The 55114-nt window shown below is 70.0% G+C and carries 57 protein-coding genes and 1 pseudogene (1 of these 58 cut by a window edge); 36 read left to right on the top strand and 22 right to left on the bottom strand.

Annotated features, from left to right (window positions below; translation table 11 throughout):
• Positions 1-231 carry the 5' end (the start) of an acyl-CoA carboxylase subunit beta gene (locus V8688_RS04955; protein ID WP_218720374.1) on the bottom strand. It extends 1314 nt beyond the left edge of the window, so 231 of the gene's 1545 nt are visible here — the first part of the coding sequence; it begins with the start codon at positions 229-231; its stop codon lies off the left edge, out of view.
• A gap of 224 nt (positions 232-455) precedes the next feature.
• Between V8688_RS04955 and V8688_RS04950 the strand changes: the two genes are divergently transcribed.
• Positions 456-1058 (top strand): hypothetical protein, encoded by a 603-nt coding sequence (locus V8688_RS04950; protein ID WP_218720372.1) that lies wholly within the window; start codon positions 456-458, stop codon positions 1056-1058.
• A gap of 93 nt (positions 1059-1151) precedes the next feature.
• Positions 1152-2753, top strand: coding sequence for an FAD-binding protein (locus tag V8688_RS04945; protein ID WP_342800272.1), 1602 nt, complete (start codon positions 1152-1154; stop codon positions 2751-2753).
• Between the two features lie 9 nt (positions 2754-2762).
• Here V8688_RS04945 and V8688_RS04940 read toward each other — a convergent pair whose 3' ends face one another.
• Positions 2763-3095, bottom strand: coding sequence for a plasmid stabilization protein (locus tag V8688_RS04940; protein WP_218720370.1), 333 nt, complete (start codon positions 3093-3095; stop codon positions 2763-2765).
• A gap of 397 nt (positions 3096-3492) precedes the next feature.
• Between V8688_RS04940 and V8688_RS04935 the strand changes: the two genes are divergently transcribed.
• The 3 genes from V8688_RS04935 to V8688_RS04925 all read left to right on the top strand — a co-directional run bounded on the left by V8688_RS04935 (position 3493) and on the right by V8688_RS04925 (position 5366).
• Positions 3493-3930 (top strand): anti-sigma factor, encoded by a 438-nt coding sequence (locus V8688_RS04935; protein ID WP_342800271.1) that lies wholly within the window; start codon positions 3493-3495, stop codon positions 3928-3930.
• 172 nt (positions 3931-4102) lie between these two features.
• Complete coding sequence (locus V8688_RS04930; RefSeq protein ID WP_342800286.1) at positions 4103-4843, top strand: RNA polymerase sigma factor SigF; 741 nt, start codon at positions 4103-4105, stop codon at positions 4841-4843.
• Positions 4844-4952: 109 nt separating this feature from the next.
• The gene (locus tag V8688_RS04925; RefSeq protein WP_342800270.1) at positions 4953-5366 is read left to right on the top strand and encodes an STAS domain-containing protein; all 414 of its coding nucleotides are present in this window, start codon (positions 4953-4955) and stop codon (positions 5364-5366) included.
• Here V8688_RS04925 and V8688_RS04920 read toward each other — a convergent pair.
• The 3 genes from V8688_RS04920 to V8688_RS04910 are packed head-to-tail and all read right to left on the bottom strand — an operon-like array spanning position 5324 to position 7225.
• Positions 5324-6358, bottom strand: coding sequence for an iron-containing redox enzyme family protein (locus V8688_RS04920; protein WP_342800269.1), 1035 nt, complete (start codon positions 6356-6358; stop codon positions 5324-5326). The two genes, V8688_RS04925 and V8688_RS04920, sit on opposite strands and share 43 nt — an antisense overlap.
• Positions 6355-6567 (bottom strand): CDGSH iron-sulfur domain-containing protein, encoded by a 213-nt coding sequence (locus tag V8688_RS04915; protein WP_218720364.1) that lies wholly within the window; start codon positions 6565-6567, stop codon positions 6355-6357. The genes V8688_RS04920 and V8688_RS04915 overlap by 4 nt, the downstream gene beginning before the upstream one ends.
• Positions 6554-7225, bottom strand: coding sequence for a HemK2/MTQ2 family protein methyltransferase (locus V8688_RS04910; protein WP_342800268.1), 672 nt, complete (start codon positions 7223-7225; stop codon positions 6554-6556). Before V8688_RS04910 ends, V8688_RS04915 begins: the two co-directional genes overlap by 14 nt.
• A gap of 155 nt (positions 7226-7380) precedes the next feature.
• Here V8688_RS04910 and V8688_RS04905 point away from each other — a divergent pair, with 155 nt between their 5' ends.
• Both V8688_RS04905 and V8688_RS04900 read left to right on the top strand, forming a co-directional pair.
• Positions 7381-8007 (top strand): TetR/AcrR family transcriptional regulator, encoded by a 627-nt coding sequence (locus tag V8688_RS04905; protein WP_342800267.1) that lies wholly within the window; start codon positions 7381-7383, stop codon positions 8005-8007.
• A gap of 187 nt (positions 8008-8194) precedes the next feature.
• Positions 8195-8641 (top strand): hypothetical protein, encoded by a 447-nt coding sequence (locus V8688_RS04900; protein ID WP_218720359.1) that lies wholly within the window; start codon positions 8195-8197, stop codon positions 8639-8641.
• Positions 8642-8703: 62 nt separating this feature from the next.
• Here V8688_RS04900 and V8688_RS04895 read toward each other — a convergent pair whose 3' ends face one another.
• Entirely contained in the window at positions 8704-10371 is a 1668-nt protein-coding gene (locus V8688_RS04895) for an FAD-binding dehydrogenase (RefSeq protein ID WP_342800266.1), read from the bottom strand.
• Between the two features lie 84 nt (positions 10372-10455).
• Here V8688_RS04895 and V8688_RS04890 point away from each other — a divergent pair, with 84 nt between their 5' ends.
• Positions 10456-11082 (top strand): TetR/AcrR family transcriptional regulator, encoded by a 627-nt coding sequence (locus tag V8688_RS04890; protein ID WP_342800265.1) that lies wholly within the window; start codon positions 10456-10458, stop codon positions 11080-11082.
• Positions 11083-11104: 22 nt separating this feature from the next.
• Here the strand turns inward: V8688_RS04890 and V8688_RS04885 are convergent, their stop codons facing one another.
• From V8688_RS04885 to V8688_RS04870, 4 genes are all read right to left on the bottom strand, one after another.
• Positions 11105-11284, bottom strand: a complete 180-nt coding sequence (locus tag V8688_RS04885; RefSeq protein WP_342800264.1) for a hypothetical protein — start codon at positions 11282-11284, stop codon at positions 11105-11107.
• Between the two features lie 50 nt (positions 11285-11334).
• A complete protein-coding gene (locus V8688_RS04880; RefSeq protein WP_342800263.1) occupies positions 11335-12021 on the bottom strand; it encodes a DNA alkylation repair protein in 687 nt (228 codons plus the stop codon).
• A 93-nt stretch (positions 12022-12114) separates the two neighbouring features.
• Positions 12115-14592 carry an aminopeptidase N gene (gene pepN, locus V8688_RS04875; protein ID WP_342800262.1) on the bottom strand — a complete coding sequence of 826 codons (2478 nt, stop codon included), beginning with the start codon at positions 14590-14592 and terminating at the stop codon, positions 12115-12117.
• A 70-nt stretch (positions 14593-14662) separates the two neighbouring features.
• A complete protein-coding gene (locus tag V8688_RS04870; protein WP_218720351.1) occupies positions 14663-15820 on the bottom strand; it encodes an acyl-CoA dehydrogenase family protein in 1158 nt (385 codons plus the stop codon).
• Positions 15821-16007: 187 nt separating this feature from the next.
• Here V8688_RS04870 and V8688_RS04865 point away from each other — a divergent pair, with 187 nt between their 5' ends.
• From V8688_RS04865 to V8688_RS04820, 10 genes are all read left to right on the top strand, one after another.
• Positions 16008-17507: a CoA-acylating methylmalonate-semialdehyde dehydrogenase gene (locus V8688_RS04865; RefSeq protein ID WP_342800261.1), complete on the top strand. Its 1500-nt coding sequence runs from the start codon at positions 16008-16010 to the stop codon at positions 17505-17507.
• 6 nt (positions 17508-17513) lie between these two features.
• Positions 17514-18653 (top strand): acyl-CoA dehydrogenase family protein, encoded by a 1140-nt coding sequence (locus tag V8688_RS04860; protein ID WP_218720348.1) that lies wholly within the window; start codon positions 17514-17516, stop codon positions 18651-18653.
• Positions 18650-19720 carry an enoyl-CoA hydratase/isomerase family protein gene (locus tag V8688_RS04855; RefSeq protein ID WP_342800260.1) on the top strand — a complete coding sequence of 357 codons (1071 nt, stop codon included), beginning with the start codon at positions 18650-18652 and terminating at the stop codon, positions 19718-19720. Before V8688_RS04860 ends, V8688_RS04855 begins: the two co-directional genes overlap by 4 nt.
• Complete coding sequence (gene mmsB, locus V8688_RS04850) at positions 19717-20613, top strand: 3-hydroxyisobutyrate dehydrogenase (protein ID WP_218720345.1); 897 nt, start codon at positions 19717-19719, stop codon at positions 20611-20613. Before V8688_RS04855 ends, mmsB begins: the two co-directional genes overlap by 4 nt.
• On the top strand, positions 20610-21386 hold the full coding sequence (locus V8688_RS04845) for an enoyl-CoA hydratase (protein ID WP_218720344.1): 777 nt from the start codon (positions 20610-20612) through the stop codon (positions 21384-21386). The genes mmsB and V8688_RS04845 overlap by 4 nt, the downstream gene beginning before the upstream one ends.
• Before the next feature lie 31 nt (positions 21387-21417).
• A complete protein-coding gene (locus tag V8688_RS04840; protein ID WP_218720342.1) occupies positions 21418-22629 on the top strand; it encodes an acetyl-CoA C-acetyltransferase in 1212 nt (403 codons plus the stop codon).
• 2 nt (positions 22630-22631) lie between these two features.
• Positions 22632-24797 carry a 3-hydroxyacyl-CoA dehydrogenase NAD-binding domain-containing protein gene (locus tag V8688_RS04835; RefSeq protein ID WP_342800259.1) on the top strand — a complete coding sequence of 722 codons (2166 nt, stop codon included), beginning with the start codon at positions 22632-22634 and terminating at the stop codon, positions 24795-24797.
• Positions 24798-24802: 5 nt separating this feature from the next.
• A complete protein-coding gene (locus tag V8688_RS04830; RefSeq protein ID WP_342800258.1) occupies positions 24803-25495 on the top strand; it encodes a TetR/AcrR family transcriptional regulator in 693 nt (230 codons plus the stop codon).
• Between the two features lie 39 nt (positions 25496-25534).
• Positions 25535-26032, top strand: a complete 498-nt coding sequence (locus V8688_RS04825; RefSeq protein WP_342800257.1) for an SRPBCC family protein — start codon at positions 25535-25537, stop codon at positions 26030-26032.
• A 105-nt stretch (positions 26033-26137) separates the two neighbouring features.
• Positions 26138-26869, top strand: coding sequence for a hypothetical protein (locus V8688_RS04820; RefSeq protein WP_342800256.1), 732 nt, complete (start codon positions 26138-26140; stop codon positions 26867-26869).
• A gap of 254 nt (positions 26870-27123) precedes the next feature.
• On the opposite strand, the gene V8688_RS04815 is transcribed toward V8688_RS04820, so the two are convergent.
• Complete coding sequence (locus tag V8688_RS04815) at positions 27124-27897, bottom strand: uracil-DNA glycosylase (protein WP_342800255.1); 774 nt, start codon at positions 27895-27897, stop codon at positions 27124-27126.
• An 80-nt stretch (positions 27898-27977) separates the two neighbouring features.
• Here V8688_RS04815 and V8688_RS04810 point away from each other — a divergent pair, with 80 nt between their 5' ends.
• The gene (locus tag V8688_RS04810; protein ID WP_342800254.1) at positions 27978-29504 is read left to right on the top strand and encodes a carboxylesterase/lipase family protein; all 1527 of its coding nucleotides are present in this window, start codon (positions 27978-27980) and stop codon (positions 29502-29504) included.
• Positions 29501-33001, top strand: coding sequence for a carboxylic acid reductase (car, locus tag V8688_RS04805; protein WP_342800253.1), 3501 nt, complete (start codon positions 29501-29503; stop codon positions 32999-33001). Before V8688_RS04810 ends, car begins: the two co-directional genes overlap by 4 nt.
• Positions 33002-33015: 14 nt before the next feature.
• On the opposite strand, the gene V8688_RS04800 is transcribed toward car, so the two are convergent.
• Both V8688_RS04800 and V8688_RS04795 read right to left on the bottom strand, forming a co-directional pair.
• Positions 33016-34026: an FAD-dependent monooxygenase gene (locus V8688_RS04800; RefSeq protein WP_342800252.1), complete on the bottom strand. Its 1011-nt coding sequence runs from the start codon at positions 34024-34026 to the stop codon at positions 33016-33018.
• Positions 34023-34559 carry an FAD-dependent monooxygenase gene (locus V8688_RS04795; protein WP_342800251.1) on the bottom strand — a complete coding sequence of 179 codons (537 nt, stop codon included), beginning with the start codon at positions 34557-34559 and terminating at the stop codon, positions 34023-34025. Before V8688_RS04795 ends, V8688_RS04800 begins: the two co-directional genes overlap by 4 nt.
• 199 nt (positions 34560-34758) lie before the next feature.
• Here V8688_RS04795 and V8688_RS04790 point away from each other — a divergent pair, with 199 nt between their 5' ends.
• Positions 34759-35397, top strand: coding sequence for a TetR/AcrR family transcriptional regulator (locus tag V8688_RS04790; protein WP_218720326.1), 639 nt, complete (start codon positions 34759-34761; stop codon positions 35395-35397).
• A 13-nt stretch (positions 35398-35410) separates the two neighbouring features.
• Here the strand turns inward: V8688_RS04790 and V8688_RS04785 are convergent, their stop codons facing one another.
• On the bottom strand, positions 35411-36334 hold the full coding sequence (locus V8688_RS04785; protein WP_342800250.1) for an oxygenase MpaB family protein: 924 nt from the start codon (positions 36332-36334) through the stop codon (positions 35411-35413).
• A gap of 120 nt (positions 36335-36454) precedes the next feature.
• Here V8688_RS04785 and V8688_RS04780 point away from each other — a divergent pair, with 120 nt between their 5' ends.
• A complete protein-coding gene (locus V8688_RS04780; protein ID WP_218720322.1) occupies positions 36455-37126 on the top strand; it encodes a TetR family transcriptional regulator in 672 nt (223 codons plus the stop codon).
• A 2-nt stretch (positions 37127-37128) separates the two neighbouring features.
• Here the strand turns inward: V8688_RS04780 and V8688_RS04775 are convergent, their stop codons facing one another.
• From V8688_RS04775 to V8688_RS04765, 3 genes are read right to left on the bottom strand one after another with little or no spacing between them, the layout of a single operon-like run.
• Positions 37129-37737, bottom strand: a complete 609-nt coding sequence (locus V8688_RS04775; protein WP_218720320.1) for a GDSL-type esterase/lipase family protein — start codon at positions 37735-37737, stop codon at positions 37129-37131.
• Positions 37738-37781: 44 nt separating this feature from the next.
• The gene (locus V8688_RS04770) at positions 37782-38360 is read right to left on the bottom strand and encodes a VanZ family protein (RefSeq protein ID WP_218720318.1); all 579 of its coding nucleotides are present in this window, start codon (positions 38358-38360) and stop codon (positions 37782-37784) included.
• A 22-nt stretch (positions 38361-38382) separates the two neighbouring features.
• Complete coding sequence (locus V8688_RS04765; protein WP_218720317.1) at positions 38383-38946, bottom strand: TetR family transcriptional regulator; 564 nt, start codon at positions 38944-38946, stop codon at positions 38383-38385.
• A 93-nt stretch (positions 38947-39039) separates the two neighbouring features.
• On the opposite strand from V8688_RS04765, the gene V8688_RS04760 reads away from it, so the two are divergent.
• The 3 genes from V8688_RS04760 to V8688_RS04750 are packed head-to-tail and all read left to right on the top strand — an operon-like array spanning position 39040 to position 41265.
• Positions 39040-39510 carry a DUF4334 domain-containing protein gene (locus V8688_RS04760; RefSeq protein WP_218720315.1) on the top strand — a complete coding sequence of 157 codons (471 nt, stop codon included), beginning with the start codon at positions 39040-39042 and terminating at the stop codon, positions 39508-39510.
• Complete coding sequence (locus tag V8688_RS04755; RefSeq protein ID WP_218720313.1) at positions 39510-40598, top strand: NAD(P)-dependent alcohol dehydrogenase; 1089 nt, start codon at positions 39510-39512, stop codon at positions 40596-40598. The genes V8688_RS04760 and V8688_RS04755 overlap by 1 nt, the downstream gene beginning before the upstream one ends.
• Positions 40599-40626: 28 nt before the next feature.
• Entirely contained in the window at positions 40627-41265 is a 639-nt protein-coding gene (locus V8688_RS04750; protein ID WP_218720312.1) for a TetR/AcrR family transcriptional regulator, read from the top strand.
• Positions 41266-41278: 13 nt separating this feature from the next.
• Here V8688_RS04750 and V8688_RS04745 read toward each other — a convergent pair whose 3' ends face one another.
• Positions 41279-41938 (bottom strand): TetR/AcrR family transcriptional regulator, encoded by a 660-nt coding sequence (locus V8688_RS04745; protein ID WP_218720310.1) that lies wholly within the window; start codon positions 41936-41938, stop codon positions 41279-41281.
• Positions 41939-42080: 142 nt separating this feature from the next.
• Here V8688_RS04745 and V8688_RS04740 point away from each other — a divergent pair, with 142 nt between their 5' ends.
• The 5 genes from V8688_RS04740 to V8688_RS04720 all read left to right on the top strand — a co-directional run bounded on the left by V8688_RS04740 (position 42081) and on the right by V8688_RS04720 (position 46943).
• Positions 42081-42881 carry an alpha/beta hydrolase gene (locus V8688_RS04740; protein WP_342800249.1) on the top strand — a complete coding sequence of 267 codons (801 nt, stop codon included), beginning with the start codon at positions 42081-42083 and terminating at the stop codon, positions 42879-42881.
• Entirely contained in the window at positions 42878-44326 is a 1449-nt protein-coding gene (locus tag V8688_RS04735) for an NAD(P)/FAD-dependent oxidoreductase (protein WP_342800248.1), read from the top strand. The genes V8688_RS04740 and V8688_RS04735 overlap by 4 nt, the downstream gene beginning before the upstream one ends.
• Positions 44323-45987 carry a GMC family oxidoreductase gene (locus V8688_RS04730; RefSeq protein WP_342800247.1) on the top strand — a complete coding sequence of 555 codons (1665 nt, stop codon included), beginning with the start codon at positions 44323-44325 and terminating at the stop codon, positions 45985-45987. Before V8688_RS04735 ends, V8688_RS04730 begins: the two co-directional genes overlap by 4 nt.
• 20 nt (positions 45988-46007) lie before the next feature.
• Positions 46008-46541, top strand: coding sequence for a DUF4334 domain-containing protein (locus V8688_RS04725; protein WP_218720555.1), 534 nt, complete (start codon positions 46008-46010; stop codon positions 46539-46541).
• Between the two features lie 78 nt (positions 46542-46619).
• Complete coding sequence (locus tag V8688_RS04720) at positions 46620-46943, top strand: hypothetical protein (protein ID WP_218720304.1); 324 nt, start codon at positions 46620-46622, stop codon at positions 46941-46943.
• A 57-nt stretch (positions 46944-47000) separates the two neighbouring features.
• On the opposite strand, the gene V8688_RS04715 is transcribed toward V8688_RS04720, so the two are convergent.
• Positions 47001-47645: a TetR/AcrR family transcriptional regulator gene (locus V8688_RS04715; RefSeq protein ID WP_218720302.1), complete on the bottom strand. Its 645-nt coding sequence runs from the start codon at positions 47643-47645 to the stop codon at positions 47001-47003.
• Between the two features lie 96 nt (positions 47646-47741).
• Here V8688_RS04715 and V8688_RS04710 point away from each other — a divergent pair, with 96 nt between their 5' ends.
• The 4 genes from V8688_RS04710 to V8688_RS04695 all read left to right on the top strand — a co-directional run bounded on the left by V8688_RS04710 (position 47742) and on the right by V8688_RS04695 (position 51226).
• Positions 47742-48113: a nitroreductase family deazaflavin-dependent oxidoreductase gene (locus tag V8688_RS04710; RefSeq protein ID WP_342800246.1), complete on the top strand. Its 372-nt coding sequence runs from the start codon at positions 47742-47744 to the stop codon at positions 48111-48113.
• A 94-nt stretch (positions 48114-48207) separates the two neighbouring features.
• Positions 48208-49464, top strand: a complete 1257-nt coding sequence (locus tag V8688_RS04705) for an MFS transporter (protein ID WP_218720300.1) — start codon at positions 48208-48210, stop codon at positions 49462-49464.
• A 25-nt stretch (positions 49465-49489) separates the two neighbouring features.
• Positions 49490-49672, top strand: coding sequence for a hypothetical protein (locus tag V8688_RS04700; protein ID WP_218720299.1), 183 nt, complete (start codon positions 49490-49492; stop codon positions 49670-49672).
• A gap of 84 nt (positions 49673-49756) precedes the next feature.
• On the top strand, positions 49757-51226 hold the full coding sequence (locus V8688_RS04695; protein ID WP_342800245.1) for a hypothetical protein: 1470 nt from the start codon (positions 49757-49759) through the stop codon (positions 51224-51226).
• A 123-nt stretch (positions 51227-51349) separates the two neighbouring features.
• On the opposite strand, the gene V8688_RS04690 is transcribed toward V8688_RS04695, so the two are convergent.
• Complete coding sequence (locus V8688_RS04690; RefSeq protein WP_218720296.1) at positions 51350-51739, bottom strand: MerR family transcriptional regulator; 390 nt, start codon at positions 51737-51739, stop codon at positions 51350-51352.
• 50 nt (positions 51740-51789) lie between these two features.
• Here V8688_RS04690 and V8688_RS04685 point away from each other — a divergent pair, with 50 nt between their 5' ends.
• Positions 51790-52665 (top strand): NAD(P)-binding domain-containing protein, encoded by an 876-nt coding sequence (locus V8688_RS04685; protein WP_342800244.1) that lies wholly within the window; start codon positions 51790-51792, stop codon positions 52663-52665.
• A gap of 4 nt (positions 52666-52669) precedes the next feature.
• Here V8688_RS04685 and V8688_RS04680 read toward each other — a convergent pair whose 3' ends face one another.
• Positions 52670-53773 (bottom strand): glycosyltransferase, encoded by a 1104-nt coding sequence (locus V8688_RS04680; protein ID WP_342800243.1) that lies wholly within the window; start codon positions 53771-53773, stop codon positions 52670-52672.
• Positions 53774-53912: 139 nt separating this feature from the next.
• Complete coding sequence (locus V8688_RS04675; RefSeq protein ID WP_255588267.1) at positions 53913-54638, bottom strand: Sir2 family NAD-dependent protein deacetylase; 726 nt, start codon at positions 54636-54638, stop codon at positions 53913-53915.
• A gap of 126 nt (positions 54639-54764) precedes the next feature.
• Here V8688_RS04675 and V8688_RS04670 point away from each other — a divergent pair.
• Positions 54765-55114 (top strand): annotated as a pseudogene (locus V8688_RS04670) (hypothetical protein); the annotation flags it as partial.

Here is a 55114-nt window from a genome sequence, read left to right as displayed (position 1 = left end):
ACCGTGTCCGGTCACCACGCCATCACCGTAGAGAGCGTTCTTGTCGGTAGGGTTGCGCACGAGGGCGCCGATCTCGACGAAGGTGCCCGGGTCCATGAGCATGTTGATGCGGTCGCGGGCCGAAGGTATGCCCTTGCGCGCTCTCTTGGCGGCTCCCGCCTCTCCGGCCGGTTCCTGCGCGAGCTCCAGCTTCTCTCGCAGGTCGGCAAGCTTTTCGGCAGTAGCACTCATCGATTACATCCAGGTTGTCGCAGTGGAACGCCGGCACCGCGTCCGGTGGGCGCTAGTCACAGTACCGGTGCCCACCACGCACCGGTGGTGTCCGGGTTTGTGATCGACCACGAAATGCCCTCCGACCGTTGGGTACGCGAGCCGCCGAGACCTTCGTGGCAGTGTCTGCACTCATGCACTCCGTGCAAGGACATTGCGCCGTCGAGACGGGTAGCGTGCCGGAGATGGAAACGGTGGGGGAGTTCGTCGTCGGGGTGGATGTCGCCGCTGTCCAGCGGTCGCGCGCATCGATGCTGACGCTGTCCGCGGTGTCGGCCTGGGTGGAGGTGGCGGTCGCGGTGTTCGTCGCGGGCATGACCGCACTGCTGGTTTGGCTGGCGGGGCCGATCGGTCTGATGGAGTTGCCCGTCGTGCTGATCTTCGGTGTCGACGGGGTGCGCAGACTGCGTCGCCTGCGCGAGATGCGGACGACTTGGCAGGCCCAGGGGGTGCCATCGACATCGATGCGGCTCTCACCCGCCGGACTGCGATTGAGCATCGACGCCGCGGCGGATTCGGTCTTCTTGCCGTGGGACACCGTCCAGGGATTGCGCCTGCACCGTCGGATGGGTCACGACCTGCTCGTGGTCGATCTGTTCCCGGGAGTGGGGCCGCAGACCGTGGGAGTGCGCGGGCTCGACCACCCCGATGTGCAGCGCATGCTGCGCAAGAAGGTCGCCGGCACGCGGGGATTGCGGACCGCCGTGCGCATTCTCGATCAGCCGGTGGCGGCGATCGACCATGTCGCCGCGCGACTGACCGGCGGGCGGGTGCGCGTCCACGGATAGGTGCGGGGAACCCACCCGGCCAGATTTCTAGAACACGTTATAGTTGGGTCGGACGGTGACGACGGGGTCGGCGTCGGCTCGGAAGGTGGACTGGTGCGGGCTTGGGACTGTGCGGCCGATGTCGTGGTCGTCGGGTACGGCGGGGCGGGGGTGGCCGCGGCGCTGACCGCGCGGGAAGCGGGCGCCGACGTACTGGCGATCGACCGGTATCTCGGCGGTGGGGCGACGGCGCTGTCCGGCGGCATCGTCTACGCCGGTGGCGGGACCTGGGTGCAACGCGACGCCGGCATCGATGACGACGTCGACACCATGCTCGCCTACCTGGAAGCCGAGGTCGGGGACGCGGTGAGCGCCGCGACCCTGCGCCGCTTCTGCGAGCAATCGCCGGCGATGATCGACTGGCTGACCGGGCACGGCGTGCCCTTCCAGGCGTCGCTGTGTCCCTTCAAGACCTCCTACCCGTCCGACGACTACTACCTGTACTACTCCGGCAGCGAGAACTCCGGCGGATACCGGGATCTCGCGAAACCACGTCAGCGTGGTCACCGCGCTCACGGTCCCGGTGTGTCGGGCAAGGCGTTGTTCGGGCCGCTGGCCGCCTCGGCGGCCAGGCACGGTGTGCGCGTCCGGACCGGAACCCGGGCGACCCGGCTCGTCGTCGAGGACGGCCAGGTGACCGGCATCGAGGCGGTCACCCTCGACGGTGCGCCCGCGGCCGTGCGCCGCCGCTTCGCCGCCCTGGCCCGGATCTCGGCGAAACCCGGCGTGTACCACCCGGGTCTGCGCAACGCGATGGAAGCGCTGCTGGCCCGGATCGAACGCAAACACGGCACGCCGGTGCGGATCCAGGCGAAGTCCGGCGTCGTGCTCACCACGGGCGGATTCATCGCCAACGGCGCGATGGTCGCCCAGCACGCCCCCGACTACCCGTGGTCGCAGGGCCTGCCGCTGGGCACCGCGGGCGACGACGGCAGCGGCATCACCATGGCCCAGGCGATCGGCGCCGCCAGCGGCAAGATGGACGCGCTGTCGACCTGGCGTTTCATCGCCCCGCCCAGCGCCCTGTTCGGCGCGATCGCCGTGAATGCGCTGGGTCAGCGCATGATCGACGAATCCCGCTACGGCGCCGCCCTCGGCGCGGCCGTGGCCACGAGTCCCGGCCACCGGGCATGGCTGCTGGTCGACGCGGAACTCGAAGCCGAGGCGCGCGCCCAGATCGGACCGCAGTCGGTGTGGTTCCAGCGCATGCAGACCGAGCGATTGCTGCGGATCGGGCGCGCCCGCGGCCGGACCGTCGAAGAGGCGGCCACCCGCGCGGGCGTCGACGCGGCCGCGCTGCGCGAGACGGTAGACGCCCACAACCGCGCTATCGACCACGATCTGCCCGATCCCCTCGGGAAGCCCGACGACATCCGCCGCCCGCTCCGCACCGGACCCTTCACCCTGCTCGACATCTCGTTCAGCGCCCGGCTGACCTACCCGATGCCGATGCTCACCCTCGGCGGCCTGCTGGTCGACGAGGACACCGGCGCGGTCCGGGCCGAGGCGGGCGGAATCGTGCCGGGTCTGTTCGCGGCGGGACGCGCCGCGGTCGGCATCTGTTCGAACTCCTATGTCAGCGGACTGTCGCTGGCCGACTGCGTCTTCTCCGGTCGCCGCGCGGGCGTGCACAGCGTGGCCCTGCGGGGGAGCTGACGCGAGGGGTCAGTCCCGGCCCAGCGCGTGGGCCAGCTGCTTCTTGTTCATCTTCGAGCGGCCCTCGATATTGCGGTTCCGGGCTTCCTCGTAGAGCTGATCGCGGGTGAGCCCGCGCGGTCCCTTCCGGTGCGCACGCTGACCACCGCGTCGCCCGGAGGACATATCCGTCCGGGACAGTCTGCTCGACGTCTTCGATTCCCCCGCGCGGGCGCGCTCCTTGTTGACGGTGCGGGCGGCGACCTCCTCTGCCCTGTCCTCGCCGACGCCACGGTCGCGCTGGGATTGCTTGATGTGCTGGTACTGGCGTTCGCGCTTGTCGCTCCACGCTTGCTGCGGCATGACCGCTCCCTCCTGCGGTGAGGTCCGATCTCGTTCATCGTGGCCGTACCCGGCGTCGGGAGGGGGAAACAGCGCGTGGCCACGGATTCCCGCGCGGGACTCCCGTGCTCGGGTCATCGATGCCTTCGTGACCCCGGCGAAGTACTTCGCGTGATCCATCGCGATTGAGGTCGGCGGTGGTGGGTACGCGCGCCGTATGGAGGTCCTGCTGATCATTGCGCTCGTTGTCGTCGTCGCGGTAGTTCTGCTGAACCGAAGACGGTCCCCGAAGCGGCCCGACGAACCGGAGTCGACCGGGAACGACCCGAAGTGATGCCCGGATTGTCCTGTGCGAGAAGGGCAGCGGACGCGGGGTAGTCTGCGACCATTCGGTGGAGGTGTGCGAGGGAGGCGGCGCGTGCGAGACGAAGATCGTGAGACGACGCCGCGATCGAGAACGGTCGGATTCCAGGTCCAGGCCGAACTCGATCAATTGACCATGGCGCACGCGCTGGCCGAGACCGTTCTGCTCGTCGAGGGTTTCGCCCTCGACGAGATCACCGATCTGCTGCTGGCGGTGGACGAGGTGGTCACCGCCCTGGTGTTGGTCGCCGCGCCGGCGGCCGTCATCGAATGCACGCTGACCGGCGGCGACGGCGCGCTCGGTGCCCGCATCGCCACCCACGCCCGCACCCCGGTGGCGATCGACGAGAACGCCTTCGGCTGGCATGTCGTCGCCACCCTGACCGACGCGCTGAGCACCCACTACCAAGACTTCGATCCGCGCGGCAACGGCTACCCGACCGCCGTCGAATTCGGCTGGATCCGCCGGGTGCGCGGACCAGCGGCGTCCTGATCCACGCATAGTTTCCCGCCGGAAGGGGTATACCGGAGATATCCGAGAACACCGCCCGGAAGCGAGGCAACTGGCGATGACATTGGAAGCCCCCACAGCCGAACACTCGACCGCCCAGCGATCCCATTCGCGTGGTGACAGCTACGACAACATCGAACCCTGGTTCGAGAAGATGCGAGCACTGCCGCCCGGTGACGAGAACTACGCGGCCGTCCGGGCCGAAGTCATCCGCCTGTGTCTGCCGCTGGCCGATCACATCGCCCGGAAATTCACCGGCCGCGGGGAGCAGTTCGACGATCTGGAGCAGACCGCTCGGGTCGGACTCCTGCTGGCTGTTGACCGGTTCGACGTCACCCGCGGCTATACCTTCCTGTCCTTCGCGATCCCCACGATCATGGGGGAGGTCCGCAGGCATTTCCGGGACCGCACCTGGGCCGTGCACGTCCCGCGCAGGCTCAAGGAGATCCAGCAGCTGATCGGCCCGGCCACCGAGGACCTGTCCCAGCGCCTGGGCCGCGTCCCCAACGCCCAGGAGCTCGCCGCCGAACTCGATGTCGACCTCGTCGAGGTCACCAGGGCGCTCGTCGCGAGCAACGGGTACCAGACCAACTCGATCGACGGGTTCACCCAGGACGATCGTGACAACTCCGCCCAGCCGATCACCGACACCCTCGGTGCCGACGAGCCGTGCTATCAGCTGACCGAGGACGCGATCGCGGTCCGCCCGCTGATCGCCGCGCTGCCGAGCGAGGAGCGCCGCGTGCTGGTGATGCGGTTCTACGAGAATATGACGCAGAGCGAGATCGCGCGGCGCCTGGGGGTCTCCCAGATGCAGGTCTCGCGAATCCTCGCGCGCACCTTGGGGTCGCTGCGCGAGCAGGCCCTCGGCGAGGAGCCGATGCCCGCGCAGTGACAGCGGTGCACGCGCGTGCCAGAATCAATCCAGGTTGAGACGTCCAGCCACCCCGGTCCGTCGCGGTGCCCCGCGGCGGTCCGCAACGCCCTCTCGAGCGGGAGGCCCCATGGCTGTCGTCGCTGGTCGTCGGCATGCGAGCCGGCTGCGCTGGTACCTCGGATCCTCGCGTGGGTTGGTGGCGCGGCGATTGCGACGTGCCGGTCGGCCCGGCTGCTGGGTCCTGTTCGCCGGTCCTGAGCTCGATGCCGCCCATCGACCCCACCTGCGGGCACTGCTGGATCGCACGCGAAGTTCCGGAACCCGGGTGATGGTCCTCGATCTGCGCGAGACCGAATTCCTGAGCATTCGCGTCGCCGCCTCGCTCGCCGAGATCAAAGCCGACGCCTGGCGACACGGGATCGAACTGCGCCTGGTCACCGGAGGCGCGGCGGCCGAGCGCGCACTGGAACTGGTCGGTGTCCGCCAGCTGTTTCGCTACTACACCTGCGTCGACGACGCGGTCAGGCCGCCGATCGACTGATCCCGCCCCGCGATCAGCGATGTCCGCTCCGCCGCCCAGCAGCTCAGCACGTGGTCGGCGAAGCGGTCCTCGAGCAGCGAGGTCGCCTGGATGCCGAACACGACGGCGGCGGCGGCGTCGGGTTCGGCATCGAGCAGCGCGCCGATGACGTCGTGGCGCATCACCTGCTCGTGCACGGCGTCGGCTTCGACATGCTCGGCGTAGAAGTGCGCGCACGCGGGGTCCGGCAGCAGGGTGCGGGCGAGCTCGGCGAAGCGGCGCGAGGCCGGCGACGAGGTGATCTCGGCGGTCGCGAAATGCCCGATCGAGGCGGCCCGCAGGCCACGATGCAGTCCGAACAGCGACATCATGTCGACCAATGCCAGCATCGGCGCGGGCACCACATCCAGGTAGTGCAGATAGCGGGGATCGAGCCCGGCGCCGGCGAGCAGGTCGGCGTAGAGCCGCGCGTGGACGCGCTCGCCTCGGCCGCCGCCGAACTCGTCGAACTCCACCGCGACCAGCGCCGCCTTCGCCGTCCCGCGCAGCCGCGGGATCACCCAGGCGTAGGGGTCGGCTTCGATGTGGTGGTAGATCGAGCGGTGGACGAAGTACTCGCGCAGGTGATCGGCGGTGCCCTGCTCGGCGAGGAATCCGGCGATGCCGACGCCCTCGGGTGACGGTTCCAGGAGGCGGTCGAGTTCGCCGGTGACATCGGCGCCGCCGGGAACATCGGCGCGCAGGGCCGCGAGCAGGTCCGCCTCCAGGGTCGCGCGCAAGCGCAGCAGGCCCGGATCCCACTCCCAGTCGTCGTCGACACCGGCGAAGCCGTGATAGTGCAGTTCGTAGCAGGTGTGCAGGGCCAGCAGCAGATCGTCGCCGTAGGGGTCGTGCCCGGCGCCGGTCGGCGCGGTGGAACCCGGTGGGAGTGTCAGCAATTCGACGACCCCGGCGGAAAGGTCACCGCGCGGTGCGGGCAACTGGCGGTGGGGCGCGACGTCGACGGTCCTCACGCCGAGTCCGCCTGTTCGCGCCGACGGCGCAGGCGATGGCTGGTGTCGCACAGCGGGTAGATCGAGGAGCGCTTGCACAGGCACAGCGCGACCCGGAACCGATCGCAGTGCAGCACGCTGCCGTCGGGGGTGACCAGATCGACCGGACCGTCGATCAACGCGGGGCCGCTGTCGACGAGGACGACGCGCCTCGGTTCAGGAGTGGTCACCGACGGGACACGATGTTCGGTCGACACGGATCACCACCAATTCCTCGTGACGCTGTCCGGGCGCGAGATGGCCCTGCGCGGCCAGCCAACCGGTGCGCGAGCGCAGGACCGGCCCGAACGAGATGGTGTCGGAGGTGACCACCCTGGCATCGACACCGCGATCGCGCAGCTGCGCCAGACTGCGGTCGGTATCGCTCATCGCCGAGTGCACGATCAACCCGACGCCGCGTTCGGTGAGCAGATCGGGCAGCGTCGCGCACAACCGGTCGAGCACATTCCTGCCGTCGGGTCCCGCGTCCCAGGCGAGCGCGGCGCCGCGGGCGGTGTGCGCCGGGGAGGGGACATACGGCGGGTTGGCCAGCACGAGGTCGAATCGCGCCAGCCGCAGTGCGGCGGTGAAATCGCCGTGCAGCAGTTGCACCGTGACGCCACGGAGGCGACAGTTCAGCCAGGTCGACATCAGCGCGGGCCAGGACAGGTCGACCGCTGTGACACTGTGCGCCCCCGCCGCGGCGGCGGCCAGGCTCAGCACGCCGGTGCCGGCGCAGACGTCCAGCACGCGTCCACCGCCCACCGGTGACAGCTCGCGCAGCGCTCGGCACAGCAACCAGGTGTCGGCCTGCGGGCGGTACACGCGCGGAGCGCGCACAACCAGCACGTCAGCGCTCCGCGACGGGTCGGCGAATTCGGGTCATGTGGACCGAATGCCCCGAGAGCGCCGGGGTAATCAGCACAGGACGGCTCGGTCCGCTGCCGCCACAATTTTGCACACCTTTGCGCAGATGTGGGAGGGTGGTGGGTGAAAGGACGTACGTGACTGCGACGACGCACTCGACCACCACAGGCCTCGGGCCGCGCGCACTGGCCAACCGGCGACGGATCATCGCTGTGGCCGGGGACGAGTTGTTGCGTAATCCGCTGGCGAGCATGGAAGACATCGCCGCCGCCGCGGGCATGGTCCGGCGCACCCTCTACGGTCATTTCCCCACCAGGGAAGCGTTGATCGACGGCATGCTCGACGAAGCCTTCGAGCAGGTCGATCGGGCGCTGGACAGTATCGACACCGCGCAACCGCCCGCCAGGGCGATCGCCGATATGGCGGTCGCGCTGTGGGCCGTCGGTGACGGGTTCCAGCTGCTGCTCCGCCTGGAGGAAGCCGGGTCGCGGGCGCGGATGACCGACCGGCTCGCGCCCGTTCGCGCCCGCCTGGTCACCTTGATAGCCGCTGGTCAAGCCGACGGAACCTTCGCCGACCACCTTCCGCCCGCGGCGGTGTCCAGGGTACTCACGGCGCTGGTGCTCGCCTTGCTGAACGCGCACAGCGACGGTGAGTGGGTCGATGCGGACGCCGCGCGGGACGCGGCCCTGGCGTGCCTGCTCGCGACGGGCGTCGATCGCCGCGCGGCCGCCGAGATCGCGCACATCGCCGCGCGGCACTGACCGCGGTCTCGCGGCAGCGATCGCACCTCGAAACACGCTGTCCGCGAGGAGATCCGGGTGTGCTGTCGGGCACGCAGCCGGGGGTCTGTGAGTCCCCCCACGACCGCTTGCACACGCTTGTGCACCGGGCGTATTTTCACAATAGCGTGCAATTGCACGCAGGTGTGAAAATGTCGAAGGAGCGGATATGACCAGCCAGGTGGCAACCGTGCGCATGGCGTACGCGACCCAGACCTCCACCACCGGGGGAGCCCCCGTCGATGTGCCCTCGTGGACGCTGCGCGGAGTGGGCGCGATTCGCGTCCTGTACGGCATCGTCCTCTTCGCCGCGCTGATCCTGGGAGCCGACGTCGGCACCGGAATGGCCGTTCCGGTCTTCGTCGCGGCCGGGCTGGTATCGGTCCTGCTGGGCCTGGCCACCGTCGCGCTGACCCCGCGCCTGCTGGACCGCGATGATCTCGTGCTGGCCGCGGTGGTCGTCGACGCGGCCGTGGTGATCCTGGGTGTGGCCGCCCTCATGGTGGGCTGGGCGCAGTTCGCGATCTTCGGCGCGGCGGTCGTCCTCGCCGGAGTCGTGATCGCCGCGCTGTCCGCGGCGGTGGTCGCGATCGTCACGGCGGTGCGCGACGCCTGATCGGCCGACGCGGTAGCGGCACGGCGCCTCCGGAATTCGGAGGCGCCGTGCCTGTTTCGCTGTCAGGCGTCGGCGGCCGCCCGGCCCGCCGACCGCCCGGAGAAGATGCACCCGCCGAGGAAGGTGCCCTCGAGGGCGTTGTAGCCGTGCACGCCGCCACCGCCGAAGCCCGCGGCCTCACCCGCCGCGAACAGGCCGGGGATCGGGGTGCCGTCGGCGCCGAGTGCCCGCGAGTGGAGGTCGGTCTGGATGCCGCCGAGCGACTTGCGCGTCAGGACATGGAGTTTCACGCCGATCAGCGGCCCGGCCGCCGGATCGAGGATGCGGTGCGGTGCGGTGGTGCGGGTGATCCGGTCGCCGAGGTAGCGGCGCGAGTTGTGGATGCCTTGGATCTGGGCGTCTTTGCTGAAGGCGTTGTCGACCTGCAGATCCCGGGCGACGATCTGCTCCCGGAGTCGGTTCGGGTCGAGCAGGGGCTGCGCGGTGAGCGTGTTCATCTTCGCGACCAGCTCGTCGAGAGTGTCGGCGACCACCCAGTCCGCGCCGTGCTCCTTGAACGCCTCCACCGGCGCGGGCGCACCCTTGCTGAAGACGCGCTCCCGGATCATGCCGACCCGGTTCTTCGCGGTGATGTCGGGATTCTGCTCCGACCCCGACAGCGCGAACTCCTTGGCGACGATCCGCTGCGTGGTGACGAACCAGGAATGGTCGTGCGCGGCCAGGTCGGGGGTGGTGCGCAGGTAGCGCAGCGTGCCCAGGGTGTCGTAGCCGGGGAGGTAGGGAGCGGGCAGGCGCCGGCCCAGCGCGTCGAACCACAACGACGACGGACCGGGCAGGATCCGGATCGCGTGCTCGGGCCAGACCGGGTTCCAGTTGCGGATGCCTTCGGTGTAGTGCCACATGCGATCCCGGTTGACCAGCCGGACACCGGCGTCGGCGGCGATGTCCAGCATGCGCCCGTCGACATAGGCGGGCACGCCCGTGATCATGGTCGCCGGCGGCGCGCCGAGGCGCGTGGGCCAGTGTCGCCGGACGGTCTCGTGGTTGCCGCCGATGCCGCCCGTGGCGAGCACGACCGCGGCGGCGCGGAGTTCGAACTCGCCGATCACATCGCGGTTGGACGGTGCGCCGCGGTCGGCGTCGTCGTCGGCCAGGATCGCCCCGCGCACGCCGGTGACCGCGCCGTCGGTGCACACCAGATCGTCGACGCGGTGCCGATGCCGGAAGGTCACCAGTCCCTGGTCCGCGGCGCGCAGCGCGGACTCGGTGAACGGCCCGACCACGCCGGTGCCGGTGCCCCAGGCCACGTGGAAGCGGGGGACCGAGTTGCCGTGGCCGTCGGCGCGCAGATCGCCGCGCTCGGCCCAGCCGACCGACGGCACGAATCCGATACCGAGATCGGTGAGGTACGAACGCTTCTCGCCCGCGGCGAACTCGACGTAGGCGCGGGCCCAGCGGGCGGCCCAGCTGTCCTCGTCGTCGAGCCGGTCGAATCCGGCGCTGCCGGACCAGTCGTTCCAGGCCAGCTCCAGCGAGTCCCGGATGCCCAATCGGCGCTGCTCGGGACTGTCGACCAGGAAGATCCCGCCGAAGGACCAGAATGCCTGCCCGCCGAGGTTGGCCGCGTTCTCCTGGTCGACCACCAGGACGCGCTTGCCCCGGCGCGTGAGCTCGTGGGTCGCGACCAGACCGGCCAGGCCCGCACCGACCACGATGACATCGGCATCCATCCGGACTACCTCCACTCTCCACAAAAGCTTCATTGCTGTATCCGATACGCTAATGCATCGGATGAGGGGAGGTATCGTCAACCCGTGAACACGACCGAGACGGCCAAGCCACCCCGCGTGACCCGGCGCCGGGCCGAGACCAGGGCACGCCTGCTCGAGGCCGCGTTCGCCGTGTTCGCCGAGAAGGGTTTCGGGCTGGTCCGCATCGAGGACGTGTGCGGTGCGGCGGGATACACCCGGGGTGCGTTCTACTCCCAGTTCGACAGCCTCGAGGAGCTGTTCTTCGTCCTCTACGACCAGCGCGCCACCTTGATCACCGAGCAGGTGCGCGCCGCGCTGGCCGCGGTCGCCGATCCCGCCGACGTGCGCGGGTTCGTCGACCGCCTCGCGGCCACCCTGCTCCTCGACCGCGACTGGCTCCTGGTGAAGACCGATTTCCTCACGCACGCCGCCCGCCGTCCTGAGATCGCCGCCCGGCTGATCACCCACCGCGCCCAGCTCCGCGCGGCCATCGCCGACAAACTCGCCGCGAGCGGATTCACCGTGCCCCCGGAACTCGGCTCGATCGCCGAACTCGCCCACTCGGTCGTCGCCGCCTACGACGGCGTCACCGTCCAGCTGCTGCTCGACAACGACCAGCCCGCCGCCCGGGACTGGCTGTCCCGCTTGATCATTCGTCTCGGCGTGACAGGCCGGGACTCCGCCGGGTGAGGTGACCGGCGGGTTGCGACGATCAGGGGCAGTTGGCGTAGGGCCAGGTGGGCTTCAGGATCAGGCAGGTGACGGAGTTCAGTACGTCGGTCGAGCCGGTGGCGCTGCCCGAGGAGGGCGTCTGGGCGGCGGCCGGGGCGCCGAGGGCGGTCACGACGGCGGCGGTGAGGATCAGGGTGGCGCTGAGGTGGCGATGGATCACGCCTTAAGTGAACCAGGGTGATTCCAGTTCTGGTGGGGGTTTGCCCGCGACTAGGTCTGGGCGCGGCGGCGGACCATTTCGGTGATCCAGATCGGGGCGTAGGGGGAGGTGCAGTGGGGCGGGGTGGGGTAGTCCTCGAGGACGCGGAGGGTTTCGCCGATGGTGATGGCGCGGGGGCGCAGGTCGGGGTGGTGGATGCCGATGGTCGCCAGACATTCGTTCATGGCCCACTGGAGGCGGTCAGGGGCGTCCTTCATCTGCTGCTCGATGAGGTCGAGCAGGTGCGGGAGGTCGAGTCCGTCGGGGGTTTTCGCGACGCGGTCGCTGGTCAGCGCCCAGCCCGCGGCGGCGACGACAGGGTCGGGGTCCGCGAACCAGCGGGTGCGCAGTTCCTCGACGTGAGGATTCTTCTTCACGATGTAGTTGACGAGCCAATCGCGCACCTTCGGGACGCGGGCGTCGCGCAGCATGGCGTCGAGCTCGGCCGCGGTGTAGGCCTTGGGGCGGCTGATCAGGATCGCGACGAGCCGGGCCGCGGTGTCGCCGGTCGCCCAGAGGTCACCGGCTAGCTCGTGCCGGGTTTTGAGCGCCTTCGCCACCGCGCGCAGCTTGGTGAGGTTGACCGCATGATCGTCGCCGTGCCGTTCGTTGACCGCGAGGATCTTCGGGTCGGCCAAGGTGGCCAGCTCGGCCAGCACCTCGTCCACCGTGGTCCGGGGCGCCGAACTCGTCGTCACACCTGTCTCCTCCGCTGGTCGGTCCGTCCGCGCACCCAGCGTACGTCGGGCGGCGGCGGTCCCGACCTCGGTATGCGAGGTCGGGACCGTGAGCTACCGGCCGCCCGCGCGCACTCGCAGATCGCGCGCGAGATGGTCGCGTTGTTCGACCACCAAACGGCGCAACGCACCCGGCGCGTCGGCGTTCGCGGCCAGCCAGGCGTCGACCTGGTCGAGAGAGTCGGTGGCGGGGAACAGGCCGAGGACGATGCGCCGAGCGATCTCGATGCTGCGCTGCTCCCAGACCTCCCGCAGCACCGCGAAGTACTCGGCGTCGTAGCGGGCGATGAGATCACGGCGCTGCCCCGCGCGGAACCCGTCGATGACGGCGTCGAGGTGATCGTTGGTCAGCGTGGTGTCGCCGAGCGCCGCGGCCCAGTCGGCGGCCTTCACCTCCGGTTCCGGGCGGGCGGCCAGGGCCTGGCGGTGCGCGGTCCGGCCCGAGGCGGTGCCGTCGCTCGCGAGTTCGGTGTCCAGGTCGGCTTCGGTGGCGTCGCCCGTGGTGGCGAGTGCGGTCCACAGCAGCCAGCGCAGGTCGGGATCGAGGGCCAGACCGTCCGGTGCGGGCGTCGCCCCGAGGAGGATGCCCCGGATGTCGGCGGCCCGGCGCCCGTCGACGGTGGCGGCGGTGGCGGTGGCCCGCGCCCAGGCCAGCTGGTCACCGGAACCCGGTGCCGCCGAATGCAGGGTGGCCCAGCAGGATTCGAGCCAGTCACCGCGCCATCGGTCGCGGTCCGCCGCGGGCAGGTAGTGGCCGATGGCGAAGGACGCGTTCGCCAGCACCGCGGCGAGCAGTGCGGTGTTCGACTCGGCGGGCGCGAAGTCGCGGGCCATCCGCAGATACCGCTCGACCTCGAGCTCGCCGTCGCGCGCGGCGTTCCACAGTGCCGACCAGATCAATCCGCGGGCCAGCGGGTCGATGACCCGGTCCAGTGACCGTTCCACGGTGGCCAGCGATTCGGCGTCGAGACGGACCTTGGCGTAGGTGAGATCGCCGTCGTTGAGCAGGCGCAGCGGCGCGGGATCGAGGGTGAGCGGCGTCCGGTCGGCGACGATGTCGAGCTCCACCCGATCGCGGCGCACCAGATCGCCGGCGACGTCGAAGTCGTAGAGTCCGACGGCGAGCCGATGCGGACGCGGATCGCGCTGCACGATCTCGCCGCCGTCGAGCGTCAGCGTCGACATCCCGGTCGTCTGCAGCCAGGCCCGGGCCCAGCCGGCCAGATCGCGACCCGAATCCGCGGACAGTTCGGTCAGCAGCTCGGCCAACGTCGTATTGCCGAACGCGTGCGTGCGGAAGTACCGGCGCACGCCGGTGAAGAACTCCTCGCGGCCGACATAGGCGACCAGCTGCTTGAGTACGCTGGCGCCCTTGGCGTAGGTGATGCCGTCGAAGTTGAGTTTGGCGGCCTCGAGGTCGCCGATATCGGCGACGATCGGGTGCGTCGTCGGGAGCTGGTCCTGCGAATACGCCCACGCTTTCCGGCGATTGGCGAAGGCCACCCAGGCGTCGGTCCACTCGGTGGCCTCGGCACTGGCGAGCGCGCCCATGTAGTCGGCGAAGGACTCCTTGAGCCACAGGTCGTCCCACCACACCATCGTCACGAGATCGCCGAACCACATGTGCGCCATCTCGTGCAGGATCGTGTTGGCCCGGCCCTCGTACTGGGCGGCGGTGGCCGCGCCGCGGAAGACGTAGGCCTCGGTGAAGGTGACCAGGCCGGGGTTCTCCATGGCGCCGAGGTTGTATTCGGGCACGAAGATCTGGTCGTACTTGCCCCAGGGGTACGGGTAGCCGAAGTGTTCGGCGAAGAAGTCCAGGCCCTGCTCGGTCACCTCGAGGATCGTGTCGGCGTCGAGGTGGCCTGCCAGGGAGGCGCGGCAGAGGACGCCGAGCGGGATCGTGAGTTCGTCTCGCGTCCACGAGGATTCGACGCGGTGATACGGACCGGCCGCGATCGCGGTGATGTAGGTGGAGATCGGCAGGGTGGGGGAGAACTCGACCCGTTGCCAGGACTCGCCGTCCTCGGTCGCGGCGATCGGCCGGTTCGACACCACTTCCCAGCCGGCGGGCGCTGTCACCACGAAGGTGAAGGGCGCCTTCATGTCCGGCTGTTCGAAGCACGCGAACACGCGACGCGCGTCGGCGGGCTCGTACTGGGTGTAGAGGTAGGTCGCGCCGTCGGCCGGGTCCAGGAATCGGTGCAGGCCCTCTCCGGAGCGGCTGTACCGGCCCGTGGCGCGCACGACGACCGTATTCGTCTCGGCGAGATGGCCGATCACGAGCCGGGCCCCGTCGTAGTCGACGGCTGCGTCCTGCCCGTTCACCGTCACCGATTCGACCGAGGCGCCGAGGAAGTCGAGCCAGGTTGCGTCCACGGTCGCGTCGAACTCGACGGTGGTCGTGGTGGCGAAGGTGTCCCCGGCGTGGTCGGTGGCGCCGGACAGGTCGAGGTCGACGCGGTAGTCGCGGACGGTGACCGCGGCCGATCGCGCGGCGGTCTCGGAACGGGTCAGGTTCGCGGTAGTCACGCGTCGATCCTGCCAGCCCGAGGCCCGTGACGCCGCCGGTCGGTGTCACGGGCTCGATCAGCTCCGGGTGTCAGAGGAAGCGGGCGATGAGGTCTTTCATGACCTCGTTGGCGCCGGCGTAGATGCGCGAGATGCGGCCGTCGGCCCACATCCGGGCGATCGGGTACTCCTCCATGTAGCCGTAGCCACCGTGGAGCTGGACGCAACGGTCGATCACCTGGGTTTGCTGATCGGTGGTCCAGTACTTGACCATCGCGGCGGTCTTGACGTCCAGCGCGCCGCGCAAGTGCTTCTCGACCGCGGCGTCGACGAAGGTGCGCACCACCTCGGCGATCGTCGCGCACTCGGCCAGCTCGAAGCGGGTGTTCTGCATGGCGAACAGCGGCTTGCCGAAAGCGTTGCGCTGCTTGACATAGGCCAGCGTCTCGGCGACGGCGGCCTCGATTGCCGCGGCGGCCGCGACGCCGCAGATCAGCCGCTCCTGGGGCAGCTGCTGCATGAGCTGGATGAAGCCCTCGCCCTCGGCGCCGAGCAGGTTGGCCTGCGGCACGCGCAGCCCGTCGAAGAACAGCTCGGTGGTGTCCTGGCCCTTCTGCCCGATCTTCTTGAGCAGCCTGCCGCGCTCGAAGCCGGGGGTGTCGTCGGCGACCTCGGCGACCACCAGGGACACGCCCTTGGCGCCCTGGGTCGGGTCGGTCTTGACGGCGATGATCAGCAGGTCGCAGTTGCGGCCGTTGGAGATGAACGTCTTGGCGCCGGTGATGACGTAGTCGTCGCCGTCCTTGACCGCCTTGGTGGCGATGTTCTGCAGGTCGGAGCCGGTGCCGGGCTCGGTCATGGCGATGGCGCCGATCCACTCGCCGGAGGCGAGCTTGGGCAGCCAGCGCTTCTTGTTCTCCTCCGAGGCGTAGGCGAGGATGTAGTGCGGCACGATGCCGGTGTGCACGCCGAGCTGCATGGCGGAATCGCCGCCCCTGACCTGCTCGGTGAACAGCACGGCCTCGTGGGCGAAAGTGCCACCGCCGCCGCCGTATTCCTCGGGAATCGACATGCACAGCAGCCCGAGTTCGCCGGCCTGCCGGTAGACCTCCCGGCTCGGGAAGCCCTGCGCGGCGAACTCCTCACGATGCGGCGCGACGGTGTTCGCGAAGAAGGTGCGGGCCAGTTCGGACAGGCCTTGCAGCTCCGACTCGGCGTCGGTGCCGCGGTCGGTTTCGGCGGTGGTCATCGGGTTCCTCTCCCTGATGTCGATGGGCTGCGCACCAGAGTGAGCAGTTGTTGGCGTTCTGTCAATAGAACGATCAGATGTTGACAAACCGCCAATAGTGCTGCCATGGTATCAATTGATTGGACATCCAACTATTGGAGCTCCTTTCACCTGCGCCCCGGCGCACCGACCCACGACAAGGACTGGCATGGTTCGCGAACTCACCCACTTCATCGACGGACAGCACGTCAAGGGCGCCTCGGGCGCGTTCGGTGAGGTGTTCGATCCGAACACCGGGCAAGTGCAGGCCACGGTTCCGCTGGCGAACACCGCCGAGGTCGAGGCGGTGATCGCCAACGCGGCCGCCGCGCAGCCCGGGTGGGCGGCGTTCAACCCGCAGAAGCGCGCCAGGGTGCTGATGAAGTTCCTGACCCTGGTCAACGACGAGATCGACAGCCTGGCGGCCCTGCTGTCGTCCGAGCACGGCAAGACCATCGCCGACGCCAAGGGCGACATCCAGCGTGGCCTCGAGGTCATCGAGTTCGCCGTCGGCATCCCGCACCTGCTCAAGGGCGAGTACACCGAGAGCGCGGGCACCGGCATCGACGTGTACTCGATGCGGCAGCCGCTCGGCGTCGTCGCCGGCATCACCCCGTTCAACTTCCCGGCCATGATTCCGCTGTGGAAGGCCGGTCCGGCGCTGGCCTGTGGCAACGCGTTCGTGCTCAAGCCCTCCGAGCGCGACCCGTCGGTGCCGCTGCGCCTGGCCGAGCTGTTCCTCGAGGCGGGTCTGCCGCCGGGGGTGTTCAACGTGGTCAACGGCGGCAAGGAAGCCGTCGACACGATCCTGCACGATCCGCGGATCAAGGCCGTCGGCTTCGTCGGCTCGACCCCGATCGCGCAGTACATCTACGAGACCGCGACCGCCAACGGCAAGCGTGCCCAGTGCTTCGGCGGCGCCAAGAACCACGCGATCGTCATGCCCGACGCCGACCTCGACGATGTCGCCGACCAGCTGATCGGCGCGGGTTACGGCTCGGCGGGCGAGCGCTGCATGGCGATCTCGGTGGCCGTGCCGGTGGGGGAGGAGACCGCCGATCGGCTGGTCGCGAAGCTGACCGAGCGGGTGCACAAGCTCAACGTCGGCCGCTCCGACGACCCGGGCGCCGACTTCGGCCCGCTGGTGGGGCGCGACGGCGTGGACCGGGTGAACAATTACGTCCAGATCGGTGTCGACGAGGGCGCCGAGCTGGTCGTCGACGGCCGCGGCCTGGTCGTCGAAGGCGCCGAGGACGGCTACTTCGTCGGCGCGAGCCTGTTCGACAGGGTCACCGCCGACATGCGGATCTACCAGGAGGAGATCTTCGGTCCCGTGGTGACCGTGGTCCGCGCCGAGGACTACGAGGAGGGTCTGCGCCTGGCCAACGAGCACGAGTACGGCAACGGCGTGGCCATCTTCACCCGCGACGGCGACACCGCCCGCGACTTCGCCGCGCGCGTGCAGGTCGGCATGGTCGGCATCAACGTGCCGATCCCGGTGCCGATCGCCTACTACACCTTCGGTGGCTGGAAGCGGTCGGGCTTCGGCGATCTCAACCAGCACGGCCCGGACTCGATCCGCTTCTACACCAAGACCAAGACGGTGACTCAGCGCTGGCCCGCGGGGCTGAAGGAGTCCAACGCCTTCGTCATCCCGACGATGGACTGAGCGGCCGTGTTCACTCTCAACGACGACGAACGCGCGATCGGCGAGACCGCGCGGCAGTTCGCCGACGAGTTCCTCGCGCCGAACGCGCTGGAATGGGATGAGCGCAAACACTTCCCGGTCGACGTGCTCCGCAAAGCGGGCCCGGTCGGCCTGGGCGGCATCTATGTGCGCGAGGACGTCGGTGGTTCGCACCTGCGCAGGCTCGACGCCGTGCGGATCTTCGAGGAACTGGCCACCGGGTGCCCCGCGGTGGCGGCCTACATCTCGATCCACAACATGGCGACCTGGATGATCGACGCCTACGGCACCGACGAACAGCGGCACCGCTGGGTGCCGGGTATGGCGTCGATGGAGCTGCTCGGCAGCTACGCCCTCACCGAACCGGGGGTCGGATCCGACGCGGCGGCCCTGAGCACCAGAGCCGTGCGCGACGGCGACGACTACGTCCTCAACGGTGCCAAGCAGTTCATCTCGGGTGCCGGCGCCAACGACGTGTACGTGATGATGGTGCGTACCGGCGGCGCGGGCGCGCGCGGCATCTCGGCGCTGATCGTCCCGGCCGACACCCCCGGCCTGACAGTGGGGCCGAACGAGCGCAAGATGGGCTGGAACGCCCAGCCGACCCGCCAGGTGATCCTGGAGGACGCCCGCGTGCCGGTGGCCAACCGGCTCGGCGCCGAGGGCGACGGCTTCGCGATCGCGATGAACGGGCTCAACGGCGGCAGACTCAATATCGCCGCCTGCTCGATCGGCGGCGCGCAGGCGGCGCTCGACAAGACCGTGCCCTACCTCGCCGAACGGCACGCCTTCGGCAAGCCGCTGGCGCGCAACGAGGCCCTGCAGTTCGACCTGGCCGACATGCGCACCGAGCTCGAAGCGGCACGGACTCTGCTGTGGCGGGCCGCGGCCGCGCTCGACGCCGGGGCGCCGGACAAGGTCGAACTGTGCGCGATGGCCAAGCGTTTCGCCACCGACGCCGGCTTCGAGGTCGCCAACAAGGCTCTGCAGTTGCACGGCGGCTACGGCTACCTGCACGAATACGGCCTGGAGAAGATCGTCCGCGACCTGCGGGTGCATCAGATCCTCGAGGGCACCAACGAAATCATGCGGGTGGTCGTCGCCCGCACCCTGACAGGAGCGGCATGACCGACGAACCCGAAGTGCTGATCGCCGTCGCCGACGGCCTCGGCCTCATCACCCTGAACCGGCCCAAGGCCATCAACGCGCTGAATCATCCGATGGCACTGGCCATCACGGACGCCCTGCGGGCATGGGCCGACGACGACGCGGTGCGCGCGGTCGTCGTCACCGGCGCCGGTGAGCGCGGTCTGTGCGCGGGCGGCGACATCGTCGCCATCCACGCCGACGCGCAAGGCGGTGCGGCGAATGCCGATTCACCGACCGGGGTGTTCTGGCGCGACGAATACCACCTCAACGCGCTGATCGGCCGCTATACCAAGCCGTACGTGGTGATCATGGACGGCATCGTGATGGGTGGCGGTGTCGGCCTGTCCGGCCACGGCAGCCACCGTATCGTCACCGAGCGGTCCCGAATCGGCATGCCCGAGGTCGGGATCGGTTTCGTCCCCGATGTCGGCGGTACCTACCTGCTCTCGCGAGCACCGGGCGAGATCGGCACGCATGTCGCGCTGACCACCGCGCGGATGAGCGCGGGCGATGCGATCGCGGCCGGCTTCGCCGACCACTACGTCCCGTCCGGCGCCCTCCCGGCGCTGCTCGACGCGTTGCGCACGACCGATGTCGACGCCGCGATCGAGAAGTTCGCCGAACCGGCGCCGTCGTCGGAGCTGCTCGCCCAGCGGAGCTGGATCGACGCCTGCTACAGCGCCGACACCGTCGAGGAGATCGCGGCCCGCCTGCAGACCGCCGACTCACCCGAGGCGACCAAGGCCGCCGAGGAGATGCTGGCCAAATCGCCGGTCTCGCTGAAGGTCACGCTGCGCTCGCTGCGGGCGGCGCGGGATCTGCCGAGCCTCGAGGCGGTGCTCGATCAGGAGTACCGGGTCTCGATCGCCTCGCTGCGCTCGCACGACCTGGTCGAGGGGATCCGCGCCCAGGTCATCGACAAGGACCGCAACCCGCGGTGGCTGCCCGCGACCCTGGCCGAGGTCGACGACGCGCAGGTCGCGGCGTACTTCGCCGAACTGGGCGACAAGGAACTCGGCGCGACCACGCTGGAGGCACGGCGATGAGCAAGAAGATCGGTTTTCTCGGACTCGGCCACATGGGCGCGCCGATGGCGGCGAACCTGGTGCGCGCCGGACACGACGTGCTCGCCTTCGATCCGGTGCCCGCCGCGCAGGACCAGGCGCGCGCCGACGGCGCGACCGTGGTCGAGCGCGCCGCCGACGCGGCCGTCGACCGGGACGTGGTGATCACCATGCTGCCCAACGGCAAGCTCGTGCTCGACGTGTACGCGGAACTACTGGCGGCCGCGGCGCCGGGCACGCTGTTCATCGACTGTTCGACCATCGACGTCGCCGACGCGAAAGCCGCTGCCGCGCAGGCGGTGGCGGCCGGTCACCGGCCGTTGGACGCCCCGGTCTCCGGTGGTGTGGCCGGCGCGACGGCGGGCACGCTGACCTTCATGGTGGGCGGTGCGGCCGCCGACTTCGCCGAGGCGCGCGAGGTTCTCGACGTGATGGGCGGCAAGGTCGTGCACTGCGGTGACGCCGGTGTCGGCCAAGCCGCGAAGATCTGCAACAACATGCTGCTCGGCATCTCGATGATCGGGCTGTCCGAGGCGCTGGTGCTCGGTGAACGGCTCGGCCTGAGCCATCAGTCGTTCTTCGACGTGGTCTCCACGGCGTCGGGCCAGAGCTGGGCGCTGACCAGCTACTGCCCGGTCCCCGGCCCGGTTCCCGCGAGCCCGGCCAACAACGACTATCAGCCCGGTTTCGCGACCGCGCTGATGTCGAAGGACCTCACCCTGGCCGCGAACGCTCTGCGCGCCAACGGTATCGACGGACAACTCGGCGAGCTCGCCGCCGCCATCTACGAGCGGTTCAACCAGACCGACGCGCGCCGGGACTTCTCGGCGATCGTCACCGACATCCGGGAGCGTTCCGGGGAGGGCACCGAATGACCACGTACGAGACGATCCTGCTCGAGCGCAAGAACCGGGTCGGCTGGATCACCCTGAACCGGCCCAAGGCCCTCAACGCGCTCAACACCCAGGTCCTCGACGACATCGTCGCCGCCCTGGACGAGCTCGAACGCGACGACGAGATCGGCGCGGTGGTGATCACCGGCTCGGCCAAGGCGTTCGCCGCGGGCGCCGACATCAAGGAGATGCAGCCCAAGTCCTACATGGACATGTTCATGGACGACTTCTTCGCCCGCTGGGACCGGCTGGCCCAGTTCCGCAAGCCCACCGTCGCCGCGGTTGCGGGGTACGCCCTCGGCGGCGGCTGCGAGCTGGCCATGCTCTGCGACATTTTGATCGCCGCCGACACCGCGCAGTTCGGGCAGCCCGAGATCAAGCTGGGCGTGATCCCCGGCATCGGTGGTTCGCAGCGCCTCACCAGGGCGGTCGGCAAGGCCAAGGCGATGGACCTGGTGTTGACCGGTCGGAACATGGGCGCCGAGGAGGCCGAACGGGCCGGACTCGTGTCACGCATCGTGCCCGCCGACGACCTGCTCGGGGTCGCCGCGGAGGTCGCCGAGACCATCGCGGCCAAGTCGCTGCCGGTCACCATGATCGCCAAGGAGGCGGTGAACCGGTCCTTCGAGACCACCCTCGCCGAGGGGATCCGCTTCGAGCGCCGCGTCTTCCATTCGCTGTTCGCGATCGAGGACCAGAAGGAAGGCATGAACGCCTTCGTCGACAAGCGCACCGCACAGTTCACCCATCGCTGACCTGTCAACGACGACACAGTTTCGAGGAACCATGACCGAGGCATTCATCTACGACGCGATCCGCACCCCGCGCGGTCGCGGCAAGAAGAACGGCGCCCTGCACGGCGTCAAACCGCTCGACCTGGTGGTCGGGCTCATCGAGGAGCTGAAAGTCCGGTACCCCGGGCTGGATCCGGCAGCGATCGATGACATCGTCCTCGGCGTGGTCTCCCCGGTCGGCGATCAGGGCGCCGATATCGCCAAGACGGCCGCGCTCGCGGCCGGACTGCCCGACACGGTCGCCGGCGTGCAGCTCAACCGGTTCTGCGGTTCGGGTCTGGAGGCGGTCAACACCGCGGCGCAGAAGGTGCGCTCGGGCTGGGAACAGCTGGTGATCGCCGGTGGCGTGGAATCGATGTCGCGGATTCCGCTGGGCTCCGACGGCGGCGCGTGGGCGATGGACCCGGTCACCAACTACAGCACCTACTTCGTGCCGCAGGGTGTCAGCGCGGACCTGATCGCCACCATCGAGGGTTTCACCCGCGAGGATGTCGACGCGTTCGCGGTGCGGTCGCAGCAGAAAGCGGCCGCTGCCTGGTCCGGCGGCTACTTCGCCAAGTCCGTCGTGCCCGTGCGGGACATCAACGGCGCCGTCCTGCTCGACCACGACGAGCTCATGCGCCCGGACACCACGGTCGAGAGCCTGGCCGGGCTGACCCCGTCGTTCGCGGCGATGGGGGAGATGGGCGGATTCGACGCCGTCGCCCTGCAGCGGTACCACCAGGTCGAGAAGATCGATCACGTCCATCACGCGGGCAACTCCTCGGGCATCGTCGACGGGTCGGCACTGGTGCTCATCGGCAGCGAGGCCGCCGGTGCCGCAGCCGGTCTCACGCCGCGCGCCCGGGTCGTCGCGTCGGCCGTCAGCGGGAGCGACTCGACGATCATGCTGACCGGCCCGGTCCCGGCGACCGAGAAGGTGCTGGCCCTGGCCGGACTCACGGTCGACGACATCGATCTGTTCGAGCTCAACGAGGCCTTCGCGTCGGTGGTGCTCAACTATCAGAAGAAGCTGGCCATCCCGGACGAGAAGCTCAACGTCAACGGTGGCGCCATCGCCATGGGCCACCCGCTGGGCGCCACCGGCGCGATGATCACCGGAACCATGGTCGACGAGCTCGAGCGGCGGGGAGCCCGCCGCGCGCTGATCACGCTGTGCATCGGCGGCGGCATGGGCATCGCCACCATCATCGAGAGGATCTGACCATGACCGACACCATGATCGCCTCGTACCTCGGCGCCGACCGGGTGCTCGTGCTCACCATCGACGACCCGAACCAGTCGACCAACACCATGACCGAGGCGTTCGCGCGTGACCTCACCGCCACGGTCGACCGGCTCGAGGCCGAGAAGGACACCTACGACGGCGTGATCCTCACCTCCGGCAAGGACACCTTCTTCGCCGGTGGTGACCTGAACCTGCTGATGAACGCCACGCCGGCGACCGCGCCCGACATAGCCCTCGGCCTCGACACCTACAAGGCCGCGTTCCGCCGGCTCGAGACGCTGGGCAAGCCGGTGGTCGCCGCGATCAACGGCACCGCGCTCGGCGGCGGCTTCGAAGTCGCCCTGGCCACCCACCACCGCATCGCGCTCGACGCCAAAGGCAGTCTGCTCGGCCTGCCCGAGGTCACCTTCGGGCTGCTGCCCGGCGCGGGTGGCGTCACCCGGACCGTGCGACTGCTCGGCATCACCGACGCGGTGCTCAACGTCGTCGGCCAGGGCCAGCGGATGAAGCCCGCGAAGGCCATGCAGGTCGGGATCATCCACGAGATCGCCGCCACCCGCGCGGAGATGTTCGACAAGGCCCGCGCCTGGATCGCGGCCAACCCCGAGGCGGCGCAACCGTGGGATGTGAAGGGCTACAAGCTCCCCGGCGGCACCCCGTCGAGCCCGGCGCTGGCGGCCAACCTGCCCGCGTTCCCGGCCAACGTCCGCAAGCAGCTCAAGGGCGCCCCGATGCCGGCGCCGATCGCGGTGCTGGCCACGGCCGTCGAGGGCGCGCAGGTCGATATCGATACCGCGTTCGCGATCGAGACCCGCTACTGCACCAACCTGATCTGCGGCCAGATCTCGACCAACATGATCAAGTCCCTGTTCTTCGACCTGGGGACGATCAACAAGGGCGGCAGCCGCCCCGAAGGCTTCCCCGTGCGCACGCCGGAGAAGGTCCTCGTGCTCGGCGCGGGCATGATGGGCGCGGGCATCGCCTATGTGCAGGCCCGCGCCGGCATGCAGGTCGTGCTGAAGGACGTCACGATCGAGGCGGCCGAGCGCGGTAAGGACTACTCGCGCAAGCTGCTCGACAAGGCGCTGCGCAAGGGCGCGATCAGCCAGGACGAGTACGACCGGATCCTCGGCCGCATCCACCCGAGTGCCGACCCGGCCGACGCCGCGGGCTGCGACTTCGTCGTCGAGGCCGTGTTCGAGGATCCGGGCCTGAAGCAGAAGGTGTTCGGCGAGATCGAAACACTGGTGAACCCGGACGCCCTGCTCGGCTCCAACACCTCCACGCTGCCGATCACCGATCTGGCCACCGGCGTGCAGCGGCAGCAGGACTTCATCGGTCTGCACTTCTTCTCGCCGGTGGACAAGATGCCGCTGGTCGAGATCGTCGTCGGCGAGCAGACCAGCGACGAGGCGATCGCCAGGGCCATCGACTACACCCTGGCGATCAAGAAGACCCCGATCGTGGTGAACGACAGCCGCGGCTTCTTCACCAGCCGGGTCATCGGCCAGTTCATGGACGAGGCGATCGCGCTGGTCGCCGAAGGCGTGCACCCGGCGTCGGTGGAACAGGCCGCCACCCAGGCCGGTTATCCGGTGGGCGCGCTGGCGCTGGCCGACGAGATCAATATGAAACTGGCGCAGAAGATCCGGCGCAGCCTCGAGGAGAACCTGCTCGCCGAGGGCAAGCGCTGGACCGAGTCCAGGGCGTATCCGCTGGTCGACGCCATGGTCGACGACTTCGACCGGCCCGGCCGGCTCGAGGGTCGCGGCTTCTACGACTACGACGCCGAGGGCAAGAAGCTGGGTTTGTGGCCGGGCCTGGTCGAGAAGTACACCCGCGACGATCACGGCATCCCGTTCGTCGACATGCAGGAACGGATGCTGTTCGCCGAATCCCTCGACACCGTGCGGTGTTTCGACGAAGGCGTGCTGCGCACGGTGCCGGACGCGAACATCGGCTCCATCTTCGGCATCGGGTTCCCGGCGTGGACCGGCGGCGTCGTCCAGTACATCAACCAGTACGCGGGTGGGCTCGCCGGGTTCGTCGCCCGTGCCGACGAGTTGCGGGCCGCCTACGGCGATCGGTTCGAGGTGCCGGAGTCGTTGCGGACCAAGGCCGCCGCCGGGGAAACGCTCGGCTGAGCGTCATGACGACGGACACGACTTCCCGGCCTCCGGTGCTGCCGGGCGCGGGGGTGACCTCCGCGCGCGGGGTGCGCGGCGACGGCAGACGCGCGCACCGCAGGCGCGCGGTTGTCGCCGCGGCTCGGGACGTGTTCGTCACCAACGGCTATCACGGCGCGCGCATGGCGGAGATCGGTGCGCGCGCCGGGATCAGCAAACCGGTGCTCTACGACCACTTCGCGAACAAGCTGGACCTGTATCTGGCGGTGCTGCAACAGTATCTGGACCGGATGGTCGACGGGGTCCGCGCCGCGGTCGCGGCCGAGACCACACCGCGCGCCCGGGTGCGGGTGGCCGTGTCGGCGTACTTCGACTTCGTCGACGAGGATCCCGGCGGCCACGTGCTGGTCTTCGAGTCACCGGTGCCGAGCGAACCGAGTATCGAGTGGCGGGTGCGCAGCGCGATGCGCGCGTGCGCCGATCTCGTCGCCGCCGAACTCCGCGTGGTCGGGGTCGGCGCCGCACCGGCCGATATGTACGCCTGGAGCCTGGTGGGCTCCAGCCATCTGGCTGCCCGCCACTGGCTCGACGCGGGCAGGCCGATACCCAAACAGGACGCCGTCGAGGTCGCCGCCGCCCTGTGCTGGACCGGATTGGCCGGGTACGAGCGCAGGCTCGACCGGGCGAACACCCACTACGACAAGCGATCGGCGTGAGCGATCACCGTCGCCACCGACTGAACGGATCGAACAGCTATGTCACCGTCCTTTGCCCTGCACGAATCCGATGACACCTTCCTCGCGACGGCCACCGACCGCTACGTGCACGTGGTCGACATCGCGGCGCCGCCCAGCGCCGTCTGGCGCGCGCTGACCGCCGACGACGCGCTGGTGTCGTGGTCGGCGGCCGTCACCGGGATGCGTTGGATCTCCCCGCCGCCCTTCGGTGTCGGGTCCACCCGGGTCGTCACCCTCGCGGGCGCCGCGGCGCTGACCGAACGTTTCTACCGCTGGGACGACGAGCGCCGGATGACATTCACCGTCGACGCGGCCTCCATCCCCGGCCTCCGCCGCTTCGCCGAGGACATCCAGCTCACCCCCATCGCCACCGGTACCAGGCTGACCTGGACTTTCGCTCTTGAAGGCGGCCCCGCCCTGCGCCCGCTGCTGCGCCTGTCCGGCCCGATCACGACCCGCCTCACGGGGTCCATCGCCCGGGGCATCGTCGGGAAGGTCGAAGCCCAGGTGCACTGACTTCGTTGCTCCGGCTGCCCGCATCTCGCCGACGGAGGGGCGGCAGCCGGAGTGGCTTCGAATTCCTCGTGCGAAACCGCGTGTGCCCGACGTAACGTCGTCGCGGTGATCGACGGGGAAAACGAGGCACAGTCGCCGGCCACCGCGTTGTCGGCCCTCGACGAGGCGTTCGCCCGGGTACCTGCGCCCGCGTCGATCGCGGCGTGTCCGTGCTGCCGTCATTCCGGCGACTACGCGATCCTGCTGCGTCGTCGGCGCCGTGACCTGACGGGATCGGATCTGGGCGCCTACACCTACCGCGCTCTGACGACGGTGGGCTCGGCGACGGAATTTCGGTACCTGGCAGGGAGAATCCTGCAGCTCTCGCATACGCACGACGCGGCGATGCCGGACCTGGAAGTGGTCTACGGGAAATTGGGCCGAGCGGGCTGGCAGAGCTGGCCGGAAGCGGAAGCGATCACCGCGGTGATGGATGCGCTGTGGCGGGACCAGTTCACCGATGGCAGGCCGGAGGTGTCGATCGGCACTGTGCTGTGTGCGCTCGGGTCGGCACAGGGCACTGTCGCGGCTCGGTTGATCGAGTGGGGTGAACTTGCGGGCCATGCGTGGGTGCAGCGGCTGCACGAATTCGTCTCGCAGCACTGCCGGAGGAAAGGTGATGTCACGGTTCCCTCGAATGCCTACTGGGACAAGGGGTCGGGGGAGTACGGCGAGCTGGTCGACTGGCTCAACGGTGGTGCGGCGCTCGGTGCCGTTGTCGCGGCCTTCGAGCGCGCCGACGATCCGAACACTCTGGAGCTTCTCTCGGAGATCCATGCGGTGCTCGATCGCGGTTGACCGAATGCGGGGGCGGGGAGGGGTCGCCGGTGAGTCGACAAGACGGTGGGGGAGCGGAGCGAGTGCGAGCCACCGACGGCAGGCGAGGGGAGTGTCGGCGGCGCGCTCGGGAACGATCGCCCGGATCCGGGTCTTGGCCTGCTTCCCTGAACTCATCTCGAACATTAGGAGACGTAGATATGCGCATCTAAGAATGAATGTCATCCCTGTCGGATACCTTGCCCGACCGCGTCACCCACCCTTTCAAAAGAAGCTCAGGACAGGAGGGGTTGGTCAGCAGTGGGTCCGGACTCGGCGATCAACTGGGCGGTGCGGAAGACGTCTTCGATCATGGCCGGGGTGAGTCGGCCGGTGAAGGTGTTGTGCGGGCTGACGTGGTAGCAGCCGAGGATGGTGATCGTGCGGCCGTCCGGATGGGCGAGGGTGACTTCGGCGCCGTGGCCGAAGCGTGGTCGTGGGCGGGGGACGGTCCAGCCGCCGCCGGTGAGCACGGTGAACAGCGCCTGCCAGCCGAAGGCGCCCAGGACGACGATGACTTTCACCGTCGGCGCGAGCAGTTCCAGTTCTCTGCTGAGGAAGGGGGCGCACCGGTGGCGTTCCTCGCTGGTCGGCTTGTTCTCCGGGGGTGCGCAGTGCACGGGTGCGGTCAAGCGCGTGTTCAGGAGTTCGATGCCGTCGTCCACGCTGACCGGCTGCGCACCGGTCGCCAGGCCGACGGCGTGCAGCGCGGCGAAGAGAACGTCGCCGCTGCGGTCGCCGGTGAACATGCGGCCGGTGCGGTTGCCGCCGTTGGCGGCAGGCGCCAGGCCGACGACGACGATCTCGGCGTCGTCGGGGCCGAAGCCGGGGACGGGGCGAGCCCAGTAGTCCTCGTCGCGGTAGGCGGAGCGTTTGACGCGGGCCACTTCCTCGCGCCAGGCGACGAGGCGGGGACAGGCGCGGCAGGTGCAGATCAGGCTGTCGAGGTCGGCGACGCTCCGGGCATCTTCTGCCGCGAGCGGTGCGGTTTCCGGGGCGTCGCCGGCCATCGGCCCAGTCTAGTCGGCGGGGTTCGGCAGACGGCCGAACCACCTGCGCGGTACCGCTGGTACCACGTACTGTGGGGCGCATGGTGTCCACAGAGATCGTGACCGCCGACGGAGTCGTGCGCGGTCGTGCGGGCCGTCGAGTTGTCAGCTGGCGAGCCCTTCCCTATGCGGCCGCGCCCGTCGGAGAACTACGGTTCCGCGCCCCCCAACCCGTGCAACCCTGGACGGGGGTGCGCTCGGCGACCGAGTACGGGTTCGCGGCCATGCAGCACCCCAACGGTGCTCGCACCGGGGCCCGCACGTGGCAGCCGACGGGGGAGGACTGTCTGACCCTGAATGTGACCGCCCCGCTGACGCCGTCGGCGAGTCCGCGGCCGGTGATGGTGTTCATCCACGGCGGCGGGTATGTGATCGGCGCGGCCAGCATGTACTCGGGTGCACGGTTGGCGGTGCGCGGCGATGTGGTCGTGGTGTCGGTGACATACCGGCTCGGCGCGATGGGCTATGTCGATTTCAGCGAGTTCTCCACGCCGGAAAGGCCTTTCGAGTCGAACCTGGGTCTGCGGGATCAGGTCGCCGCGCTCGACTGGGTGCGGCGCAATATCGCCGCGTTCGGTGGCGACCCCGCAAACGTGACCATCTTCGGGGAGTCGGCGGGTGCGCACGCGGTGATCTCGCTGCTGGCGACACCCGCCGCGGCGGGCTTGTTCCATCGGGCGATCGCGCAGAGCGCGCCGGCGGATTGGACATCCGAGCCTGCCGAAGCGCGCGAGTTCGCGCGCAGCTGCCTGGAACGGCTGGGCGCCGATCCCGCCGACGCGGCCTCGGTGCTGGCGACGGCGCCGGCGAGTGAGCTGTGCCGGGCGGCCGATCGCGCGCTGTACCGGACCCTGCGGGAACGTCCGGGCAGTTTTCCCTACAGCCCGGTGGTCGACGGGAAGTTCCTGCCGGAGGCGCCGATCGAAGCGATCGCGGCGGGTCGTGCGCATCGCGTGCCGCTGATCATCGGCACCAATCGCGACGAGGCGACGTTGTTCCAGCGGTTCATGAAGTCGGTGCCGCACACGCCCGCCCAGCTCACGTCCACGTTCGGACGCTGCGCTCCAGGTGCGGAGCAGCGAGTGGTCCGCAGTTACCCCGGGTACCCGGCCGCGCGGACCGCGGTGCGGATCGGCGGTGACTTCATGTTCCTGCGACCGACCCTGGCCGTACTGGAAGGTCACAGCCGGTATGCGCCGACCTACGCCTACCGGTTCGACTACGCGCCCCGGGCGGTGCGCTTGGCCGGGTTCGGTGCGACGCACGCGCTGGATCTGGTGCCGGTGTTCGGCTGGGTCGACAGTCCGGTCGGCCGGGCGATGACGGCCGCGGGCGGTCGGCGGGCCTTTCTCGCGGTGCAGGATCATATGCAGGACAACTGGCTGACTTTCGCCCGGACCGGCGCGCCGCTGCCCGCGTGGTCGCCGTACACGGCCGAGCGCAGGGCGACCTGCATCATCGACCATCCGCCCCGGGTGCTGATCGATCCCGAGGCGGCGCGGCGGGAAGCCTGGCGCGACGTCCGGATCTCCGCGCTGGGTGGTCCGGTCGATCGGAACGGGGCATGACGGTCGAGCTGGACGCGGGCCGGCTGGCGGAGCGCATCCGGGCGCTCTACGCCGAGGACGAGCAGATCCGGGCGGCGACGCCGCTCGAGGACGTCCATGCGAGGGTCACGACGCCGGGATTGCCTCTGGCACACATCGTCTCGACGGTGATGACCGCGTACTCGGATCGGCCCGCCCTGGGTGTCCGTCGCACCGAACCGGTCGTCGACGGCGGCCGCGTGACGCGCCGTCTGCTGCCGGAATTCGAGCTGGTGACCTACGGCGTGGTGTGGGAGCGGGCTCGCGCGCTGGCCGCCGCGTGGCACGGCGCGGGTGTCGAGGCGGGGGATTTCGTCGCGACGCTCGGGTTCACCGGTGCCGACTACACGGTGCTGGATCTGGCGACGATCCATCTGGGTGGGGTCGCGGTGCCGTTGCAGTCGGGAGCCGGTCTGACGCAACTGCGTTCGATCCTGGACGAGACCGAGCCGCGGGTCTTCGCCGTCGACACCGCGCATCTGGCGGCGGCGGTCGAGACGGTGCTGGCGGGCACGGCGCCGGACTCGCTGCTGGTGTTCGATCATCACGCGGACGACGACGATCACCGCGACGCACTGGCCGCCGCCCGCGCCCGGCTGACCGCGGCGGGGTCGACGGTCGCGCTGCACACGATCGACGAGGCGATCGCCCGCGGTCGTCGCGCCGATCCCGCGCCGCTGACGGTGCCTGCCCCGGGCGAGGATCCGCTGGCGATGTTGATCTACACCTCGGGCAGCACGGGCACGCCGAAGGGTGCGATGTACACCCATCGCCTGGTGGCGGCGGGCTGGCAGCCTGCCCGTCCGGTGGCGGTGCTGAATGTGAACTTCCTGCCGATGAGCCATATCGCGGCGCGGTTGACCTTGACCGGTGTGCTCGCGCGCGGCGGGACCGCGTATTTCGCGGCGGCGCCGGATATGTCGACGCTGTTCGAGGACATCGCGCTGGTGCGGCCGACGGAGATCTTCCTGGTGCCGCGAGTGTGCGACATGATTCTGCAGCGTTTCCGGCAGGAGGTGGATCGGCGGTCGGGGCCGGGCGTCGACGCGGCGGCGCTGGCCGAGGAGGTGCGTACCGAACTGCGGGAACAGTTCCTGGGTGGCCGGTTGATGACGGTGCTGTGTGGGAGCGCGCCGATCGCGCCGGATCTGCGGGAGTTCGTGGAGTCGGTGTTGCGGTTGCGGTTGCACGACGGCTACGGGTCGACCGAGACCGGGGGCGGTGTCATCTTCGATACGAAGGTGATGCGCCCGCCGGTGCTGGACTACAAGCTGGTCGATGTGCCGGAGCTCGGCTATTTCGCTACCGACAAGCCGTATCCGCGGGGTGAGCTGCTGCTCAAGACGACCACGATGATCTCGGGCTACTACCGGCGCCCTGATGTCACCGCGGAGGTGTTCGACGAGGACGGTTTCTGCCGCACCGGTGATGTGGTCGCCGAGCTGGCGCCGGACCGGCTGGCGTATGTGGATCGCCGCAACAATGTGCTGAAGCTGTCGCAGGGCGAGTTCGTGACGGTGTCGCGGCTGGAGGCGGTGTTCGCGGGGGCGGATCTGGTGCGTCAGATCTTCGTGTACGGCAGTAGCGAGCGGGCGTATCTGCTCGCGGTGGTGGTGCCGACGGAGGCGGCCCTGGCCGGGTCCGCCGGGGACGTGCGGGCGGCGGTGAGTGCGTCGTTGCATCGGGTGGCGGTGGCGGCCGAGCTGGAGCCGTACGAGATCCCGCGCGACTTCCTGATCGAGACCGAGCCGTTCTCGATCGCCGACGGCCTGCTGTCGGGGGTCGGGAAGTTGTTGCGGCCCAAGCTGAAGCAGCGGTACGGGGAGCGGCTGGAAGCGCTGTACGACGATGTCGCGCGCGACCAGGAGGCGCAGTTGCGGCGGTTGCGCCGGGACGCGCCCGGTCTGCCGGTGTTCGACACGGTGGCCGGGGCGGCGCGGGCGGTGCTGGGGTGCTCGGCCGCGCAGTTGCGGCCCGAGGCACGGTTCGGTGATCTGGGTGGGGATTCGCTGGCGGCGCTGTCGTATTCGACGTTGCTGCGGGAACTGCTCGAGGTCGAGGTGCCGGTGAACGTGTTGCTCGGGCCGGACAGTGATCTGGCCCGGATCGCGGAGTATGTCGGTCGGGAGCGTGCGCTCGGTGCCCGCAGGATCGATGCCGAGACGGTGCACGGTGCCGGGGCGACCGAGATCCGGGCGTCCGATCTGAGGTTGGCGGAGTTCCTGGACGCGGCGACGCTGGAGTGGGCCCCGCAGCTGCCGCCCGCCGCGGTCTCGCCGTGTACGGTCCTGATTACCGGCGCGAACGGCTACCTGGGCCGGTTTCTCCTGCTGACCTGGCTGGAACGGCTGGCCCCGCGGGGTGGCCGGGTGATCTGTGTGGTGCGCGGTGGTGACGCGGCCGCCGCTCGCGCGCGCCTGGACGCCGCGTTCGACACCGATCCGGTGCTGCGCGAGCATTTCCGCGCGCTCGCCGACGATGCGCTCGAGGTGCTGGCGGGGGATATCGGTGAACCGAATCTCGGTCTGTCCGCCTCGACATGGCAGCGTCTTGCCGAGGAGGTGGAGCTGATCGTGCACTCGGCGGCGCTGGTGAATCATGTACTGCCGTATGGGCAGTTGTTCGGCCCGAATGTGGTCGGTACGGCGGAGGTGATCCGGCTGGCGTTGACGGCGACCCGGAAGCCGGTGAGTTATCTGTCGACCGTGGCGGTGGCGGCGCAGGGGGAGTCCTTCGCCGAGGACGGTGATGTGCGGGTGATGAGTCCGGTCCGGCGGCTGGACTCGAGCTATGCCAATGGGTACGGCAACAGCAAGTGGGCGGGTGAGGTGTTGTTGCGGGAGGCGTCGGATCGGTTCGGGCTGCCGGTGGCGGTGTTCCGGTCGGACATGATTCTGGCGCACAGCACCTATCGCGGTCAGCTCAATGTGCCCGACGTGTTCACCCGGCTGCTGTTGAGCGTGCTGGTGACCGGTCTCGCGCCGGTGTCGTTCTATCTGACCGACGCTCAGGGGCGGCGGCAGCGCGCGCACTACGACGGGCTGCCCGCCGATTTCCTCGCGGCGGCGGTCACTGCGCTGGGTGCGGCGGCGGTCGCGGGGTATCGGACCTACGACGTCGTCAATCCGCACGACGACGGCATCTCGCTCGACAGTTTCGTCGATTGGCTGATCGAGGCGGGGCATCGGATCGATCGGATCGAGGACTACGCGGACTGGTTCGCGCGCTTCGAGACCGCGCTGCGCGCGTTGCCGGAGGGGCAGCGCAAGCACACGTTGTTGCCGTTGTTGCAGGCGCACCGTCGTCCTGGGCGCCCGCTGCCCGGGTCGGCGCTGCCCGCGGACGGGTTCCGGGCGGCGGTGCGCGCGGCGGGGATCGGCACCGAGCGGGATATCCCGCATCTGGGTCGCGCGCTGATCGGCAAGTACGTCAGTGATCTGGTCGGCCTCGATCTGTTGGATGGGCCGGGGGAGGAGTAGCCGGCGGCCCGTGGTCAGTCGGGGCGGGACTCGCCGTGGGCCGCCGTCAGCAACGGTGTGCTGGGAGCCGGGGGCGGTGTCGACCGGGAGGGGGTGCCGCGCAGCGTGGTTCGGGTGATCAGGGCGTTGCGTGCGGCCACCCGGATCTCGCGGGCGAGGTCGGCGAGGACGGCCGGTATGTTGCGCTGATGGCGCAGCGCGCCGGCGACCAGCCGCAGCGCCAGGACGGGAGTGTGCAGGTCCGCCGGTGGCCGGGTGCGGGAGAAGATGCCGGTGGTGATCCGGGCCAGTTCGGGGTCGTCGGTGGCGCGGCGGTAGAGCTCGGTCTCCAAGGGGCGCATGGCTTCTCCGCGCGCCAGCCGGTTGGTCCAGTGGAAGATGGCGCGGCATTCGATGGTGCGGCGGCGTTCCCAGTCGCGGAGGGCGCGGTCGAGGGTGGCGGGGTTGTCGAGGGTGGCGGCGACGGTTTCGGCGAGTAGTCGGCCGTAGTGCAGGGCGTCGCGGATGCCCTGGGCGGTCACCGGGTCTTTGAAGTGCCCGGCGTCGCCGGGCAGTGCCCAGCCGGGGCCGGTGGATCGGCGGAAGTAGGAGGAGATGCCGGTGGCGGTGCGTACGCGTCCGACGCGGTGGCAGCCCTGGAGCCGGGCCGCGAGGGCGGGAATGCGTTCGACGGCTTCGGTGTAGCGGCGTTCGGCTTCGCCGGGGCCGGAGCGTTCGCGGGTGGCGGGTGGTTGGACCAGGCTCAGGATCAGGCCGTCGTCGCAGGGGAAGGCGGTGCCGAGATCGGCGCCGGCGCGCCATTGCGCGGCGGTGTCTCGCGGGGTGTCGTCGGTGTCGCGCCAGTAGGCGTAGTAGCAGTCGCGTCCGCTGGGGACGGTGAGGAACGGGTCGTCGGCGCCGACGGCGCGGGCGATGGTGCTGTGTCTGCCGTCGGCGCCGACGACCAGGGCGGCGCGGATCTCGACGACGGCGCCGGAGCGGTCGGTGTATCGGACGCCGGCGCAGCGATTGTCGGCCCAGATCACCGAGGTGACTCGGCAGCGCNGCCCGGGCCGCCCCCCCCCACGACCAGGGCGGCGCGGATCTCGACGACGGCGCCGGAGCGGTCGGTGTATCGGACGCCGGCGCAGCGATTGTCGGCCCAGATCACCGAGGTGACTCGGCAGCGCTGGCGGACGTCGGCGCCCGCGGCGACGGCGGCGCGGGCGAGGACGCCGTCGAGGCCGGTGCGGCGCACGCACATGGCGTAGTCGATACCGTCGACGGTGGGGAAGGTGGAGGTGATGCCGTATCCGGCGCCTTCGGCGTAGGCCTGGGTCAGTCGCGGGGCGCCGAGTGCCTCGACTTCGGTGAGTACGCCCAGTCGCTGGAGTTCGGCCAGCCCGGCGGGCCAGAGCAGGTGGGTGGACAGGGTGTCCGAGGGCAGGGCGGCGGAATCCAGGACGACGACTCTGCGGCCGGCTCGCGCCAACGTCACTGCGGTCGCCGAGCCGGCGCAGCGCGCGCCGACGATGACGACGTCGGCCGACTCGGCCGAGGTGACGGGGGAATCGAGCATGGGTACCGCCTCGGTCATCGAGTCTCGGACAGTGTGTCCGAGACGATGATCCGGTCGGCGGCGACCACTGTCAACAGCACACGGACGCAACGGATTCGCGCCCGCTCGCCCGTTGCCGATCCCTGGGCGGAGTGGAGGAGCACAATGGGCGCATGGTCGACGCATGTGCGCTCGCGGCCGAGCAGTCGAGGAGCCGCCGATGCCCTCGCTGACCCGTGTCCCGCGATCGGCCCGCAAACCGTCCGACGATCGGCGGACCGAGTTCGAGCCGCGGGTGTTACGCGCGGTGGAGGATCTGCTGGCCGACGGCACGCCGTTCACCGAGCTGGCCGTGCAGCGGATCGCCGCGGCGTCCGGGTCGGCCAGATCGACGTTCTACCGGTATTTTCCGGACAAGAGCAGGCTGTTGGTCCGGCTGGGCGAGTTGGCGACCGCCGATTTGTTCGCGGCGGCGGAGCGGTGGTGGAGTGCCGAGCACACCGATCGGCAGGCCGGTGTGGTGGTGGCAGCCGCGGCGATGATCGACGGTGTCCGCGCGCACCGCTATCTGCTGTTGGCTTTGAGCGAGGTCGCCGCCTACGACCGCGAGGTGGGTGCGTTCTGGCGGGCGCGGGTCGCCGCGTTCACCGAGCTGGTGGCGGCGCGTCTGGCGGCGGATCGTGCGGCGGGCCGGGTCAGCGCGCGGCTGGATCCGCGGGCCACCGCGTTGATCTTGACCTCGATGGTCGAGCGCACGATGGCCGTGGCCTGCTCCGGTGACATCGGGGTCGATGACGGGGAGCTGGCCACGGCGCTCGGGCGAGCCATCTGGTTGGTGGTCTACGGCGACGCGCCGTGAGCGGTGGTGTCGGTCAGCGGAGTGCGGCGTCGGGGGCGAAGGAGGTGAGTCCGACGTCGCGGTACTTGGTGACGAGTTTCTGGTACTTGCGCCGGTTGCGGGCCATGGGGGAGTCGGTCACCGAGGCGGGCAGGCGGTCGAACGCGATCCGCAGGGCTTTGGTGATCGCCTGGAATTCGCGCTCGTGGCGGCGGGTCCAGGGGTAGGGCATGCGGGCGCGGACGTCGGGATGCATGATGCCGCAGCCGAGCACCATCAGGAGGTGGCCGAGCGCGGGCGAGCTCAACCGCCACAGCGGGCCGGTGGCCGCGGGCAGGAAGTACGGGCGCGGGGCGTGGCGGACCGAGGCGACGGCGGCGTCGAGGGCGGGCGTGGACCGGAGTTCGGTGGCTGCCATGTGCGTGTAGTGGGTGACGAGTTCGGTGTAGTCCTCGATCGGTCGCGACTTGCCGGGCAGGTGCAGGCCGAGGGTCTTGTGCCGGTAGTGGTCCCAGATGGCCTGGTTCTCGGCGAGGGTCGGTTCGGCGCCGGTGAGGGCGATGTAGGCGCCGCGCTGGACGAAGAACGTGGAGTAGAGGATCCAGTTCCATGATTGGGGGTTGAGCGCGGAGTACCGCTCCCCGTCCGGTCCGATCCCCTTGACGTCGCGGTGCAGGACCATCAGGCGCTGTGCTTCGGTCTCGCGGTCGGTGTCCTCGCCGTGGTAGATCAGCTGGTCGGCGGCCGCGGTGCGGACCGCGCGCGCCCAGGGCTGGTTGCGGGACCGTCCGGTGGCTTCGAGTGCGGCGGAGACGGGCGGCAGCATCGGCTGGTCGAACAGGCCGACGCTGAACAGGCTGAACAGGACCGAGCCGCCTACCCGCTCGAAGCGGGCGACAGCGTCGGAGACCTGCTCGGGCGTTGCCGTGGTCGCGAGATGGGGCACGGGGCAGGACATCGGGGGAACTCCTTTGTTCCGGTGTCGTGGACCACCGGCCCGGGCGACACTTATGGCGCTATTCTGGTGTCGCGCGACTCCAGAAACTCGTGTGGTGTCAGAGTGCACCAGAATGGTGGGATGGTCAAGAGCATGGGTGAGGATTCCGCGAACACGGCCGCGCCGCGTGCCTACGCGGGGGTGGCAGCCGACGAGCGTCGGTCCCGCCGCCGCGCCGCCCTGTTCGAGGCGGCGCTGGATCTGCTCGCCGAGGGTGGCGCGCCCGCGGTCACCAAGCGCGCGGTGTGTACCAGGGCCCGCCTGAACGACCGCTACTTCTACGAGCAGTTCGCCGATCGCGACGCTCTGTTGTCGGCGTTGGTCGACGACCTCACGACCGAGGGCATCGCCGTCGTGGTCACCGCCACCCACACTGCCGGCCCCGACCTCGACAGTCAGGTCCACGCCGCCGCCGACGCCGCGCTGGGCTTCCTGGTCGCCGACCCGCGCCGCCACGCCCTGCTGCTGACCGCGCACAGCACCGAGGCGCTGCAGGCCGCGCGCCTGTCCACCCAGCACTCGATCGCCCGCGCCATGGCGGCGGTCGGCCGCGAGCTCGTCCCGGAGTCGGCCGACGACGAACTCGACTCCGACATGGCCGCCTACGCGGTGGTCAGTGGCGCGCTCGAGCTGGTCGCGGCGTGGATGCGCGGCGAATTCGACACCACCCAGGCACATCTCACCGACGTCATCGCCCGCCAGCTACTGCAGATCAGATTCGCCGGCAGCCCCCGCACGACCCCCGCCGGCTGACGTCAGCGGCGTGGCACGGCGATCCACTCGCGCCAGCCGCCGTCGAGCACGAGGTCGGCCAGCCGGCGATAGCCGCCGCTGCCCGGATGCGCACCGTCGCCTGCCAGCACCTCCGCGCGCCAGACCGGGTCCTCGGCCACGGCCGCGGTGATGTCGATGAACGGCACGTCGCGCGCGTGGCAGAGGGCGGACATCTGTTCGGCCAGCGTGGTGACGCGGCGCAGATGCGGTTCGCCCGCTTCGATCACCGGCGGCGGACCCACGACCAGCGGTGCGATCCCACGCCGGCGGGCACCGTCGATGATCGTGGCGAGATTGTCCAGGCTGCGAGCCGGATCGACTCGGACCGCGCCGTTCTCCTCGATCGCGTCGTTGGCGCCGAAGGACAGCACCAGTCGCTGGTCGGCCCCGCTCATCCCGCGCGGTTCGATCTCGGTCCAGCAGCGGCGCAGCACATCCTCGGAGGTGTTGCGCCGGATTCCGAGATTGAACGCGGTCGTGCCGACGCCGGTGGCCGCGAGGACGCGCCCCACCCAGCCGCGGTACTCGGGGTCACCGATCCCCTGGACGAAGGAATCGCCGAAAAAGAAGATACGAAGATCTGCGCTCACCGGGACGACAGTACGAGCGCGTGTGGGCGCCGCGCGCGACGGCCTCAGCTCGCCCAGCCGAGCCGGACCAACACCCGGTCACTGCGCGACGCCCCGGATTCCCGGCGCGCGACGTGGACGGCCGCCGACCACGCGCCGAGTCCGGCGCCGACGGCGTTGAGCAGGACGTCGTCGACCGAGGTCACCCGCCCCAGATCGAGGATGTACTGCAGGATCTCCAGCGCGGTCGAGACGACCGCGCCGACCGCTGTCATCCGCGCGACGCCCGACATTCGCGGAAACCGCAGCGGGAGCAGGAAACCCAGCGGCAGGAACACCATCAGATTGGCGCCCACCTGGACGAACGCGGTGCCCGGCGCCGCGCCGAGCGTGTCGAGGAGGTCCCGCAGCGGCATCAAGCTCACCGCCCGTGTTCCGGTGGCGGGCGTGAGGATCATCCACACCCACGGCAGCGTCGCGCCGACGATGCCGACTTCGGCGATCGACCGCCGCAGCGCGAGGCGACGCGGCAGCCCCGCGTGGAGCCGACGAGTGACGAGCAGCGCGGTAGCGGCCGTTAACACCGGCACCGCCACCGTCCAGGCGATCAGGACATGCCCCCACGACGTCCACACGCTCCCCATCGGCCCCACGATAGTGGCGCTGTCAGGGGGCGACGATGCGGGCGGCGGCGAAGACGGTCGCGGCGCGGCGGGTCGAGAGTTGCTCGATGTCGCCCCGCTCGGCGGCGAAGCGGGCCTGCATCGCGTTGGTGCGGGTCAGGTCGGAGAGCATGCGCAGCAGGATTACCGGCGGCACTGCGTCGGTGAGCAGGCCCTCGCGCTGACCGCGGCGCAGTTCGGCGAGTTTGGCGTCGATGGTGCGGCGCAGCAGCGGGCCGATGTGGGCGCCTTCGGGTTCCAGGTCCGACCAGGCCTGCAGACGCGCGTTGTCGGGGTGGGCGACGAAGTGGTCGAACAGGCGGCCGACGTAGGCGGGCACGTCGTCGGCGCTGAGCGCGGTCTCCTCGGCCGTTTCGGTGGTCCAGCGCTCGGTGACGGCCGCGTAGAGCTCGTTCTTGCCGGGAAAGTAGGCGTAGAGGCGGTCCTTGCTGGCGTGGGCGGCGTCGGCGATGCGGTTGATCCGGGCGCCCGCGATGCCGAATTCGGCGAACTCCGCCTTCGCGGCAGCGAGTATTCGCTCCCGGGTTGCCTCGCCTGCCGCACGCATGGCCGGAAGCCTACCCCCTTGCCGAACCATCTGGTTCGGAACTATGGTCCGTTCGGAACCAGATGGTTCTGGAATCGGCGAGACGAGGACACCATGGGCGCGGACAAGCCACGCTGGCAGCAACTCCGGGAGCAGACCGAGGGCGTCTCCACCGCCGAACTGGACGCGCTGTGGACCCGGCTACGCCCGGCCCGCACCGACGACATCCTCGGTGAGTGGCGCGGCGATGCCTTCCAGACCGGCCACCCGCTGTGCCGGGCGCTGCCCGCGAGCCGCTGGTACGGCAAGACCTTCCTCGCGGTCGACGACGCCAAGCCGCTGATCTGCCGCGCCGAGGACGGCACCCTGTTCTCCGATGTCGAACTGGGACAGGGCGAGGCGACCCTGTGGAACATCGAGTTCCGCGGCGAGGTGACCGCGACGATGGTCTACGACGGCCGCGCGGTGTTCGACCATTTCAAGTGGCTCGACGAGAACACACTGATGGGCATCATGAACGGTCGGGCGGAACTGGTGCTGTCCCGTGGCGAACACTTCTACTTCCTGCTGGAACGGGTGTCCTGATGCGCACCACGGCGGTCCTGTCGCGAGACCCGGCCGCGGCGTTCTCGGTCGAGGATATCGAGGTCGACGAGCCGCGCGCCGGGGAGATCCTGGTGCGCGTCACCGCGGCGGGCATCTGTCACACCGACCTGGTGACCCGGCGCGCGGGCGCGGCGGATCGGCCGATCCTGCTCGGGCACGAGGGCGCCGGTGTCGTGGCCGCGGTCGGGCCCGAGGTGGCGACGGTGCGGCCCGGCGACCATGTCGTGCTGACCTTCCGGCACTGCGGTCGGTGCTCGGCCTGCGTGGACGGGCGCCCGGCCTACTGTCAGCGTTCGGTCGCGCTCAACCAGTTCGGTCGCCGCGCGCACGACGCGCCACGGGTGCTGCTCGACGGTGCCCCGGTGCTGGACGGATTCTTCGGCCAGTCGAGTTTCGCCGGATACGCCCTGACCACCGAGGACAACACGATCGTCGTCGACCCGGCGCTGGATCTGGCTGTGGCCGCGCCGTTCGGCTGTGGTTTCCAGACGGGGGCCGGCGCGGTCCTGAACGTGCTGCGGCCCACCGCGGGTGCCTGGCTGGCGGTGTACGGTGCCGGCGCGGTCGGGATGGCGGCGTTGCTCGCGGCGCGCACGGTCGCGGGCGTGCGGGTGGTCGTCGTGGAAACCTCGGCGGCGCGGCGGGAATCGGCGCTCGCGCTCGGTGCCGAGGCCGCGCTGGATCCGGCCGAGGGGCCGACGGTGCCGCGACTGCGCGAACTCACCGGCGGCGGCGTTACCCACGCGATCGACACCACCGGTGTGCCCGCGGTGCTCGGTGACGCGGTCGCCGCGCTGACCACCGGGGCGACCGTGGTGGCCGTCGGGCTCGGCGCGGGGACGCCGCCGGTAGATGTCAGCGATATCGTGTTGCGCGGCAAGACGATTCGCGGGTGCCTCGAGGGCGACAGCGTGCCGTCGACGTTCCTGCCGCATCTGCTCTCGCTGTACGCCGAGGGCCGGTTCCCGGTGGACCGGCTCATCGGCCGCTACCCGCACACCGAGATCGACACCGCGCTCGCCGACCAGCGGGCCGGGCGCGTGGTCAAACCAGTGCTGACATGGTGAACGACGAACCCGGCGAACGGTCCCGCACATGACGATCCTGCACAGCGACATCCTCGGCACCGAAGACGAGGACACCCCGCCGAATTCGACGACCGTCGCCGCCCGCGCCGAACGGCTGCTCGCGGCGTTGAACGCGGCCCGCGAGGTCTTCGTCGCACACGGCTATCACGGCGCGAGCATGGATCAGATCGGCCTGCGGGCGGGCATGAGCAAGCCCGTGCTGTACACGCTGTACGCGAACAAGCTCGATCTGTATCTGGCGGTGCTGCAGCATCATCTGGATCGGATGGTCGGCGGGATCCGCAGCGCGCTGGCCGGGGCGACCGGGCAGGAAGACAAGGTCCGGCGCGCGGTGCTGGCCTATTTCGACTTCGTCGACGAGGACCCGGACGGGCACGTGCTGATCTTCGAGTCGCCGGTGCCCAGCGAGCCGAGCGTGCGGTGGCGGGCCCGGCACGCCTTCGGTGAGTGCGCGGTACTGGTGAGTGCGGAGTTGCGTGCGGCCGGGATGGACGACGCGCGGGCGTTCACCTGCGCGTTCGGTGTGGTCGGCGCCAGTCATCTGGCGGCGCGGCAGTGGCTGGACACGGGCAAGCCGATTCCCAAGCGGGACGCGGTGGAGACGACGGTCGCGCTGTGCTGGAACGGGCTGGCCGGAATCGGCTGACCCGATTGCGGTCTCAGTCGGTGACGGCGGGCAGGGGACTGCCGTCGAGGAGTTCGTCGCTGGGTAGCCGGCCGATGAGCACGGCCAAGGCGCGTTTCCAGCGGCGCACGACCGCCTCGCGTTCGCCGAGGGTGCCGGTGAGCATGGCCGTCATCGACAGGCCGGTCAGCAGATCGATGGTGAATTCGACGAGGATCTCCGCGCGCGGGTCCGCGGCGTACGGTTCGCCGACGACCTCGAGGTAGAGCCTGCGCATCTCGGTGAAGACGCGGCGCTCCTCGTGCACGAGACGTTCGCGGAGCTCGGCGTCGGTGCGGGCGGCGACCCACAGGTCCAGCGCGGTGAAGAAGGCGGGGCTGTTCAGGTCGCGCCAGGCCAGGTCGACGACCGATTGCAGCCGGTCGCGTCCGGGTGGCAGGAGTTCGGCTTCGCGCTGGAACTGCTCGAGCCGCAGATCCACGACGCGGGTGGTGGCCGCGATGAGCAGTTCGGCGCGGGTGGGGAAGTGGTGCTGCACGGTGCCGCGGGCCAGTCCGGCGCGTTCCTGGACGGCGCTGACGGTGGTCGCGGCGTAGCCGCGTTCGAGCAGGCATTGCGCCGTGCAGTCGAGGATCAGGGCCCTGGTCGAGGCCCGGCGTTCGGCCTGGGTGCGGCGCGGTTGTTGCAGGGTCACCCGACAAATCGTACGCGCTGACGGTAAGTATGAGCGAACGCCGGGCGAATCTTCCCCCGATTGCCTATTGACGCAGCGCCAGTGACCTGGTGCAATCGAGAAACCGTACGCAGTAACTGTTTCTTCTGAGTGAAGGGCTGCGATGACGCAGATCTCTCATATTCGCCGGGGCACCGGCTCGCCGATCGTGCTGGTGCACGGTCTCGGCAGCCGCTGGCAGATCTTCGCGCCGGTGATCGATCTCCTGGCCGAGCGGCACGAGGTGATCGCGCTCGACCTGCCGGGATTCGGTGCGTCGCCGGAACTGCCCGGTGTGCTGCCCGGCCCGCGCGGGTACGCCGACTGGCTGGCGCGGTGGCTCGGTGACAACGACATCCGGCACCCGCACGTCGTCGGCAGCTCCATGGGCGGCGGCATCGCCCTCGAGCTGGGCCGCACCGGGGTCGCCGCCGCCGTCACCGCGTTCTCCCCGGTCGGCTTCTACGGCGGCCCCGGCCTGCGCTGGGTCCAGGGATCGTTGACCGCCATGCGCGCGGTCGCCCGCGTCGCCGGTCCGGCCCTGGACAAGGCGGTCGAGTACCGCGCCGGGCGGGCGGCGCTGCTGGCGGTGATGTTCGGGCAGCCGACCCAGGTGAGGCCCGACGCCGCGCGAATCGACCTGGCCGGGCTGGCGGGCGCGACCGCCTTCGCCGCCGCCCGCGACGATTTCGCCACCTATGTCCTGGCCACCGGTGACGACCCCGGCGCGCTGACCACGATCCCGGTGACGATCGCCTGGGGCACCCGCGATGTCGTGCTCACCCACCGCACCCAGAGCGCCCGCGCGCGGGCGGTACTGCCGTTCGCCCGCCACACCGACCTGCCCGGCTGCGGCCACCTGCCGTTCAGCGACGCCCCTGAGCTGTGTGTTCGGACCATCCTCGACAACCGGAGTGCTCCATGAAACCTTCGATCGCGGTCATCGGCAGCGGATTCGGTGGCCTGGCCGCCGTGATCGCGTTGAAGAAACGGGGCTTCGACGACATCATCGTCTTCGAGAAGGCCGACGACGTCGGCGGCGTGTGGCGCGAGAACACCTACCCCGGCGCGGCCTGCGATGTGCCCTCGCCGTTCTACTCGTATTCCTTCGAGCCGAATCCGCGGTGGCCGCACCGCTTCTCGCGGCAACCGGCGATTCTGGACTACATCCGTGACGTCGCCGACAAGTACGACGTGCGCCGCCACATCCGCTTCGGCACCGAGGTCACCGGGGCCGAGTTCGACGACGCGACGGGTCGGTGGACCGTGCGCCTGGACTCGGGCGAACAGGTTCGGGTCGATGTCGTCGTGCCCGCGGTCGGCCAGCTCTCACGTCCCGCGCTGCCCGCCATCGAGGGCCGGGAAAGCTTCGCGGGCACCACTTTCCACTCCGCGGAGTGGAACCACGACATCGATCTGACGGGCAAGCGCGTCGCGGTGATCGGCACGGGGGCCAGTGCGGTCCAGTTCGTGCCCGAGATCCAGCCGCGCGTGGCGAAGCTGACCCTGTTCCAGCGCACCGCGCCCTACATCGTCCCGCGCCCGGACCGTGAATTCGGTTCCCTGCACCACCGGGTGTTCGAGAAGTTGCCGGTGACCGAGCTGGCCGAGCGCGGCACCTGGTACAGCGTGGTCGAAGGGCTCAGCCTGGCCTGGGTCTACGCCAAGCCGCTGGCCGCCGCCATCCGGGCGATCTCCAAGTGGCACATGCGCAGGCAGACCGCGGCCAAACCCGGCCTGTTCGAGCAGGTGTGGCCCGACTATCCCATCGGCTGCAAGCGGATGCTGTTCTCCGACAGCTACCTGCCCGCGCTGACCCAGCCGAATGTCGAGGTGAGCACCGACAAGATCACCGGGATCACCCCGACCGGGGTGTGCACCGCCGACGGCCGCGAACACGAGGTCGACGTCATCATCTGGGGGACCGGGTTCAAGTCGACCGAGTTCCTCGCGCCGATGTCGATCACCGGCGCGGGCGGGCTCGCGCTCGACCAGGAATGGCGCACCGGCGCGCACGCCTACTACGGCATGACGGTGCCGCGGTTCCCGAACCTGTTCATCATGTACGGGCCCAACACCAATACCGGTGGTGGCTCGATCATCTACTTCCTCGAGACCCAGGCCGAGTACCTCGGTGACTACGTGGCCCATCTGGCCGCCACCGGCAAACCGCTGACCGTGCGGCCCGAGGTCGAACAGGCCTACGACACGCGTATCCAGGCTCAGCTCACCGACAGCGTGTGGAGCCGGTGCTCGTCGTGGTATCGGCAGGCCGACGGCCGCATCACCACGAACTGGCCGCTGCTCGGCATCCAATACAAGAAGCAGGCGCGATTCGACGCCGCCGACTACGAGGTGATCTCCGCATGACTGACTACGACTACGACGTGATCGTCGTCGGCTCCGGATTCGGTGGCAGCGTGACCGCGCTGCGCCTGACCGAGAAGGGCTACCGGGTCGGTGTTCTCGAATCCGGCAGGCGCTGGAACGCCGAGGACTACCCGAAGACGAACTGGAACATTCCCAAGGCCATCTGGGCGCCGCGGCTGGGTCTGACCGGACCGCAGCGCATCAGCGTGCTCGGCAAATGCCTGGTGTTCAGCGGCTCCGGCGTCGGCGGTGGCTCGCTGATCTACGGCAACACCCTCTACGAGCCGCTGCCGGAGTTCTACCAGGACCGCGCGTGGGCGCACATCACCGACTGGAAGAGCGAACTCGCGCCCTACTACGACCAGGCCAAGCGGATGCTGGGTGTCGTGGAGAACCCGCGGATCGGCCCGAAGGACGAAGTGCTGCTGCAGGTCGCGCGCGGCATGAACGTCGCCGACACCTTCCATCGCACCCAGGTCGGGGTGTTCTTCAACGAGGGCGAGGAAGGCGTCGAGGTCGACGACCCCTACTTCGGCGGCGCCGGTCCGCGGCGGGCGGGCTGCATCCACTGTTCGGACTGCTTCACCGGCTGCAAGCACAACGCGAAGAACACCACCACGGTCAACTACCTGCATCTGGCGGAAAGCCGGGGCGCGCAGGTGCATCCGCTGACCACGGTGACCTCGGTGGCGCCCGACGGTGCCGGCGGCTACCGGGTCGAGACCGTCGCCTCGAACGGGTGGCTGCGCAAGCAGCGGCGCACGTTCACCGCCCAGCAGGTGGTGTTCGCGGCCGCGGCGCTGGGCACCCAGAAGCTGCTGCACAAGCTGCGCGCCGACGGCACGCTGCCCCAGCTCTCGCCCCGGGTCGGGGAGCTGACGCGCAGCAACTCCGAGGCGATCATCGGCGTCACCAGCAAGTCCCGCAAGGACTTCTCCCAGGGCGTGGCCATCACCTCCTCCATCCACCCGGAGCCGCAGACCCACGTCGAGGTGTGCACCTACGGCACCGGGCAGAACGCGCTGTTCCTGCAGACGGTGCCGATGGTCGACGGTGGCGCGTTCCGGTTCCTGCGCCTGCTGCTGACGATCCTGCTGCACCCGATCCAGTTCCTGCGGTCGCAGAACGCGCACGGCGCCTCGAACCGGTCGGTGATCCTGCTGGTCATGCAGTCGCTGGACAACTCGCTGACCTCGTACCTCAAGGGACGCAGGCTGGTCACCAAACAGGGCAGCGGCGAACCGAATCCCGAGTGGATTCCGCTCGCGCACGAGATCGCCCGCAAGTACGCCGACGAATGCGACGGTGTCAGCGGCAATATCGCCACCGACATCTTCAACATTCCCGCCACCGCGCACTACATCGGCGGCTGCACGATCGGTGACTCGAGCGATACCGGCGTGATCGACCCCTACCAGCGGATCTACGGCTACCCCGGCCTGCACATCGCCGACGGCAGCGCGATCACCGCGAACCTCGGGGTCAACCCGTCGCTGACCATCACCGCGCAGGCCGAACGCGCGATGGCGTACTGGCCCAACAAGGGCGAGGCCGATCCGCGCCCAGCCCTGGGTTCCGCCTATCAGCGGGTCGCGCCCGTCGCCCCCGCCCATCCCGTCGTGCCCGCCTCGGCGCCGGGCGCGCTGCGGTTGCCCGCATGAGCCGTTCCGGAGAGGACTCCATGACCGCCACCGATCACCTCGCCGCGCTCGGCTCCGCCTGCGACAGGGCGGACGCGCTGGCCCTGTTCGACAGCCTCCCGGCCGTCTCGCCTGCCGAGCTGACCGGCCGATGGCACGGGCGCGAGCTGGCCACCGGGCACGGGCTCGACGGGTTGCTCGAGGCCTCGGGCTGGTACGGCAAGCAGTTCGACGGCCTCGACAGTGTGCACCCGCTGCTGTTCTGCGATCCCGCGGGCGAGATCTTCGCCGTCGACCCGAAGAAGGTGCCGCTGGGGGTGGCCGACAAGGTGCCGCACTCGCTGGTGCGGCGCGGCCGCGGACTGCTCGGAGTGCTGAAGCCGGTCTTGCGCACTCGTCGGTACCGGGCCAGGTTGCGTTCGGTACAACATCGCGGAGTCGTGACGGCGGCGATGGTCTACGACCACCTGGCGATCATCGACGTGTTCCGCCGGGTCGACGAGGACACCGTGTTCGGTCTGATGGACTTCCGTGACCTCCCCGATCCCTATTTCTTCGTTCTCGGTCGGGACTGACGCACAACTCCGCTGGTAGTTCGGCGCGATCAGGGGTAGGCATGGGATACGGGACGCTCGTCGAAAGGACGGCAGGCCATGGCTACACACCCCGATCCGTGGGCTTCGCACCGCGATCCGCACGTACACAGGTTCCCTGATACCGAACGCACCTTCCGCTCCCACGCGGGGGAGTCCATCCAGGACTCCCTCAACTGGCCCGGTTTGTTCCTCATCGGTGTCGGCATCGTCTTTCTCGCCGCGACCTTGACGGCCGCGGGTTCCGGCTTCGCCGGGTGGGCAGTGATCGCAGGGCTGATCTGCGGTGTGTGCCTGCTGTCGGGAGTGGCGATCGTGCTGGCCGAACATCGCCGGATCAAGGTCGGCGAGGGACTGCACCTGACCGATCCCGCCGGTCACTGAGTGCGGCGGTAGTCCACGTCCGGGCGGGTGCCCACCCGCCCGGTGATGGTCGTCGTGTCAGGCGCGGCGTAGTTCGAGCGCGTCCAGGATCAGATCGAGCCCGTAGGCGAACTCGGCGGTGTGGTCGTAGCCCGGGCGCAGGGCGTGCTCGACGATCAGTTCGGTGAGATGCGGCAAGTCCTCGGCGGGCAGGGTCGCGAGGATGTCGGTGGCGACCTCGGCGACCTCACCGGGCGTCCTCACGGGCAGGTTCGCTTCCTGTAGGACGTAGCCGCCGACGTAGCTGTCGATGAGTGAGATGGCGTGCGCCGCCATGGGCAGGCTGAATCCGGCGGTGCGCAGCACCCCGAGGACGGCGTCGTGGTGGCGCAGCGTCGCCGGGCCGGGGTGGCGCCGGGAGTCCATGAGTCCCAGTGCCCAGGTGTGCTGGGACAGGACCCGGTGCGCGGAGGCCGCGCGGGCACGGATCGCCTCGCGCCAGTCGTCGCGGTCGGTGGGGGGTAGGTCGATGGCGGCGAACACCGTGTCGACCACACCGTCGAGGATCGCGTCCTTGTTCGGCACGTGGTGATACAGCGACATCGCCTCCACCCCGAGTTCCTGGGCCACCCGCCGCATCGTGATCGCTTCGGCGCCGGCGCGGTCCGCGACGCGGATGGCGGCGTCGAGGACGCGTTCGCGGCTGAGGGGTGGTCGGGTCACGGCAGCTCCTGGGCTCGGAAGTGTTGACAAGCTTACAGTCGTAAGACAGCCTTACGTATGTAAGTCCATCCGGGATGTCGCAGGGAGGAGAACCCGATGCCGATGCCGCGGTGGTGGGGTCAGATCAACAAGCGCGTGTTCAATCCGCGCGCGATCGAGGGCGGGAAATGGCCGGTGCTCATCCATGTCGGCCGACGGTCGGGGACGACGTATCGCACGCCCCTGGACGCCTATCCCGTCGACGGGGGCTATGTGTTCGTCCTCGTCTACGGCGCGCGCTGCGACTGGGCGCGCAACGTGCTGGCCGCGGGCCGGGCCCGACTGCGGGTCGACGGGCGGGAGCTGGAACTGACCGCACCGGTCGTCGTGGGCGAGGACGAGGCATTCCGGGCGCTGCCCGAGAATGTGGCGCGGCCGCCGAAGCTGCTGCGCATCACCGAGTTCCTGCGGATGGATCTGGTGGCCTGATTCGCGCACGCCGAGTGAAACGCTGGACACGAGCCGATCGTGCGCGAAGGAAACGATTGGACGGACGTCCACCTTTGCCGCACTGTTGACGACCATGAGCGAACATCCCGCCCAGCGGCGCACTCTCGCCGTGCTCGTGGCGGCCCAGATCTTCAGCGGAGCGGGACTCGCCGCGGGTATCACGGTCGGCGCGCTGCTGGCGCAGGACATGCTCGGGTCGACCGGATTGGCCGGACTGCCCAGCGCCATGTTCACCGTCGGGTCGGCGGCCGCCGCGGTCGGTGTCGGCCGGATCTCGCAGCGCGCCGGGCGCCGGGCCGGTCTCACCGTCGGCTACCTGGTCGGAGCGCTGGGCAGTTTCGGTGTCGTCGCCGCGGCGGTCACCGGAAGTCTCGGGCTGTTGTTCGCCTCGCTGATCGTCTACGGCGCCGGTACCGCGACCAGCTTGCAGGCCAGGTACGCGGGCGCCGACCTCGCCACACCCGCGCATCGGGCCCGCGCGATCAGCACGGTGCTGGTCGCGACGACGGTGGGCGCCGTGGTCGGGCCGAATCTGTTGCATCCCATGGCGAGTCTGGCCACCGCCTGGGGAATCCCGCCGCTGTCGGGGCCGTTCGTACTCTCCGGTGCGGCCTATCTGCTCGCCGGTCTGGTGCTGTGGGTGCTGCTGCGGCCGGATCCGCTCGTGCTGGCCCGCGAGCTCGTCCGCACCGACGAACCCACGGCGGCGGCCGAGCTCGCCGCAGGCAAGACCTGGTCGGCGCCGATCGTGGCGGGCGCGACCGTGATGGTGGTGACCCAGCTGGTGATGGCGGCGGTGATGACCATGACCCCGATCCACATGCAGCACCACGGCCACGGTGTCGGTGCGGCGGGCGTGGTGATCGCGGTGCACGTGGCGGGAATGTATCTGCCCTCGCTGCTGTCGGGTCTGCTCGTCGACCGGATCGGCGCGGGGCTGGTCGCCGTCGCCGCCGCGGGGACCCTGGTCGCGGCCGGTCTGGCCGCGGCGCTGGCCCCGCCGAGTTCGGTCCTCGCGCTGGCCGCCGCCCTCGGCCTGCTCGGGCTCGGCTGGAACCTCGGGCTGGTCGCGGGCACCACGATGATCGCCGACGCCACCCCCGTCGCGACCCGTGCCCGCACGCAGGGCACCGTCGACGTCGGGATCGCCGTCGCCGGGGCGGGCGGCGGACTGGGCTCGGGACTGATCGTCGCGGCGGCCGACTACCCCGGCCTGGCCCTGCTCGGTGCGGCGATCGCCCTGCTCATCGTCCCGGCGCTGGCCTGGAGCAGCCGCAGGCCCCGCGCCGACGCGCAGGCGCCGGCGCTCGACGCCCGCGTCGACGGGTGAGCGGTGATCATGCGATGATCGCCGGATGACCGGCCCGGCCAGCACCACCCGCATCCTCGGCCTCCTCGGTGGCGTCGCTGTGATCCTGCTGCTCACCAACTGGAGCGCGATGCGTGCGGTCGCCTACGCCGTCATCTGGTCGCTGGCGGCGGTGGTCCTGGTGGTGCGCGAGCGTCGACGGCCCGCTGCCGGCTCCACCTCGGAGTAGCCGGGCACAGGCGGCAATCGTGTGGACCGGACGATCCGGCGACCCTAGGATCGTCGGATCGTTTCCGGGCAGTGGGGGTAGGTCGTGTCAGCCGTACGCAGCGGTGCCAGCTGGGTGGTCTCGTTCGTCCCCCTGTTCTCGCTCGGCCTGCTGACCTGGCCGCTGTTCGCCGTCCTGGCCGTCCGGGCACGGTCGTGGCCGTTGGCCGGTGCCGCCCTCGGATACCTGGGTCTGTTCGCGGTGGAGGTGTGGGCGAGCGAGCCGGACCCGGTGCGCGACACCATCTTCGACCTGTGTCTGTTCGTGCTGATGGTGGGCGGCACCGCCCACGCGATCGCGGTGCGGCGGCGATGGTTCGCGAGCCCGCCCGTGGTCGGCGATGTCGACGTGGTGGCCACCGAATACCCGGTGGCCGGCGCAGGCGCCGTCGCGGCCGAGCCCGCCGGGTCCACGCTGAGCGCCGAATCCGAGCCTGTGCAGCGGTTGCTCGACGAGATCGACCAGCTCGTGGACGCGAGCATGCGCGACGGCGAACCCCGGGTCGGCTACGACTACGACGACCCGACCTACCCGGACTGCCCGAACCCCTACTGCGGCGAATCCTGGCACGGGCTGGCCATCACCCGGCAGATGGAGCTGATGCGTCACTACGGCGAGGTCGACCTCGACTACGACTACCGCGCCGACGACAGCCTCGTGCTGTGTCCGGGTTCGGCGTTCGAGGGGGAGTGGCCCGCCCCGCCCAGCGTCGAGGCGGCAAGAGGGGAGCCGGAAATCGTTGTCGTGCAAGCAGAGCCGGCGCCAGAGCTCGATCCGCGAGCCGAGGCCAGGGCCTTGGCCGACCGGCTGTGGACCGCCCTCGCGCGACCGGCGCAGGCCCTCGTGGTCACGACGTGGCTGCTCGCGTTCGTCTCGATGTTTCTGGCACCCGCGCACTGGCGCTGGCTGACGGTGATCGTCGGTGCGGTGGCGCCGATGTGTGTCGGCTGGCTCTACGGGCGGCGCGGTGACCTGTTTCCCGCGGGCTATGTGCGGACCCGGTTGCGGGCCCGGCCCATCGTGGTCGGGGCTGTCGGGCTCGTGGTGTGCGCGGGCTGGCTGCCGTTCCGCTGGGCGCGCACACCATCGCTGGGCCCGGCGGAAGGATACTTCGCGCTGATCATCGCCTGTGCGGTGGCGTGTGTCGGGCACGCGGTCGTGCAGATCGCCCGGGTGCTGCCCGTCGGTGCCGCCGAGAACGAGACCGAGGCGAAGGCGCACGGTGAGAACCTGGTCGTGCTCGGGTTCGGCTGGATGCTGTTCGGTCTGCCCGTCACGCTGCTGTTCGGCTGGATCGCGAGCTACTGGGCGTATCAGCCCGGCGCCATGTGGGCGGCGGTCGCGGTCCTCACCCTGCTCGTGCTGACCTTGTTCCTCGAAGCCGGCGCGATCAAGATCCTCACGAAAGCCCGTGACGACGGCGACATTCCGATGCTCGTGTTCTTCACGATCGGCGCGGGCGCCCTGCTGGTGTGGTCGTTGCTGCGCATCGCGGAGACCACCTTCCAGCCGTGAGCTCGGTCGTCGGCGCGAATGGGGGGGTGCAGATCCGCATGGCTGGAACCCGGTGCCCGGCTCGTGAAGCAACCGGCCGGGGCGCCGCTGCACCCCACTGTGCGCCCGCCAGGCCTTCGAGCCTCAGGCGGGCACATCCAGCGGCGGATAGCTGTCGCCACCGGTACGCTCGGCGGCCGCGATGTAGTCGGCGAGCGCGTCCCGGGACCGGGTGAGCCGATCGATCTGCTCGGTGATCCGGCGCATCCGTGATCGCATGGCGCCCAGCAACTCCGGGCAGCCGGGCAACTCGGGAACCTCACCCTGCGCGCACGGCAGCAGGAACGCGATGTCCTCGGAGGACAGTCCCGCGCCCAGCAGATGCCGGATCTGCTGGACCCGCAGCACCGAACCCTCGTCGTAGACGCGATAGCCGTTCGGGCTCCGCTCGGCAGGCAGCAGACCCTGCGCCTCGTAATAGCGCAGCTGATGGGCGTTGACACCCGTCCGATGGCTCAGTTCCCCGATCCGCATCCGCATCCTCACTTGACCTTCACACCGGTATGAACGTCGACGATGCTGCCATGGACAACACCACCGCAACACCCGTCACCGTTCTCGGACTCGGCCTGATGGGCCGCGCACTCGCCGGTGCGTTCCTCGACGCCGGCCATCCCGTCACCGTCTGGAACCGCACGAGCGCCAAGACCGAGCAGCTCGTCGCCCGCGGCGCACAACGCGCCGCGACCGTCGGCGAGGCCGTCGCCGCCGGACCCCTCACGATCGTCTGCGTCACCGACTACCGGGCCGTGCGCGCCCTGTTCGACGATGTCGCGCCCACCGGCACGACACTGCTCAACCTGACGTCGGGTGACTCGGCCCAAGCCAGGGACACCGCCCGCTGGGCCGCAGAGCACGGTGTCCGCTACCTCGACGGCGCCATCATGGCGATCCCCTCGACCATCGGCACCGCCGAGGCGGTGATCCTGGTCAGCGGAGCAGCCGAGGACGTCACCACGCACCGATCGACGCTGGAAGCACTCGGCACCGTCAGCCATCTCGGTGCCGACCACGGCCTGGCGTCCCTCTACGACGTGGCCGGTCTGGCGATGATGTGGAGCGTGCTCAACGCCTGGCTCCAAGGCACGGCGATGCTGCGGACCGCCGGGGTCGACGCGGCCACCTACGCCCCGTTCGCCCAGCAGATCGCCACCGGTGTCGCGACGTGGCTGCCCGGCTATGCCGCCCAGATCGACCGGGGCGCCTACCCCGCCGAGGTCGCCGCCCTGGAGACCGACGTGCGGTCGATGGCGCATCTGATCGAGGAGTGCGAGGCGCTGGGTGTCAACGCCGAGCTGCCGGTATTGATCAAGGCGATGGCCGATCGCGCGATCGCCGCCGGGCACGGCGGCGAACAGTATCCGGTGCTGATCGAGGAGTTCGGCAAGCCGCACCACTGATCGCTCAACGCGCGGCCAGGAGCGCGACCACCTCGTCGGCGACCTCGTCGACGCCGGGCATCGCGGCGATCTCGCTCGCGACCGATGCGGCGGTGGTCGCGAGGTCGCGGTCATCGATCAGGCTCGTGAGGTGCGCGGCCGTGATCGAGCGGGCGGCCACCGCGATCCCGGCGCCGCGGCGTCGCACCGCCGTCGCGTTCCAGGCCCGATCGCCGGGAGCGGGGGTGGCCAGCTGCGGGACACCGGCCTGGAGGGCGGCGAAGACCGAACCCGCGCCCGCGTGGTTCACCATGGCCGTGCAGTGCGGCAGGGCTTCGTGCAGGGCGATCCAGCCCGTCGTCGTGACACCAGCCGGAAGTGCGGTGGCGCGCTGGATCTTTCGATCGGGCCGGACGATGACGATCTCGGCGTCGACCTCGGGGGCCGCGCGCACGATCGCACGCACCATCGCGTCGGGGCCGTCGCCGAGCATCGTGCTGCGCGTGACCAGAATGCGGGCGCGCGTGGACGGTTCGCGCAGGAACGGAGGGGTGCGGGCCTGGGGCGGGGCGTACGGGGTGTAGCGCAGCGGACGCCCGCTGACCTCGACGATGCTCGGCGGCGCGATCGACAGGGTCCGCACGGGCGCGGGGAGATCGGCGTCGGTGAGCAGCCGCAGCAGTTCCCGGCGGATGACGGTGCCGTCGTCGAGGGCGATGTTGTGCAGGAGCGTGGGAACACCCAGCTGGGCGGCCACGATCGCGGCGGCCGAGGCGAACGGTTCGTGCACGATCAGCTCCGGCCGGAACTCACGGGCCGCCGCGAGCAAGGGCGCGAGCATCGGCCGATTGGTGACGGCGAAGACCCGTGCGCCACCCCGCGCATCGGCCATCCCCCGCGCCGACCGCACGGCCAGCAGGGGATGGGCCCCGAGCCCGCGCACCGCCGAACGGACGTAGTCGATCGGGGGAGCGACCTCGGCGACCGGAAGCTGCGTGCGCACGGCCGCGGTGGCGGCGCCTCCCGTGGCGATCATGACCCGATGTCCGCGCCGCTGCAGGCGGGCGGCCAGCGGCATCATCGGAAACAGGTGCCCGAGTAGTGGCATGGCCACGAACATCACTCGCATCAGGCCTCCGTCGCTGCCGTGGCCGCGTCGTCGGCCGTTCGAGTGCTACGAAACAGAAGCGCGGCGGGTTCATTCGGTGCCGGTGTCGACGGGTCATGACCCGGCACCAGCCGGGTGGCCGCCCTCGCGCCGGGCCGCATCAGCCGAGGGTGGCCAGGAGGGCGGGCAGAGCGGTGCCGATGGGCTCGCGGATCACCTCGTCGGCGAGGTCGTCGTAGGGCGTGGGTTCGGCGTTGACGATGATCAGCCGGGCGCCGTGCTCGGCGGCCACCCCGGCCAGCGACGCGGCGGGCTGGACCTGCAAGCTCGTGCCGACCGCGATGAACACGGTGCACGCCTGGGCGATCGTCATCGCCTGCGCGAGCACCCCGGGATCGAGGGCCTGGCCGAACATGACGGTGGCCGTCTTGAGAATGCCGCCGCAGCGCAGGCAGGCCGGATCGTCCTCGCCCGCCGCGATCCGTTCGAGGGCGGACTCGGTGGTCGTGCGGTCACCGCACTCGGTGCACACCGCCGTGCGGGCGTTGCCGTGCAGTTCGACGACCTTGCGGTCGGGCAGGCCGGCGAGCTGGTGCAGGCCGTCGACGTTCTGGGTGATCACTCGCACCGCCACCCCGCTCGCCGCCAGCGCGGTTACGGCGTGGTGGGCGGCATTCGGCTCGGCCCGCCAGGCCGGGTGTTCGCCGCGCATGAGCCAGGAGCGGCGACGGATGTCGGGATCGCGCATGTAATAGTCGTAGGTGACCAGCTTCTGGGCGTCGGGATCGCGCTGCCACAGGCCCTGCGGGCCGCGATAGTCGGGGATCCCGCTGTCGGTGGAGACACCGGCGCCGGACAGGATCGCCACGAGAGGTCGGCTGGTCATGCGGTTCAGCGTAGGTCGGTCGGTCGGCGTGGTCGACGAGAATTTCCCGCCGATCTCGATGAGGGGTGCCGAATCTGGCTATTGCACGCTAAAGTCTGCCTGGATGTACACAGCGGAAGGTGGACGATGTCGTCGACAGCAGTGAAGCAGCAGGTGCTCGAACTCGGTGGAGCATTCATGATCTCGCGTGAGGCCAGGGAATTCGGGCAGGCGGTCGGGGTCCCCGGCTTCCACGGCGCCTACACCCGCGGACGCGGCGGCGTCCTCGGTGACGTCGACGCCGATGTCGTCGCCGCGGCCTTCGGCTTCTTCGAGCCCGGATGCGTCCGGGCCGCTTGGGAATCCGTGCCGCTGCCCGCCGCCGACGCGGCCGCGGCCTACCTCGCGGCCTGTCACGACTTCGGTCGGCGCAAGCTGGCCGCCTACGACGACGCCGACCGGCTCGCCGAGCTGCTCGGCCGCGTCGTCGCCGCGGC

The organism is Nocardia sp. No.11, from assembly GCF_038752175.1.
Classification (GTDB): Bacteria; Actinomycetota; Actinomycetes; order Mycobacteriales; family Mycobacteriaceae; genus Nocardia; species Nocardia canadensis.
The sequence above is the reverse complement of the archived record's forward strand: the minus strand, read 5'-3'. Positions and strand labels throughout refer to the sequence as shown.

What these genes read in the sequence shown, in the direction of transcription:
- V8688_RS04950 (WP_218720372.1), top strand. Translation starts at nt 456, where the DNA reads ATGGAAACGGTGGGGGAGTTCGTCGTCGGGGTGGATGTCGCCGCTGTC.
- V8688_RS04940 (WP_218720370.1), bottom strand. Translation starts at nt 3,095, where the DNA reads ATGCCGCAGCAAGCGTGGAGCGACAAGCGCGAACGCCAGTACCAGCAC.
- V8688_RS04930 (WP_342800286.1), top strand. Translation starts at nt 4,103, where the DNA reads ATGCGAGCACTGCCGCCCGGTGACGAGAACTACGCGGCCGTCCGGGCC.
- V8688_RS04925 (WP_342800270.1), top strand. Translation starts at nt 4,953, where the DNA reads ATGGCTGTCGTCGCTGGTCGTCGGCATGCGAGCCGGCTGCGCTGGTAC.
- V8688_RS04900 (WP_218720359.1), top strand. Translation starts at nt 8,195, where the DNA reads ATGACCAGCCAGGTGGCAACCGTGCGCATGGCGTACGCGACCCAGACC.
- V8688_RS04895 (WP_342800266.1), bottom strand. Translation starts at nt 10,371, where the DNA reads ATGGATGCCGATGTCATCGTGGTCGGTGCGGGCCTGGCCGGTCTGGTC.
- V8688_RS04870 (WP_218720351.1), bottom strand. Translation starts at nt 15,820, where the DNA reads ATGACCACCGCCGAAACCGACCGCGGCACCGACGCCGAGTCGGAGCTG.
- V8688_RS04865 (WP_342800261.1), top strand. Translation starts at nt 16,008, where the DNA reads ATGGTTCGCGAACTCACCCACTTCATCGACGGACAGCACGTCAAGGGC.
- V8688_RS04855 (WP_342800260.1), top strand. Translation starts at nt 18,650, where the DNA reads ATGACCGACGAACCCGAAGTGCTGATCGCCGTCGCCGACGGCCTCGGC.
- mmsB (WP_218720345.1), top strand. Translation starts at nt 19,717, where the DNA reads ATGAGCAAGAAGATCGGTTTTCTCGGACTCGGCCACATGGGCGCGCCG.
- V8688_RS04845 (WP_218720344.1), top strand. Translation starts at nt 20,610, where the DNA reads ATGACCACGTACGAGACGATCCTGCTCGAGCGCAAGAACCGGGTCGGC.
- V8688_RS04840 (WP_218720342.1), top strand. Translation starts at nt 21,418, where the DNA reads ATGACCGAGGCATTCATCTACGACGCGATCCGCACCCCGCGCGGTCGC.
- V8688_RS04835 (WP_342800259.1), top strand. Translation starts at nt 22,632, where the DNA reads ATGACCGACACCATGATCGCCTCGTACCTCGGCGCCGACCGGGTGCTC.
- V8688_RS04830 (WP_342800258.1), top strand. Translation starts at nt 24,803, where the DNA reads ATGACGACGGACACGACTTCCCGGCCTCCGGTGCTGCCGGGCGCGGGG.
- V8688_RS04825 (WP_342800257.1), top strand. Translation starts at nt 25,535, where the DNA reads ATGTCACCGTCCTTTGCCCTGCACGAATCCGATGACACCTTCCTCGCG.
- V8688_RS04815 (WP_342800255.1), bottom strand. Translation starts at nt 27,897, where the DNA reads ATGGCCGGCGACGCCCCGGAAACCGCACCGCTCGCGGCAGAAGATGCC.
- V8688_RS04810 (WP_342800254.1), top strand. Translation starts at nt 27,978, where the DNA reads ATGGTGTCCACAGAGATCGTGACCGCCGACGGAGTCGTGCGCGGTCGT.
- car (WP_342800253.1), top strand. Translation starts at nt 29,501, where the DNA reads ATGACGGTCGAGCTGGACGCGGGCCGGCTGGCGGAGCGCATCCGGGCG.
- V8688_RS04790 (WP_218720326.1), top strand. Translation starts at nt 34,759, where the DNA reads ATGCCCTCGCTGACCCGTGTCCCGCGATCGGCCCGCAAACCGTCCGAC.
- V8688_RS04785 (WP_342800250.1), bottom strand. Translation starts at nt 36,334, where the DNA reads ATGTCCTGCCCCGTGCCCCATCTCGCGACCACGGCAACGCCCGAGCAG.
- V8688_RS04780 (WP_218720322.1), top strand. Translation starts at nt 36,455, where the DNA reads ATGGTCAAGAGCATGGGTGAGGATTCCGCGAACACGGCCGCGCCGCGT.
- V8688_RS04770 (WP_218720318.1), bottom strand. Translation starts at nt 38,360, where the DNA reads ATGGGGAGCGTGTGGACGTCGTGGGGGCATGTCCTGATCGCCTGGACG.
- V8688_RS04765 (WP_218720317.1), bottom strand. Translation starts at nt 38,946, where the DNA reads ATGCGTGCGGCAGGCGAGGCAACCCGGGAGCGAATACTCGCTGCCGCG.
- V8688_RS04760 (WP_218720315.1), top strand. Translation starts at nt 39,040, where the DNA reads ATGGGCGCGGACAAGCCACGCTGGCAGCAACTCCGGGAGCAGACCGAG.
- V8688_RS04755 (WP_218720313.1), top strand. Translation starts at nt 39,510, where the DNA reads ATGCGCACCACGGCGGTCCTGTCGCGAGACCCGGCCGCGGCGTTCTCG.
- V8688_RS04750 (WP_218720312.1), top strand. Translation starts at nt 40,627, where the DNA reads ATGACGATCCTGCACAGCGACATCCTCGGCACCGAAGACGAGGACACC.
- V8688_RS04740 (WP_342800249.1), top strand. Translation starts at nt 42,081, where the DNA reads ATGACGCAGATCTCTCATATTCGCCGGGGCACCGGCTCGCCGATCGTG.
- V8688_RS04735 (WP_342800248.1), top strand. Translation starts at nt 42,878, where the DNA reads ATGAAACCTTCGATCGCGGTCATCGGCAGCGGATTCGGTGGCCTGGCC.
- V8688_RS04730 (WP_342800247.1), top strand. Translation starts at nt 44,323, where the DNA reads ATGACTGACTACGACTACGACGTGATCGTCGTCGGCTCCGGATTCGGT.
- V8688_RS04725 (WP_218720555.1), top strand. Translation starts at nt 46,008, where the DNA reads ATGACCGCCACCGATCACCTCGCCGCGCTCGGCTCCGCCTGCGACAGG.
- V8688_RS04720 (WP_218720304.1), top strand. Translation starts at nt 46,620, where the DNA reads ATGGCTACACACCCCGATCCGTGGGCTTCGCACCGCGATCCGCACGTA.
- V8688_RS04710 (WP_342800246.1), top strand. Translation starts at nt 47,742, where the DNA reads ATGCCGATGCCGCGGTGGTGGGGTCAGATCAACAAGCGCGTGTTCAAT.
- V8688_RS04705 (WP_218720300.1), top strand. Translation starts at nt 48,208, where the DNA reads ATGAGCGAACATCCCGCCCAGCGGCGCACTCTCGCCGTGCTCGTGGCG.
- V8688_RS04700 (WP_218720299.1), top strand. Translation starts at nt 49,490, where the DNA reads ATGACCGGCCCGGCCAGCACCACCCGCATCCTCGGCCTCCTCGGTGGC.
- V8688_RS04690 (WP_218720296.1), bottom strand. Translation starts at nt 51,739, where the DNA reads ATGCGGATCGGGGAACTGAGCCATCGGACGGGTGTCAACGCCCATCAG.
- V8688_RS04685 (WP_342800244.1), top strand. Translation starts at nt 51,790, where the DNA reads ATGGACAACACCACCGCAACACCCGTCACCGTTCTCGGACTCGGCCTG.
- V8688_RS04680 (WP_342800243.1), bottom strand. Translation starts at nt 53,773, where the DNA reads ATGCGAGTGATGTTCGTGGCCATGCCACTACTCGGGCACCTGTTTCCG.
- V8688_RS04675 (WP_255588267.1), bottom strand. Translation starts at nt 54,638, where the DNA reads ATGACCAGCCGACCTCTCGTGGCGATCCTGTCCGGCGCCGGTGTCTCC.